This window comes from Pseudomonas chlororaphis (assembly GCF_001921865.1).
Lineage (GTDB): Bacteria > Pseudomonadota > Gammaproteobacteria > Pseudomonadales > Pseudomonadaceae > Aquipseudomonas > Aquipseudomonas chlororaphis_D.
This window is the reverse complement of sequence record NZ_MSCT01000024.1, coordinates 169288-215025: the sequence shown is the minus strand read 5'-3', so window position 1 is coordinate 215025 and position 45738 is coordinate 169288. Positions and strand designations below refer to the sequence as shown.

The window sequence follows — 45738 nt, the reverse complement described above, 5'->3', positions numbered from 1 at the left end:
AGCCGGTACTGGAAAACTACATTGGCGCCGCCGAAAAGATCGCCGCAGAAGCCCTTCAAGACCCCGTCGCCGCTCGCGCCAACATGCCCGCCTTCACCCAGAGCTTCACCGAGGTGGAGACCCGCAACGAGGCCTTGAGCAGCAAGATCGAGACGAGCAGCGCCCAGGCCAGCGAAGCCAGCGCGAAAGCCGTGCGCCGGGCCGGCGGATGGCTGATCGGCGGCAGCCTGCTGGCGGTGCTGACGCTCTGCCTGCTGACTCGCCGGTTATTGCATTCGGTCCTGCGCCCCCTGGAGAAGTCGGTCAACACGGCCCGGGCCATTGCCCAGGGCAACCTCAGCCTGCCGATCGGCATCGACAGCGACGACGAGGCCGGCCAGCTGCAAAAGGCCCTGGGCGACATGCAGGCCAGCCTGCGGGACATGATCACCACCATTCGCCGCGAAAGCGAAGGCCTGCAAGGCACCTCCCACAACCTGAGCCAGACCTCCCAAGGCATCGCCGACGGGGCCAACGAGCAGGCCCATGGGGCGCACAGCATGGCCGCGGCCATGGAGCAGATGATCAGCAATATCGCCCAGGTCGCCGAGCACGCACGTAACGCGCAGGATATTTCGGCGCAGTCGGAATCCCTCGCCGGCAGCGGCGGCCAGGTCATCCTCGGCGTGGTCGACGGCATGGCCCACATTGCCGAGGCGGTCAACCAGTCGTCGCAGAGCATTACCGCCCTGGGCCAGTCCTCGGAGGAAATCCACTCGATCATCCAGGTGATCAACAGCATCGCCGAACAGACCAACCTGCTGGCCCTGAACGCCGCTATCGAGGCGGCCCGCGCGGGCGAGGCCGGCCGCGGCTTCGCCGTGGTCGCCGACGAAGTGCGCAGCCTGGCGGCGCGCACTGCGCAATCGACCCGGGAGATCACCGACATGATCGAGCGTATCCGCGAAACCACCGGGCAAGCGGTGCGCAGCATGCAGACCGGGGTCAGCCGGGTGAACGACGGAGTGAGCATGGCCCAGCAGGCCGGTACCTCGATCAATGAAATACGCGAAGGTGCGCAACGCTCGGCGCTGATGGTCGAGGAGATTTCCCACACCATCGGCGAGCAGTCCAAGGCCAGCAACGAAGTGGCGCAACAGGTGGAAATGATCAATCAGGTCGCCCAGCGCAACAGCCAGGCCATGTCTGAACTGGCGACGACGGTCGAGCACATGGAGCGCTCCGTCGCCACCCTGCAGACGTCAGTGACGCGTTTTCAGCTGTAAGGCAAACGCAGGCTGCATCAGGGCAAACGAGCCGACTGCCGTCACGGAACCGAATCGGTAAATGCCCTATCAAAGGAGTCAGTTAACCCCCAGTTGGAGTCACCCACCATGCGTCTCAAAATAGCTGTCGCCACCCTGGCCCTGCTTTCCCTGCCCGTAGGTTCGGCAATGGCCGACAGCTTCTGGCGTAACGTCATTTCCTCCGGTGCCACCACCGGTTCCACCTACCTGACGTTCAAGGATCACAAGCTGATCGTCGCCGCCCAGGACGACGCCGGCAGCTTCGTTGCCAGCGAAGGCAGCATCCGCGGTCCTTACCTGGAAGCCGCGATGCAAAAAGTCCGTGCCGACAACCCGGGCCTGCAGGCCACCGACATGGAACTGGCCAACGCCATCCTGGCCAAGAACGCCGTCGCCCCGCAGTGATGGCTGGCCTGTAGCCAGGCCGGCAGCAGAAAAAATGCCGCTCCCCCGAGCGGCATTTTTTTGTCCGCCGTTCGAGCCTTCAGCGATAGGCATCCACCGGCACGCAGGCACAGAACAGGTTGCGGTCGCCGTAGACGTTGTCGACCCGGTTCACTGTCGGCCAATACTTGTGCGCCCGGGTGTGCGGGCTGGGGATCACCGCCTGCTCGATGCTGTAGGGTCGCTCCCAGACGCCGGCGACGTCGGCCAGGGTATGGGGCGCGCGCTTGAGCGGGTTGTCTTCGGCCGGCCAGTTGCCTTCCTGGACCTGGGCGATCTCGGCGCGAATGCTCAGCATGGCCTCTATAAAGCGGTCCAGCTCGGCCTTGGATTCGCTTTCGGTGGGCTCCACCATCAGCGTGCCCAGCACCGGGAACGACATGGTCGGCGCATGAAAGCCGTAATCCATCAGGCGCTTGGCCACGTCCTCCTCGCTGATGCCGGTCTGGGCCTTGAGCGGTCGCAGGTCGAGGATGCATTCGTGGGCAACCCGGCCATTGCGCCCGCTGTAGAGCACGGGAAACGCGCCGCTCAATTGCTCGGCCAGGTAGTTCGCCGCGAGGATCGCCACCTCGCTGGCATCCACCAGCTGCGGCCCCATCATGGCGATGTACATCCAGCTGATCGGCAGGATGCTCGCACTGCCCCAGGGCGCCGCGCTGACCGCGCCGTTCTGCGGCAAAGGCCCGTCGATCGCCACCACCGGGTGGTTGGCCACGAACGGCGCCAGGTGCGCACGCACGCCGATCGGCCCCATGCCCGGGCCACCGCCGCCGTGGGGAATGCAGAAGGTCTTGTGCAGGTTCATGTGGGAAACGTCGGCGCCGATATCCGCCGGCCGCGCCAGTCCGACCTGGGCGTTGAGGTTCGCCCCGTCCATGTACACCTGGCCGCCGTGGCTGTGGATAACCTCACAGATCTCGCCGATGCCTTCCTCATACACTCCGTGGGTCGAAGGGTAGGTCGCCATCAGGCACGACAGCTGTTCGCCGGCGGCATGGGCCTTGTCCTTGAGGTCTTGCAGGTCGACGTTGCCGGCCTCGTCGCAATCGACGATCACCACCTGCATGCCGGCCATCTGCGCCGAGGCCGGGTTGGTGCCGTGGGCCGAGGCTGGGATCAGGCAGATATTGCGCCCGCCCTGCTGGCGGCTCTCGTGGTATTTGCGGATTGCCAGCAACCCGGCGTACTCGCCCTGGGCCCCGGAGTTGGGCTGCATGCAGATCGCATCGAAACCGGTGATCGCGCATAACCAGCGTTCGAGCTCCTCGATCAACTGCGCATAGCCGAGGGCCTGCTCCGGCGGGACAAAGGGATGCAGGTTGGCGAAGCCGGGCCAGGTTATCGGGATCATCTCGCTGCTGGCATTGAGCTTCATGGTGCAGGAGCCCAACGGGATCATCGACTGGTTGAGCGCCAGGTCCTTGTTCTCCAGCTGCTTCAAGTAGCGCAGCATCTCGGTTTCGCTGTGGTGGCTGTTGAACACCGGATGGCTCAGGTACGGCGTGCTGCGCAGCAGCTCCTGGGGAACGCCCGAAGCCAGGCTCTCGGCGTCCAGTTGCGCCACGTCCAACCCGTGGTCGGCACCGAGGAACACATCGAACAGCCGGGCGACGGTGGCCTCGTCGCAGGTTTCGTCCAGGCTCAGGCCCAACTGCCCGCGGCCGAGGATGCGCAGGTTGATCTGCGCGGCCTTGGCGCTCTCGATGATCGCCGTCTGGCTGCCGCCGACGTCCAGGGTCAGGGTGTCGAAGAAATGCCGGTTCAGCCGGGCGATGCCCTTGCGTTCGAGGCCGGCGGCGAGGATGCAGGTCAGCCGGTGGACCCGCTGCGCGATACGCCGCAGACCTTCCGGGCCGTGATAGACGGCATAGAAGCTGGCGATATTGGCCAGCAGCACCTGGGCGGTGCAGATGTTCGAGTTGGCCTTCTCGCGACGGATATGTTGCTCGCGTGTTTGCAGGGCCATGCGCAGCGCCACGTTGCCCCGGGCATCCTTGGACACGCCGATGATCCGCCCCGGGATCGCCCGCTTGTATTCCTCGCGGCTGGCGAAATACGCCGCGTGCGGCCCGCCGTAGCCCATGGGCACGCCAAAACGCTGGGACGAGCCGAACGCCACGTCGGCCCCCAGCTCGCCCGGCGGCGTCAGCAGCAACAGGCTCAGCAGGTCGGCGGCCACGCAGGCCAGCGCCTGCTGCGCATGCAGGTGACCGATCAACGGCCGCAGGTCGCGGATCTCGCCATGGGTGTCCGGATACTGCAACAGCGCGCCGAATACCTGGTGCTGCTTGAGGTGGTCCAGCGTGTCGATCACCAGCTCGAAGCCGAACCCTTCGGCGCGGGTCTGCAGCACCGAGAGGGTCTGCGGGTGGCAGTTCTGGTCGACGAAGAACAGGTTGCTTTTCGACTTGGCCACGCGCTTGGCCAGGGCCATGGCCTCGGCGGCGGCCGTGGCTTCGTCCAGCAGCGAGGCATTAGCCAGCTCCAGGCCGGTGAGGTCGATGGTCAGTTGCTGGAAGTTGAGCAAGGCTTCGAGCCGGCCCTGGGCGATTTCCGGTTGGTAGGGCGTGTAGGCGGTGTACCAGCCGGGGTTCTCCAGCACGTTGCGCAGGATCACCGCCGGCGTCAGGGTGCCGTGATAGCCCATGCCGATCAGGCTGGTCCAGACCTGGTTCTGCTCGGCATAACCGCGCAATTTGGCCAGGGCGGCCTGCTCGTCCAGCGCCGGCGGCAGATCCAGCGCCCGGTTGAAGCGGATGCCCGGCGGCACCGTCTGCTCGATCAGTTCGACCCGGCTGCCCAGCCCCAGGCTGTCGAGCATCGCTTGCTGCTCCGCGGCGTCGGGGCCGAGGTGTCGCCGTAGAAAGGCATTGGGGTCGCGTAACTGGCTCAAGGACGGCAACTGGGACATGACGGGCTCTCTCTCAGGCGGCGCTCGGCGTCGATGCAACACGGTCAAGGCAGCATAGCAGCCGATCCCGGACGCCGACGGGGTGGCACCGTGCGCGAACCGGTAGCATGATGCTCGACTCCGGCGCGGCCCGCCGCCCTGCCTCGACCTCTGCTTATCGGGTACCCCATCGTCATGAGCCAGCTGCCTTTCCTGCCGTTCTCCAAACCCACCATCGACGAAGCGACCATCGCCAGCGTCAGCGAAGTCCTGCGTTCGGGCTGGATCACCAGCGGGCCCAAGGTCCAGGCCTTCGAGGCGCAACTCTCGGAGTTTTGCGCTGGCCGCCCGGTGCGAACCTTCAACTCCGGCACCTGCACCATGGAGATCGCCCTGCGTATCGCCGGCATCGGCCCGGGGGACGAAGTCATCACCACGCCGATTTCCTGGGTGGCCACGGCCAATGTGATCCTCGAAGTCGGCGCCACCCCGGTGTTCGCCGATATCGACCCGATCACCCGCAACCTTGACCTGGCCCAGGTGGAAGCAGCCATTACGCCGCGGACCAAGGCCATCATTCCGGTGTTTCTCGCCGGCCTGCCGCTGGACATGACGCGCCTGTATGCCCTGGCGCACAAACACGGCCTGCGGGTGCTGGAAGACGCGGCCCAGGCGCTGGGCTCAAGCTGGAACGGCGAGCGCATCGGCGCCAGTGGCGACTTTGTCTCGTTCAGTTTCCAGGCCAACAAGAACGTCACCTGCAGCGAGGGCGGCGCCCTGGTCCTGAACAACGCCGAAGAGGCGCGCCTGGCGGAGAAGTACCGCCTGCAGGGCGTGACCCGCAGCGGCTTCGACGGCCTGGACGTGGATGTGCTGGGCGGCAAGTTCAACATGACCGATATCGCCGCCGCCATCGGCCTGGGCCAGTTCGCCCATATCGAGACCCTCACCGCGCACCGCCGCGAGCTGGCCCGGCACTACTTCGAGTGTTTCGGCAGCGACTTCGAATCCCGCTATGGCGCCCAATTGCCGCCGGCGGACTTCAGCAACAGCAACTGGCATTTGTTCCAGCTGGTCCTGCCGGAACGGCAAGACGGCCTGCCGGCACGCGCGACCTTCATGGAGCGGATGCAGGAACGTGGGGTCGGCATCGGCTATCACTACCCGCCGATTCACTTGCTGAGCCTGTACCGCGAGCGCGGTTTCAAGGATGGGATGTTCCCGGTGGCGGAACGGGTGGGACGCCTGATCGTCTCGTTGCCGATGTTCACGGCGATGACCAAGGACGATGTGGAACGGTCGGTGGCGACCGTGAAGGAAGTCTTGCAACGCTGAAGGCCATCGCGAGCAAGCTCGCCCCTAGGGGGGCGGGTTTGCTCGCGATCGAGGGGAAGCCTTATTCGCCGATGGCGGCCTGGTAGCCGGCGGCGTCCAGCAGCTTGTCCAGGTCGGCGCTGTTGCTTGGCTTGAGCTTGAAGATCCAGGCACCGTACGGGTCGCTGTTGAGCAGCTCGGGGCTGGCGCTCAGCTCCTCGTTGACCGCGATCACTTCGCCGGCCACTGGCGCATAGATGTCGGAAGCGGCTTTCACCGATTCGACCACGCCGGCCTGGTCGCCCGCGCCGAACACATTGCCGACCTCGGTCAGCTCGACGAACACCACGTCGCCCAAGGCCTCCTGTGCGTGGTCGCTGATGCCCACGGTCACGCTGCCGTCGGCTTCCAGACGGGCCCATTCATGGCTTTCGGCAAAACGCAGGTCAGCAGGGATATCGCTCATGTTCTGTGTCCTCAAGAAGAAATGTCAGCGGTAGATCCCGCCGGAAATTAAGTTAGATCAAGGTTTTGCCATGACGCACGAAGGTCGGTTTGACCACCCGGACCGGGTACCACTTGCCACGGATTTCCACTTCGGCACGGTCAGCGGTCGCCATCGGCACCCGCGCCAGCGCGATCGATTTGCTAAGCGTAGGAGAGAAACTACCACTGGTGATCTCCCCTTCGCCAACATCGGCGATACGCACCACCTGGTGGGCCCGCAGCACGCCACGCTCTTCCAGCACCAGGCCGACCAGCTTGTGTTGTACCCCGCGCGCGCGCTCGGCCTCCAGGGCCATGCGCCCGATGAACTTGCGCGACGCCGGCTCCCAGGCAATGCTCCAGGCCATGTTGGCCACCAGCGGCGACACGTCCTGGTGGATGTCCTGGCCGTAGAGATTCATGCCCGCTTCCAGGCGCAGGGTGTCGCGGGCGCCGAGGCCGATCGGCGAGATGCCCGCGCCCACCAGGTCGTTGAAAAACGCCGGGGCCTGGTCGGCCGGCAGGACGATTTCCAGGCCATCCTCGCCGGTATAACCAGTGCGCGCGATAAACCAGTCGCCATCGGCCTGGCCCTCGAAGGGCTTGAGTTGCTGGATCAACGCACCGCGCGCCTGGCTCACCAGTTCGGCGATCTTGTGCCGCGCCTGGGGTCCCTGGATGGCCAGCATCGCCAGCTCGGAACGCTCGCGCAACTGCACCTGGAACGTGCCCAGCTGGGCCTGCATCCAGGCGATGTCCTGGTCGCGGGTGGCGGCGTTGACCACCAGCCGATAACCGGCTTCGCTGCGGTAGACGATCATATCGTCGACGATACCGCCGTGTTCGTTGAGCATGGTGCTGTACAAGGCCCGACCGGGGCTTTGCAGGCGCTCGACGTCATTGGCCAGCAGGTACTGGAGCCAGGCCTTGGCCTGGGGACCGTCGACATCGATGACGGTCATGTGGGATACGTCGAAAACCCCGCAATCGCGTCGCACCTGATGGTGCTCCTCGACCTGCGAGCCGTAATGCAGAGGCATATCCCAACCGCCAAAATCGACCATCTTCGCGCCCAGGGCGAGATGAAGGTCATACAGAGGCGTGCGCTGTCCCATGGGTTTCTCCTTCCGGGCGTGGCGAAGGCGCAGGCGGTCGCGGTATGGGCTGAAAGCCTTGAAATAGATGGTTTTCAGACAACGCCGACGACCCGATCAGAAAGATCGACCGCACCGAATGCCGCGCATTGTAGCTGCAAGGTGTGACACTGGCACCTAACCGATTCGATGAGCGGAGCGGCGGATCAGGCCAATCACCGGTAGCAATCCCACCAGGACCAGGGTCAGCGCCGGCAGCGCGGCACGCGACCATTCTCCCTCGCTGGTCATCTCGAAGATCCGCACCGCCAGCGTGTCCCAGCCGAACGGGCGCATCAGCAAGGTGGCGGGCATTTCCTTGAGCACGTCGACGAACACCAGCAGCGCCGCGCTCAGTGTCCCGGGCAGCAAGAGCGGCAGATACACTTTGAAAAACAGTCGTGGACCGCCGACCCCCAGGCTGCGCGACGCTTCCGGCAACGAAGGGCGAATACGCGCCAGGCTGCTTTCCAGCGGCCCGTAGGCCACCGCGATAAAGCGCACCAGATAGGCCAGCAACAAGGCCGCCAGACTACCCAGCAACAGGGGTTTGCCCGCCCCGCCGAGCCAGCCCGACAACGGGATCACCAGCTCGCGATCCAGATAACTGAAGGCCAGCATGATCGACACCGCCAGCACCGAGCCCGGCAAGGCATAACCCAGGTTGGCCAGGCTGACGCCGGAGCGGATCGCCCGGGTCGGCGCCAACCGCCGGGCGAACGCCAGCAGCAAGGCCACGCTGACCGTGATCAACGCCGCCATGGCGCCCAGGTACAGGGTGTGCAGGATCAGCCCGGCATAACGTTCGTCGAGGTCGAAGCGGCCGCGCTGCCAGAACCACACCAGCAGTTGCAGCAACGGGATGACGAAGGCACAGGCGAACACCAGCACGCACCAGCTCGTGGCCGCCAGGGCCTTGATGCCATGCAAGGGGTACAGTGCCTTGCCCCGCGGCCGTTCGTTGCCAGAGCGACTGGCGCCGCGGGCGCGCCGCTCGCCGTACAGCACCAGCATCACCGCCAGCAGCAACAGGCTGGCCAGTTGCGCGGCGCTGGACAGGCTGAAGAAGCCATACCAGGTCTTGTAGATGGCCGTGGTGAAGGTGTCGAAGTTGAACACCGCCACCGCGCCGAAGTCGGCCAGGGTTTCCATCAGCGCCAACGCCACGCCGGCGCCGATGGCCGGGCGCGCCATGGGCAGGGCCACGCGCCAGAACGCCTGCCAGGGGGTTTGCCCGAGCACCCGCGCGGCTTCCATCAGGCCTTTGCCTTGGGCCAGGAACGCGGTGCGCGCCAGCAGGTACACATAGGGATAGAACACCAGCACCAGGACCAGGATCACCCCGCCGGTGGAGCGCACCCGCGGCAGGCGCAGCCCCGCGCCGAACCATTCGCGCAGCAGGGTCTGCACCGGGCCGGAAAAATCCAGCAGGCCGACGAAGACGAAGGCCAGCACATAGGCCGGAATCGCGAAGGGCAGCATCAACGCCCAATCCAGCCAGCGCCGCCCGGGAAACTCGCAGAGGCTGGTCAGCCAGGCCAGGCTCACGCCCAGCAGCGTCACGCCCACGCCAACGCCCAGCACCAGGGTCAGGGTGTTGCCCAGCAGACGCGGCATCTGGGTCTCCCACAGGTGCGACCAGATCTGCTGGTCGACCGTCTGCCACGACAGCAACAGCACGCTCAACGGCAACAGGACCAGGGCGGCGACAGCAAAGACCAGCGGGTACCAGCGGCGTTGGGCGGGATGGGCCACGAAAGACTCTCAGGCGAGGTGGGTCAGTGACGAACGATCGCGAGCAAGCTCGCTCCTACAGGGATTGGGCAAACCTTGCTCGCGGCGTCCTTGATAAGCAAAACGCCCCGCAAAGGCGGGGCGCAGTATAACCAGCGGATCAGTTCCAGCCAGCACGGTCCATCAGGCGAATGGCTTCGGCCTGACGCAGGCCGGCGACTTCCACCGGCAGGGTGTCGGCGATGAACTTGCCCCAGGCCGCCACTTCGGCGGACGGTGGCACGCTTGGGTTGGCCGGGAACTCCTGGTTCACGTCGGCGAAGATCTTCTGCGCTTCAGCGGAGGTCATCCACTCCACCAGGGCCTTGGCGGCTTCCGGGTGCGGGGCGTATTTGGTCAGGCCGATGCCCGAGAGGTTGACGTGCACGCCGCGGTCGCCCTGGTTCGGCCAGAACAGTTTCACCGGCAGGTCCGGCTTCTGCTTGTGCAGGCGGCCATAGTAGTAGGTGTTGACGATGCCCACGTCGCACTGGCCGGCGTTGATCGCCTCGAGTACCGCGACGTCGTCGGAGAACACATCGGTGGAGAGGTTGTTGACCCAGCCTTTGACGATCTCTTCGGTTTTCGCCGCGCCGTGGGTTTCGATCAGGGTCGCGGTCAACGACTGGTTGTAGACCTTCTTCGCCGTGCGCAGGCACAGGCGGCCTTCCCACTGCTTGTCGGCCAGGGCCTCGTAGGTGCTCAGGTCGGACGGTTTCACGCGCGCGGTGGAGTAGGCGATGGTCCGTGCCCGCAGGCTCAGGCCGGTCCAGGCGTGGGAAGCAGCGCGGTATTGCAGGGGAATGTTGGCGTCGATCACCTTGGAGGTGAACGGTTGCAGGATGCCCATCTGCTCGGCTTGCCACAGGTTGCCGGCGTCCACGGTGAGCAGCAGGTCGGCGGTGGCGTTCTCGCCTTCGGCCTTGATCCGCTGCATCAACGGGGCTTCCTTGTCGGTGATGAACTTCACCTGGACCCCGGTTTTCTGGGTGTAGAGATCGAAGACCGGCTTGATCAGCTCGTCGATGCGCGAGGAGTAGACCACGACTTCGTCGGCTGCCTGGGCGGTGCCGCCGATGAGGGTGAGGGCCAGGGCGGTCAGTAGACGCTTCGGTGCCAACATGGGAGCGGTCTCTCGAGATCAAAGGGAAGCAAATGATAAGGACTACCATTTGGCTTCTCAAACTGAACAGCAGGCCGAGGCGTTACCAGATGTTGCGTAAACAGCCGAGGCCCATGGGCCGGGCGATGAGCCCCGTGAGATCAGGCCTTGGCCAGCTCCGGCAAGTCGCCGGTCAGGCCCAGCGCCTGGCGCACGAACAGCGCCTTGGCCTCGGGCATCTGCTCGACCATTTTCAAGCCGGTGTTACGCAACCAGCGCAGCGGCAGCGGATCGGCCTGGAACAGCCGCTCGAAGCCTTCCATCGCTGCCATTAGCGCCAGGTTGTGCGGCATGCGCCGTCGCTCGTAACGGCTCAGGACCTTGGCGTCGGCCAACCGCTCGCCGCGGCTGGCCGCCTGCAGCAGCACCTCGGCCAACACCGCGGCATCGAGAAAGCCCAGGTTGACCCCCTGCCCGGCCAGCGGATGGATGGTATGGGCCGCGTCGCCGATCAACGCCAGGCCTTCGGCCACGTAACGCTTGGCATGGCGCTGGCGCAACGGTACGCAGAGCCGTGGGTCGGCGCTCAGCACCGAGCCCAGGCGACCTTCGAAGGCGCGTTCCAGTTCCTGGCAGAAATCCGCGTCGGCCAGCGCCATCAGGCGTTCGGCCTCGGCCGGCGTGGTCGACCAGACGATCGAGCACCAGTCGTGCTGCCCGTCGCGCTCCAGCGGCAGGAACGCCAGCGGACCGTGGTCGGTGAAGCGCTGCCAGGCGGTCATCTGGTGCGGCTCGGCGCAACGCACGCTGGTGACGATGGCGTGATGCAGGTAATCCCATTCGCGGGTGGCGCAACCGGTCAGGCGCCGCACGGCTGAGTTGGCCCCGTCGGCGGCGATCACCAGCGGGGCGCGCAGGCTGCGGCCATCGGCCAGGGTCAGCAACCAGTCGTCGCCGGAACGGCGCATCTGCTCCAGGCGAGCGTTGGCCAGCAGGCCGATATCGCAATTGTGCAGGCGTTCCAGCAACGCGTCCTGGACCACGCGATTCTCGACGATATGGCCCAGCGCCTCGGCATGCACGCTGGCCGCCGAAAAGTGAATCTGCCCAGTCCCGCTGCCGTCCCAGACCTGCATGTCGGAGTACGGGCTGCTGCGGCGTCGGGTCACCCCTTCCCAGGCCCCCAGGCGTTCGAGAATCCGCTGGCTGGCCGCCGACAGCGCGCTCACCCGTGGCTCGAACGGCGCTTCGTCGTCGAAGGGCTTGACCTTCAGCGGGCTGCCATCGAGCAGCAGCACTTCCAGGCCGCTGTCCTGCAACGCCAGCGCCAGGGCGCTCCCGACCATTCCGGCCCCGACAATCAGCAGATCTGCGCGCATTTCCATGCTTTAAGCCTGTCTCGCGTGCGGCGTGAGCCGCGGATAAAAAGAGTTGTCGAGCCGCGCTCCCAGGGGGCGACCGACGCGGTACTGGATCGACATGCCTGGCCGACGGCGCGGCCACTCATGCATCGGGACGAGTGCCCAGGCCCATGGCTTGCCGCGCGAACCAGCGCTTGGCTGGCGGCAGCAGGTCCAGGCCCAGCAACCCGATATTGCGCCCCAGGGACACCAGCGGCAGCTTGCTGCCGAACAAGCGGGTGACCTGGTCGGAGAAGCCTACGGTCAGGTCCTGGTCCAGGCGCTGCCGCTCGCGGTAGGCCTGCAAGATGCTGAAATCGCCCGGCGCCGTCGGGCTGACCAGCAAGGCATCGGCCAGCGCCTCGACATCGCGCAGCGACAGGTTGAAACCCTGCCCGGCAATCGGATGCAGGCTATGGGCGGCGTTGCCCAGCACCACCAGATGCGGCCGTACCTGTTCCTCGGCTTCCACCAGCGACAGCGGGTAAAGGTGCCGCGCGCCCACTTGTTTCAGGGTACCCAGGCGATAACCGAAGACCCCCTGCAACTCGCTGAGAAAGCTGCGCTCGTCCAGTTCGGCCAGGCGCTGCGCGTCCATGCCCAGACGGGTCCAGACCAGCGCGCAGCGGTTGTCCGGCAGCGGCAGCAAGGCCATCGGCCCGTCGTCGGTGAAACGCTCGAAGGCCATGCCGTTATGGGCTTCGCTCGGGGTAATGTTGGCGATCAGCGCGCTCTGGTTGTAGGGGCGCTTTTTCACCCCGATGCCCAACTGCTCGCGCAGCCCGGAACGACCGCCGTCGGCCAGCACCGCCAACTCGCAGTCCAGGCTGGTTTCGTCGTTGAGGGTCAGGCGGTAACCGTCTTCCAACGGCTCCATGCGCGTGACTTCGGCCGGGCAGCGCCAACTGACCACGTCCTGGTCCAGCCCCTGCCAGAGGCACTGGCCGAGCCAGGCGTTCTCCACCACATAACCCAGGGCAGGCACGCCCTCTTCCATGGCCGACAGGCGCGCGGTGGAAAACCGCCCGCGGTCGGACACATGGATCTGCTTGATCGGCTCGGCGCGGCGGGAAATCTCCTGCCACACGCCGAGGCGCTGATAGATCTGCCGTGCGCCGAACGACAGCGCCGAAGAACGCGCATCGTAGCTGGGCTGATAGGTATTGCCCGGGGCGAACGGCTCGATCAGCACGATCTTCCAGCCGCGCGCCTTGGCCCCGGCCTGCAGGGCCAAAGCCAGGCTGGCACCGACCAGGCCACCGCCGATGATCGCCAGGTTGACCCGGCTCATGCCGCATGGCTCCGCGCAGCAGCCATCAGGGCCTCGATCTCGGCCACGGTCTTGGGCACGCCGCCGGTGAGAATTTCACAGCCTTGCTTGGTCACTACCACGTCATCCTCGATGCGCACGCCAATGCCGCGCCATTTCTTCGCCACGTTCTGGTTGTCCGGCGCGATATAGATGCCCGGCTCGACCGTCAGGGCCATGCCGACCTCCAGCACCCGCCATTCGCCGCCGACCTTGTATTCGCCGACATCATGCACATCCATGCCCAGCCAGTGGCCGGCGCGGTGCATGTAAAACGCCTTGTAGGCTTCGCTGGCGATCAATTCGTCCACGTCACCTTCGAGTAACCCCAGCTCGACCAGCCCGGCGGTAATCACCCGGACCGTCGCCTCATGCGCCTGGTTCCAGTGCTTGTTCGGCGCGATCTCGGCAAACGCGGCTTCCTGGGACGCCAGCACCAACTCGTAGATCGCCTTCTGCTCGGCGGAAAACGTGCCGTTCACCGGCCAGGTGCGGGTGATATCGCTGGCATAACAGTCGATCTCGCAACCGGCGTCGATCAGCACCAGGTCGCCGTCCTTGAGCAACGCGTCGTTCTGCTGGTAATGCAGGATGCAGCTGTTACGCCCGGCGGCGACGATGGAGCCGTAGGCCGGCATCTTCGCCCCGCCGCGACGGAACTCGTAATCCAGTTCGGCCTCCAGGCTGAACTCGTACAACCCGGCGCGGCTGGCCTGCATGGCGCGAATATGCGCCTGGGCGGAAATCCGCGCGGCCTCGCGCATCACCTTCACTTCCGCCGCCGATTTATACAGGCGCATGTCATGCAGCAGATGATCCAGGGCAACGAATTCGTTCGGCGGCTGGGCGCCCAGGTGCGCCTTGGAACGGATCACGTTGATCCACTCCATCAGGTGGCGGTCGAACTCGGGGTTGCTGCCCATGGCCGAGTACACCCGGTCGCGGCCTTCGATAAGGCCCGGCAGGATATCGTCGATATCGGTAATGGGGAACGCATCGTCGGCGCCGTAATCGCGGATCGCGCCTTCCTGGCCGGCGCGCAGCCCGTCCCAGAGTTCGCGCTCGGCATTGCGCTCGCGGCAGAACAGGACGTACTCGCCATGCTCGCGGCCCGGCATCAGCACGATCACCGCCTGGGGCTCGGGGAAGCCGCTGAGGTACTGGAAGTCACTGTCCTGGCGATAGACATGCTCGACATCGCGATTGCGGATCGCCACGGCGGCGGCCGGCAGGATCGCGATGCTGTTGGGTTCCATCTGCGCCATGAGCGCCTTGCGGCGGCGGGTGTATTCCGATTTCGGGATATGGATCATGGGCAGACGGATCTTCCTATCGAGCGATCAGTGCAGGGAAGGCTTGGCGGCCGGTTCAACCGTCTTGTTGGTCTCGGTGAACAGCAGCAGCGGCGCGACCCGCAGGTACTCCATGACTTCCATGTAGTCGCTTTCGCCGTCGTCGGATTCTTCCAGGGCGTCCTGTACCTGGGAAATCGCTGCAAGGTCCTGCAACACTTCCGTGGCCTCGGTGCTCAGGGCACTACTGTCGCGGGAGTTCAGGCCGAAACCGCTGAGGAAGCCCTGGCACCATTGCCCCAGGGCCGCGGCGCGCTCGGCCAGCGGCGCATCGTCGCTGGGCAGCAACAGGACGACGGTCATGTCGTCGCTGGTCAACTCGCCCTTGACCATTTCCTGCAAGCCGATCAAGGCGTTACGGACGTTGTCCTGCGGTTCGCCTTCGAGCAGCTCGGCAGCGTCGATCAGCCAGCCTTCGACTTCAAAGCCGGCTCCGGCGCAACTGCGACCCAGCAACAGGCCATGCAATTCGGCGGGCGAGACAGGGTGACCGCTGCTGCTGAGCAGGGTGGCGAAGGCGTTGTACGGGGAATTCTGAATGGGCATGGGCAGCTAGGCGCCAAGCGGCGCAATGTCTAGAATGGAGGCCTTGTATCCTAGCATCGGCAGACGCGCCAAGACCATCGAGGGCGTCAACTCGTTTGCCCAGGCAGTTGCCACTCATCAGACAAATCCAGTGGGATCCAATGGAAGACACCGACCTGCAAGCGCTGATGGCCAGACTCGAATTGCTAATTGACCGGGTCGAGCAACTAAAGAGTCAAAACGCACTCTTACTAGCTCAGGAAAAGACTTGGCGCGAGGAACGCGCGCACCTCATTGAAAAAAACGAAATCGCCCGGCGTAAGGTCGAATCGATGATTTCGCGCCTCAAGGCCCTGGAGCAAGACTCATGAGTTCAAGCAATAGCGTTACCGTGCAGATCCTCGATAAAGAGTATTCGATCATCTGTCCCCAGGAAGAACGCAGCAATCTGGTGAGCGCCGCCCGGTACCTGGATGGCAAGATGCGCGAGATCCGCAGCAGCGGCAAAGTCATTGGCGCCGACCGCATTGCCGTGATGGCCGCCCTGAACATCACTCACGATCTCTTGCACAAGCAAGAGCGCCCCGACATCCAGGCCAGCGGCTCGACCCGTGAACAGGTGCGCGACCTGCTCGATCGCGTGGACTTGGTACTCGCTACCGATACCGACACAAGCAAAGCTGATTCCTGAAAGTGGTTGCGGTATAATCCCGCCACTCCCTGGGGTGCTTGCCAGTTGGCGATGTCCCTGAGCCGATTTGCACTACCCTGGAAGTTGCACGTTGGGCCGGTGTGCATGTCCGCTAGACGGAAAGCCTTAACGCCTACTGCATCTTCCGCCTTGAACTTTCGGGTTCAAGGGCTAAGCCGGCAGCGGTTCATCCGGGGAGCCTGAATTCCAAGCCAATGCCAGCTATGTCCATAGCTGGCATTGTTTTTTTCGGCGCCAGGATTATTTAGCGGTACGCTATCCTGCCGTATCCGACCCGGACCACCGCGACCATGACCGAACCGGCGCCGCTTTCCCGCCCGCAACTTCGCCGCATGCTACGCAAGGCCCGCCGCGCCCTCGGCCCCCCCGAGCAACGCCAGGCCGCCCGCGGGCTTTATCGGCAATTGACGCAGCATCCGTTGTTCCGCCGCGCCCGGCATATCTCCCTGTACCTGCCCACCGACGGTGAAATCGATCCGCGCCCGCTGCTGCGTGCCGCGCAACGCCGGGGCAAGGCGACCTATCTGCCGGTACTCAGCGCCTGGCCCCGGACCAAGATGGTGTTCCAGCGCGTTCGCCCCGGGGAAAAGCTGCGCCCCAACCGCTTCCGCATTCTCGAACCGCGGGTCAACCTGGCCCGGCAACGCAAGGTCTGGGCGTTGGACCTGGTGCTGTTGCCGCTGGTCGGCTTCGATGAGTCAGGCGGGCGCCTGGGCATGGGAGGCGGTTTCTACGATCGCAGCCTGGCGTATCTGGCGCGGCGGCAAAGCTGGCGCAAGCCGACGCTGCTGGGGCTGGCCCATGAATGTCAGAAAGTCGCGAAGCTGGATCAGGCAAGCTGGGACGTACCGCTGCAAGGAACGGTGACGGACAGGCAATGGTATTTCGCCGAATAGGCGCCGCCGACAGACAGCGACGCCCAGGAAGGAATCAACGCTTGTAAGGTTGCTGTTGTTGCGCGAGTTCGACCGGTGCATCGGTCTTGTTGGCCCACAGGCTTTGCGCATAACCGGTTGTCACGACGCCCAAACCGAACAAAATAACCAAAATCCATAGTAAATCCGGTTTGCGTTGCATCGATTGCCCCCCTCAGGCAAATCACACACGATGACAGCAACGGTTTCCATAACAGGCCGTGCAGCAGCGTCAAGCTTAAAATTCCGGCATTCTGCGACAACGTGAACCGACACGCAAATGTTGGCGTCAACCGACTGTCGGTTTGTCATAAAATTGCCCAACAACCTGCCCAGCCACCCCTCTGGAGAGCAAAAAATGGCCTATTGGCTGATGAAATCCGAACCGGAAGAACTCTCGATCCAAGGCCTGGGCACCAAGGGCCACGCGCGCTGGGACGGAGTACGCAATTACCAGGCGCGCAATTTCCTGCGGAACATGGCGGTAGGTGACCAATTCTTCTTCTACCACTCCAGTTGCCCCGAACCGGGGATTGCCGGAATCGGCCGGATCAGCGAGGCCGCCTACCCCGACCCCACGGCCCTGGAACCGGAAAATCCGCACTTCGACCCCAAGGCCAGTAGCGAGAAAAACCCCTGGAGCGCCGTCGACGTCACCCACGTCGAAACCTTCGCCAAGGTGCTGCGCCTGGACTACCTGAAACAACAGGCCGCCCTCGCCGAGCTGCCGCTGGTGCAAAAAGGCAGCCGGCTGTCCGTGATGCCGGTGAGCGCCGAGCAGTGGGCGGCGGTGCTGGCGCTGCGCTGAACGGAACGTGCGCGCTACGCAAAGAGGCATCCTGCGCACAACGGGACTAGGCTTGCTCCCTTCATTTGACGGACATCAAGTCGCCCAGCGACCTGAGCCGCCAGACTAGGACGCTACAGCCGCAGGATGCCCCAATGTCGACGAATCAGCTTTCCTCCCGTCTTTTCGCCTTCGCCTTGCTGGCCCTGCTGTTGATCGCCGGCGGCTTCGGCTATTGGAAGTCCAGGCAGGACCGCCTGCCCGAAGGCCTGAACGTGGGCAACGGCCGCCTTGAAGCCACCGAAGTGCAGATCGCCAGCAAGACCCCGGGACGCCTGGCCGAGGTACTCGTCGACGAGGGCGACAAAGTCGCCAAGGACCAGCTGCTGGCCCGCATGGACACCCGCACCCTGGAGGCCCAGCGCGCCCAGGCCGAGGCCGAGGTGGTGCGCACCCGGGAAACCCTGGCGGCGGCCGAGGCCAACGTGCAGTTGCGCCAGAGCGAACTGCTGCTGGCCACCCAGGAGCTCAAGCGCTCGCGGGAACTGTTCAAACGCGGCTTCGCCAGCCAGCAGATCATCGACCAGCAGCAAGCGCGCCTGAACACCGGCAATGCCGCCGTCCAGGCAGCCCAGGCCCAGGTCGCCGCGGTACGCGCTGCCATTGGCTCGGCCCAGGCACTGGTGGCCCAACTGACCAGTGAAGTCGACGACAGCAGCCTGCGCGCGCCCATCGACGGCATCATCCAGTTGCGCCTGGCCGAACCCGGCGAAGTGCTTGGCGCCGGCGGCCGCGTGCTGTTGCTGATCGACCCCAACGATCAGTACATGAACCTTTATCTGTCGGCCTCGGTGACCGGCCGCCTGGCCGTCGGCAGCGAGGCGCGAATCCTCCTCGACGCCCTGCCCGACCAGCCGTTGCCGGCGAAAATCAGCTTTGTCGCGGCCAAGTCGCAGTTCACGCCCAAGGAAGTGGAAACCCGCGACGAGCGCCAGAAGCTGGTGTTTCGCGTCAAGCTGCGGCTGACCCAACCCAGTGCCGTACCACAGGCCAAGCCGGGCATGCCCGGTGCCGGCTATGTGCGCACGGCGAACGTGGACTGGCCGGCCAACCTGCAATGAGCGGCCTGGCGCTGCAAGCCACGGGCATCAACCATCGCTACGGCGCGCAACAGGCCCTGATCGACCTGGCCTTCAGCCTGCCCGGCGGTACCCGCTGCGGGCTGATCGGCCCGGACGGCGCCGGCAAGTCGAGCCTGCTGGGTTTGATCGCCGGGGTTAAAAAACTTCAGCAAGGCCAACTGCAGGTACTCGGCGGCTCCATCGAGCAACGCCGCCATCGCAACAGCCTGTATGCACGGATCGCCTTCATGCCCCAGGGCCTGGGCGGCAACCTGTACCCCGAGCTGTCGATCCAGGAAAACATCCGTTTCTTCGCCACCCTGTTCGGCCTGTCGAAAACCGAGTGCGAACAGCGCATGCACAACCTGCTGCTGGCCACCGACCTCGCGCGTTTCGCCGACAGGCCCGCGGGCAAGCTGTCCGGCGGGATGAAACAGAAGCTCGGGCTGTGCTGCGCGCTGATCCATGAACCGGACCTGCTGATCCTCGACGAACCCACCACCGGCGTCGATCCGCTGTCCCGCCGGCGCTTCTGGGAACTGGTGGACGAGGTGCGCCAACAGCGCCCGCAACTGACGCTGCTGGTGGCCACGGCCTACATGGAGGAGGCCGAGCAGTTCGAGCATTGCCTGATGCTCGACCGCGGCCGGCTGATTGCCCAGGGCCTGAGCCGCGAACTGGCGGCCGCCACGCCCAGCGGCAAGCTCGACGATGCCTTCACCCACTTCCAGGGCGACAGCGGGCATGACAGCGACCCGCTGGTGATTCCGCCAAGAGTCGCCGGCGACCAGCAAATCGCTATCGAAGCCCATGAACTGACTCTGCGTTTTGGCGATTTCACCGCCGTGAACAAGGTCAGCTTCGCCATCGGCCGCGGCGAGATCTTCGGCTTTCTCGGCTCCAACGGCTGTGGCAAGACCACCACCATGAAAGTCCTGACCGGCCTGATGCCGGCCACCGAGGGCAGCGCCAGGCTGCTGGGCAACCCGGTGGACGCCAAGGACCTGGCCACCCGCAAGCGGGTGGGGTTCATGTCCCAGAGTTTTTCGCTGTACGGCGAACTCAGCGTGCGCCAGAACCTGGCGCTGCACGCCCGGCTGTTCGACCTGCCCAAGGCCGAGAGCGGCCCGCGGATCGAAGAGCTGATCCAGCGCTTCGACCTTCAGGACATCGCCGAACAACCCTCCGGCGCCCTGCCCCTCGGCCTGCGCCAGCGCCTGTCCCTGGCCGTGGCCGTGCTGCACCGCCCCGAAGTGCTGATCCTCGACGAGCCGACCTCGGGCGTGGACCCGGCAGCCCGCGACGACTTCTGGCGCCTGCTGATCGAGCTGTCGCGAGAACAGGGGGTGACGATCTTTTTATCCACTCACTTCATGAACGAAGCCCAGCGCTGCGACCGCATCTCGCTGATGCACGCCGGCAAGGTGCTGGCGTGCGATACACCGGCCGCCCTGCAACGACAATTCGCCGGCGACACCCTGGAGGCCGCGTTTGTCCGCTGCCTGGAAGACGCCCAGGGCGCGCCGCCACCTTCTGCGCCCGCCGCGCCCCAGCCTGAGGCCGCCAGCACCATCCATGACAATAGCCAGCGCATGCGCCTGTCGCGCCTGATCGCCGTGGCCACCCGCGAAGGCAAGGAGCTGCTGCGCGACCGGGTGCGCCTGAGCTTCGCCCTGCTCGGGGCGCTGTTCATGATGGTGATCTTTGGCTACGGCATTTCCCTGGACGTGGAAAACCTCGCCTTCGCCGTCTACGACCAGGACCAGACACCGCAAAGCCGCGCCTACCTGGAAGCCTTTCGCAGCTCCCGCTACTTCAAGGAGCAGAAGCCGATCCGCGACGCCGCCGAACTGCATCGGCGGCTGCAACGCTCACAGATCAAGCTGGCCTTGGAGATCCCTCCTGGATTCGGTCGCGACCTGTACGCCGGGCGCCAGCCCACGGTGGCCGCCTGGCTCGACGGCGGCATGCCGTTTCGCGCGGAGACCAGCCGCAACTATGTCCAGGCCGTGCACCAGGACAACCTCGAACAGCTGGCCGCCCACAGCAGCCCCGCTCTCGGACGACCGGCGGCGGCCAGGCTGGAAACGCGCTTTCGCTACAACCAGGACGTGGTCAGCGTGAACGCCATCGGCCCCGGGGTGATGGCGCTGATCCTGGCGTTCATCCCGGCGATGCTCACGGCGCTGGGCATCGTGCGCGAAAAGGAACTGGGCTCGATCACCAACTTCTACGCCACGCCGCTCAAGCGCCTGGAGTTTCTCCTGGGCAAACAGGCGCCCTACCTGGCCCTCAGCCTGATCAACCTGGCGCTGCTGGCGGCGATGAACCGCTGGCTGTTCGGCGTGCCCTTCAAGGGCAGCGGCCTGACGCTGGCCTTCGGCGGCCTGTTGTACGTACTGGCCACCACCAGCATGGGGCTGCTGATTTCCGCCTTCACCCGTACCCAGATCGCGGCGATCCTCGGCACCATGATCATCACCAGCCTGCCGACCATCCAGTTCTCCGGGCTGATCGTGCCGCGCTCGTCGCTGGAAGGCTCCGCGGCGCTGATGGGGCAGCTGTTCCCCGCCGGCTATTTCCTCGACATTGCCGTGGGCACCTTCACCAAGGCCCTGGACCTGCGCCAGCTGTGGCCGCAGTGCCTGGCGCTGTTCGGGTTCTTCCTCGGGTTCACCGGGCTGAGCCTGGCGATGCTGAAAAAGCAGGAGGCCTGATGCACTCGTTCAGCCATATCCTGCGCTTGGGCCTGAAGGAGCTCACCAGCCTGCGGCACGACAGCGTGTTGCTGCTGTTCCTGCTGTACGCCTTCACCGTGGCTATCTATATGCCAGCAGCCGGTTCGGTGATCGGCGTGCACAACGCCAGCGTGGCGCTGGTGGACGAGGACCACAGCCAACTCTCGCGCCAGCTGGCCGAGGCCTTGCAGCCACCGGAATTCCAGAACCCGGTGCAGCTGCCCTACGACCAGTTGGACCAGGTCATGGACAGCGGTCAATTCACCTTCGTCATCAACGTGCCGGCCAACTTCCAGAACGACCTGCTGGCCGGGCGCCAACCCAGCGTGCAAGTGAACGTCGACGCCACGGCCATGAGCCAGGCGTTCATGGGCGCCGGCTACATCGGGCGGACTTTCCAGCGCGAGCTGTTGAGCTACGGCAACCAGGCCGACCCGACCAGCACGATGCCGGCGCGACTGACCAGCCGCGCGCTATTCAACACCAACCTGCAGGGCGGCTGGTTCCTGGCGGTGATTCAGATCGTCAACAACATCACCATCCTGGCGATTGTCCTGACCGGTACCGCGCTGCTGCGCGAGCGCGAGCACGGCACCCTCGACCATCTGCTGGTGCTGCCGCTGACGGCGCTGGAAATCATGCTGGCGAAGATCTGGAGCAACATGCTGGTGGTGGTGCTCTGCACCTGGCTGTCGCTGGAGGTGATCGTCAAGGGCGCGCTGGGCATACCGCTGGCCGGGTCGCTACCCCTGTTTCTCGGCGTAACCGCGCTTTACCTGTTTGCCAGCACCGCGCTGGGGATCTTTCTCGCCACGCTGGCGCGCTCGACCCCGCAATTCGGCTTGCTGGCGATTCCGGTGATCATCCCGATGCTGTTGTTGTCGGGCGGCAGCACGCCGCTGGACAGCATGCCCCAGTGGCTGCAATGGGTGATGCAGGGGTCGCCGTCGACCCACTTCGTCAGCCTGAGCGCGGCCATCCTGTTCCGCGGGGCCGGCCTCGACGTGGTCTGGCCAGACCTGCTGGCCCTGGGAACGATTGGCTTGCTGTTCTTCGGGATTGCGTTGGCGAGGTTTCGCAGGAGTCTGGCGTCTTGAGCAAGCCTCGACCATGGCGACCTGTAGGAGCGAGCTTGCTCGCGATCAGCCGCCAGGCTGAAGGTTTGGCGGGGTGATCACGATCGCTATCGCGAGCAAGCTCGCTCCTACAGATCCAGCATTACTGGATGATCAGGTTGTTGAACAACAGGTCTTCCACCACCGGCTTGCCGGTTTCGTCGTTCATCACCTGCTGGGTCTGCTTCAGGGCTTCCTGACGCAGCTTTTCCTTGGCCTCGACGTTGTTCATGGTTTCCACGGTTTGCTGGGCGAACAACGCCACCAGCTGGTTGCGGATCAACGGTTCGTTGGCCTTCACCGCCTGGGCGGCAGCATCGCCGGTCACCCGCAGGGCGACGTCGGCCTTGTACACCTTGAGCTTGGGACCGCCGTCCAGCCCGTAGTTGCCCACGAACGGCGGGTTCAGGCTGATGTAACTGACTTTCGGTGCTTCGCCCTCTTTGGCTTCTTCGGCCATGGCTGCCATGGGCAGAGACAGGGCCAGCATCAACATGATCCACGCTTTCACAGTTCGCTCCTTATCCGGTAGGCGGTCTAGCATAAAGGCCCCCGCGCCTGCGCCCAAGCACAAAGCTTATGGCTGGCTATCAGGCCGGGGCATGCTCGTTGACCGCGTTTTTCACCCACCTACACTTATCGGCCATCACTCCCAAAGGAATAGCCCTGATGAAAGCCGTGCTGTGCAAAGCCTTCGGCCCCGCCGAAACGCTGGTGCTGGAAGAGGTCGCGAGCCCTGTGCCGAAGAAGAACGAAATCCTGCTGCAGGTGCACGCAGCCGGGGTGAACTTCCCGGACACGCTGATCATCGAGGGCAAATACCAGTTCAAGCCGCCCTTTCCGTTCTCCCCCGGTGGCGAGGCCGCCGGCGTGGTCGGCGCCGTTGGCGAGAAGGTCAGCCACCTCAAGGCCGGCGACCGGGTCATGGCGCTGACCGGCTGGGGCAGCTTCGCCGAGGAAGTGGCAGTGCCGGGCTATAACGTGCTGCCGATCCCGCCGTCGATGGACTTCAACACGGCCGCCGCGTTCAGCATGACCTATGGCACCTCGATGCACGCCCTCAAGCAACGCGGCAACCTGCAACCCGGCGAAACCCTGCTGGTACTCGGCGCGTCCGGAGGCGTCGGCCTGGCGGCCGTGGAGATCGGCAAGGCCATGGGCGCACGGGTCATCGCCGCCGCCAGTAGCGCCGAGAAACTCGCGGTGGCCAAGGCCGCCGGCGCCGACGAGCTGATCAACTACAGCGAAACCAGCCTGAAGGACGAGATCAAGCGCCTGACCGACGGCCAGGGCGCCGATGTGATCTACGACCCGGTCGGCGGCGACCTGTTCGACCAGGCCGTCCGCTCCATCGCCTGGAACGGCCGGCTGCTGGTGGTGGGTTTTGCCAGCGGGCGCATTCCCGAGCTGCCGGTCAATCTGGCGCTGCTCAAGGGCGCCGCGGTGGTCGGCGTGTTCTGGGGCTCGTTCGCCCAGCGCCAGCCCCAGGACAATGCCGCGAACTTCCAGCAACTGTTCGCCTGGTTCGCCGAGGGCAAGCTGAAGCCGCTGGTCTCGCAGGTTTATCCGCTGGCCGACGCTGCCAGCGCCATCAACGATCTTGGCCAGCGCAAGGCAGTGGGCAAGGTGGTGGTGCAGGTTCGCTGAGCGTCCCCCTTCTATCTATGTAGGAGCGAGCTGGCTCGCGATAGCGCTGTGACAGTCGACTTCAATGGCGGCTGCCGGATCGCCATCGCGAGCCAGCTCGCTCCTACAAGGAATACTGGATACGTCCCCTACTTATCTTTTAGCGACAGGTTCGTAAAAGAACATGCCATCGCTCCGATTTGCAGTGCTTGTGAATAAGTTGCAGTGCTATTTTCGTTAACGAAACTGTAACATTCACATCCGCAGTCAAAACAAGAAATTTGGAGCTCTTGAATGTTTGCTTTCTTTCGACCTGCCGTACACCGGGCGCCTCTGCCCGACGAAAAAATAGACAGTACCTACCGCCGCCTGCGCTGGCAGATCTTCGCCGGGATCTTTATCGGCTATGCCGGTTACTACCTGCTGCGCAAGAACTTCTCCCTGGCCATGCCGTACCTGATCGAAGAGGGTTACACCCGCGGCGAGCTGGGCCTGGCCATGTCGGCGATCGCCATCGCCTACGGCCTGTCCAAGTTCCTCATGGGCCTGGTGTCCGACCGCTCCAACCCGCGCTATTTCCTGCCCTTCGGCCTGCTGGTATCGGCCGGGGTCATGTTCATTTTCGGTTTCGCGCCCTGGGCCACGTCCAGCGTGACCATGATGTTCATCCTGCTGTTCATCAACGGCTGGGCCCAGGGCATGGGCTGGCCGCCGAGCGGACGGACCATGGTGCACTGGTGGTCGCAGAAGGAACGCGGCGGCGTGGTGTCGGTATGGAACGTCGCGCACAACGTCGGCGGCGGCCTGATCGGCCCGCTGTTCCTGCTGGGCATGGGCTGGTTCAACGACTGGCACGCGGCGTTCTACGTACCGGCCGCGGTAGCGCTGATGGTGGCGCTGTTCGCCTTCGTCACCATGCGCGACACCCCGCAATCGGTGGGCCTGCCACCGATCGAGAAGTACAAGAACGACTACCCGGAAGGCTACGACGCCAGCCACGAAGAAGAATTCAGCGCCAAGGAAATCTTCGTCAAATACGTGCTGCGCAACAAAATGCTCTGGTACATCGCCATGGCCAACGTCTTCGTCTACCTGCTGCGCTACGGCGTGCTGGACTGGGCGCCGACCTACCTCAAGGAAGCCAAGCACTTCACGGTGGACAAGACCTCCTGGGCCTACTTCTTCTATGAGTGGGCGGGGATTCCGGGCACCCTGCTGTGCGGCTGGATGTCGGACAAGATCTTCCGCGGCAACCGTGGCCTGACCGGCATGGTGTTCATGGCGCTGGTGACCGTGGCGACCCTGGTGTACTGGCTGAACCCGGCCGGCAACCCGACCGTCGACATGATCGCGCTGTTCTCCATCGGCTTCCTGATCTATGGCCCAGTCATGCTGATCGGCCTGCAGGCCCTGGAACTGGCGCCGAAGAAAGCCGCCGGTACCGCCGCGGGTTTCACCGGCCTGTTCGGCTACCTGGGCGGCTCGGTCGCGGCCAGCGCGGCAATGGGCTACACCGTGGACCACTTCGGCTGGGACGGCGGTTTCGTCTTGCTGATAGGCGCGTGCCTGCTGGCCATGGCCTTCCTGGCCCCGACCCTGTGGCACAAACAGGTTGCCAGCCAGAGCCGCGAAGCCGTTGCTTAATGAGCCGCTGATTTACAGCGTTTGAGCCGCGCCTCCAGATTACGGTCTGGCATGGCGTGGCTACGCAGGGCGTGCACGGTCTGCTCGACATAATCGCGAGTAGTGCCGTAGCGCCCGCAAGCGCTTTCGAATACCTGGCTCAGCACATGGTCCGGCAGATTGCCGGCATAGCTGGGCAGGTGCCGCTCCAGCACGAACCCCAGGGCCTGAACCCGGCTACCGTCTTCAAGACGGCAGTTGAGCCAGTGCGGGCGATAGGACGGGTAAGGCATCTCGCGCTGCCACAGCGCATACAGCGAAGTTTCCAGTTGCTCTTCCGGCAAGCGGTAGGCAAAGCCACTACAGGAACCGCCGCGATCCAGGCCAAACACCAGCCCCGGTTTCTCCGGCGTGCCGCGATGCTCGTGGGACCACAGGTACAGACCGCGATGGTAGCCATGGACTCGCCCACGCAAGCGCTCGACCGCCGAACATTCGGGGCGCCAGATCAGCGAACCGTAGGCGAACAACCAGACCGGGCCGCCCTTGTGGCGCGCCATGGTGGACTGCATCGAGCTGAGGAGCTGTTCGTGGGTAAGTTGCGGCCCAAGGTCGAGCCGCGGAGGGTAAGCCAGATTCAGGAAACTGGATTCAATGGCTGTCATGGCGAATAGCGTTCGGCTCCCCGCGTATAAAGAGTTACTTAATAGAACGCCCGGCGGTAACTTCAAGACACATATGTTTCAAGGCAAGTTAGATGCCAGTGAAGAGTTCCAACTTGAACAAGATGTGACATATAACCTACCGGTATTTATTCAATTGAATAAATACCGATAGGCTATATGGGAAGTTATAACGACAGCGTCCCGCGAACTCAGGAGCGAGGGGCGTAGGCAAATACATCCGCGCGCATCTGGTGGGCGTCCATGCCGGCTTCGACCAGCGCGTCGAGGGTCGCGTAGATCATCGCCGGCGAGCCGCTGGCGTAGACATGCACCGCCGAGAGGTCGGCGATGTCCTCGCTCACCGCTTCATGCAGCATGCCGCAGCGCCCTTCCCAGCCGCAGAGATCGCTGACCACCCGGTGCAGGAACAGGTTGGGCAGCTTCTTCCATTCGTCCCAGTGGTCGATCTGGTAGAAGTCGTCCGGCCGGCGCACGCCCCAGTACAGGTGTACCGGGTATTTGAAACCCTCGGCCCGGCAATGCTCGATCAGGCTGTGCATCTGCGCCATGCCGGTCCCGGCGGCGATCAGCACCAGCGGCCCGTCCGGCAACTCGGCCAGGTGGGTATCGCCGAACGGCAGTTCGACGCGCACGTTGCCATTGCGTTGCAGCTGTTCGATCAGGGTGTGCGCACTGCTTTCGCGCACCAGCACGTGCAACTCCAGCTCGCGCCCGGAATGCGGGGCTGAGGCTAGGGAGAATGCCGACTTTTCGCCGTTTTCGCGCTCGAGCATCAAGTACTGGCCGGCGTGGTAGCGCGGTGGTTTGCCGGCTGGCGCGCGCAGGCGAACCCGCCAGACATCGCCGCCGATTTCCCGACACTCGCTGACCTGACATGACAGACTGCGCACCGGCAGTTCTCCCAGCGCAAGGACGCCATCCCACAGCACAATGCAGTCTTCCAGCGGCTCCGCAATGCAAGTGTAGAACTCGCCGTGGTCACGCACCTCACCGGCTTGCCGGACCCGGCCTTCCACCAGCAGGGCACAGCACACATGACAGTTGCCATTGCGGCAGCTTTGCGGGCATTCGTAGCCCAGGCGTCGCGCCGCATCGAGAATCCGCTCGCCGGGCAGCGTCTCAAGCACCGCTCCGGAGGGCTGCAAGGTTACACGCATCAATCTATTCCTAACTGATTCCAGATGGCATCGATCCGGCGGGTCACCGCCTCATCCTTGACGATCACCCGGCCCCACTCGCGGGTGGTTTCGCCGGGCCATTTATGCGTGGCATCGAGCCCCATCTTCGACCCCAGACCGGAAACCGGCGAGGCGAAGTCCAGGTAGTCGATCGGCGTGTTATCGATCATCACCGTGTCGCGCTTGGGGTCCATGCGCGTGGTGATGGCCCAGATCACGTCGTTCCAGTCGCGTGCGTTGATATCGTCGTCGGTGACGATAACGAACTTGGTGTACATGAACTGTCGCAAAAACGACCAGACACCGAGCATGACGCGCTTGGCATGGCCGGGGTACTGCTTCTTCATGGTCACCACCGCCATGCGGTACGAGCAGCCTTCGGGCGGCAGGTAGAAATCGGTGATTTCCGGGAACTGCTTCTGCAGGATCGGCACGAACACCTCGTTCAGCGCCACACCGAGAATCGCTGGCTCATCCGGCGGCCGACCGGTGTAGGTGCTGTGATAGATCGGTTTTTGCCGATGGGTGATGCGTTCGACGGTGAACACCGGGAAGCTGTCGACTTCGTTGTAGTAGCCGGTGTGGTCGCCGTAGGGACCTTCGTCGGCCATCTCGCCCGGGTGGATCACACCTTCGAGGATGATTTCCGCGGTGGCCGGTACTTGCAGGTCGTTGCCGCGGCACTTCACCAACTCGGTGCGGTTGCCCCGCAGCAGGCCGGCGAAGGCATATTCGGAGAGGCTGTCCGGCACCGGCGTCACGGCGCCGAGAATGGTCGCTGGGTCCGCCCCCAGCGCCACGGACACCGGGAACGGCTGGCCCGGGTGCTTTTCGCACCATTCGCGGTAATCCAGCGCGCCGCCACGATGGCTCAACCAGCGCATGATCACCTTGTTGCGGCCGATCACCTGCTGGCGGTAGATGCCGAGGTTCTGCCGGTCCTTGTTCGGGCCCTTGGTGACGGTCAGGCCCCAGGTAATCAGCGGGCCGACGTCACCCGGCCAGCAGGTCTGCACGGGCAGCATCGCCAGGTCGACGGCGTCGCCTTCGATGACCACTTCCTGGCAGATCGCGTCCTTGACGACTTTCGGCGCCATGGAAATGATTTTCTTGAAGATCGGCAGCTTGGACCACGCGTCTTTCAGGCCCTTGGGCGGCTCGGGCTCCTTGAGAAACGCCAGCAACTTGCCGATTTCCCGCAGCTCGCTGACTGCTTCGGCGCCCATGCCCAGCGCCACGCGTTCCGGGGTGCCAAACAGGTTGCCCAGCACCGGGATGTCGTAGCCGGTGGGGTTTTCAAACAGCAGGGCCGGACCTTTGGCGCGCAAGGTGCGATCGCAGACCTCGGTCATTTCCAGCACTGGGGACACCGGAACCTGGATGCGCTTGAGTTCGCCGCGCTGTTCCAGGCCGCTGATAAAGTCGCGCAAGTCGCGATACTGCATGCGTGAGCCTCGTTTTGGCCGTGGCGTTCGGGGCTGGCAGTTTAGCGCCGAACCCGACTGTTCAGAACAGTGAACTGCCCGTTCATCGATAATCAGATAGCAAAAAGCCGGGTTTCCCCGGCTTTTTCGGTCCCGCTCGACTTACTTGCGTTTCATCGACAGGAAGAACTCATCGTTGGTCTTGGTCTGCTTCAGCTTGTCGACCAGGAACTCGATGGCGGCGACTTCATCCATCGGATGCAGCAGCTTGCGCAGGATCCACATGCGCTGCAGCTCGTCGTCGGCGGTCAGCAACTCTTCGCGGCGGGTGCCGGACTTGTTGATGTTGATGGCCGGGAACACGCGTTTCTCGGCAATGCGACGGTCCAGCGGCAGCTCCATGTTGCCAGTGCCCTTGAACTCTTCGTAGATCACTTCGTCCATCTTCGAGCCGGTCTCGACCAGCGCGGTGGCGATGATGGTCAGCGAGCCGCCTTCTTCGATGTTCCGCGCGGCGCCGAAGAAACGCTTCGGTTTTTCCAGGGCGTGGGCATCGACACCACCGGTCAGCACCTTGCCGGAGCTCGGGATCACGGTGTTGTAGGCACGGGCCAGACGGGTGATGGAGTCGAGCAGGATCACCACGTCCTTCTTGTGCTCGACCAGGCGCTTGGCCTTCTCGATCACCATCTCGGCGACCTGCACGTGGCGGGTCGGCGGCTCGTCGAAAGTCGAGGCGACCACTTCGCCGCGCACGGTGCGCTGCATCTCGGTCACTTCTTCCGGACGCTCGTCGATCAGCAACACGATCAGATGAACTTCAGGATTGTTACGGGTGATGTTCGACGCGATGTTCTGCAGCATGATGGTCTTGCCCGCTTTTGGCGGAGCAACGATCAGGCCACGCTGGCCTTTACCGATCGGGGCGCACAGGTCGATGACACGACCGGTCAAGTCTTCGGTGGAACCGTTGCCGGCTTCCATCTTCATGCGCACGGTCGGGAACAGCGGCGTCAGGTTTTCGAACAGGATCTTGTTCTTCGCGTTCTCGGGACGATCGTAGTTGATCGTGTCGACCTTCAGCAGCGCGAAGTAACGCTCGCCTTCCTTTGGAGGGCGGATCTTGCCAACGATGGTGTCACCGGTGCGCAAGTTGAAACGACGGATCTGGCTCGGGGAGACGTAGATATCGTCTGGGCCGGCCAGATAGGAAGCGTCGGAGGAACGGAGAAAGCCGAAGCCGTCCTGGAGGATCTCCAGCACGCCATCACCGGAGATTTCCTCACCGCTTTTCGCGTGCTTTTTCAGCAGGGAGAAAATCACGTCCTGCTTGCGCGAACGGGCCATATTTTCTATGCCCATCTGTTCGGCCAATTCGAGCAGTTCGGTAATCGGCTTTTGCTTGAGTTCAGTCAGATTCATATAGGAATGACGTAATCATTTATGGAGGGGGGGAGAAATTAAGCTTCTGGCTTAATGAGGCCGCGCCGCGGAGAAGGCGACAGGATCGCGTACTTATTCGAAAAGGAGAGCGTCGGCGACGGCTTGCAGGGGGCAGAGGAGAAACCAGTGCGGGGCCGAATGTAACACCTGAGTTTCTGAGCGTCTAGCCCTGAATAATGAAAAAGCCCCGCTATTTACGGGGCTTTTTTGATGCCATTTACAACGACGCTTAGATGTTGGCGTCGAGGAAAGCAGCCAGTTGCGACTTGGACAGGGCGCCGACCTTGGTGGCTTCGACGTTGCCGTTCTTGAACAGCATCAGCGTCGGGATACCGCGCACGCCATGCTTGGCCGGGGTTTCCTGGTTTTCGTCGATGTTCAGCTTGGCAACGGTCAGCTTGCCTTTGTAGGTTTCAGCGATTTCGTCCAGGACCGGAGCGATCATTTTGCATGGGCCGCACCACTCAGCCCAGTAGTCGACCAGTACAGCGCCTTCGGCCTTGAGTACGTCAGCCTCGAAGCTAGCGTCGCTAACGTGTTTGATAAGATCGCTGCTCATGGAAGTCTCCAGGTTGTAAGCAAAAAAACGTGGCCCATCATAGCCGCCCTTCCCGCGTTCAGGAAGCCGGAGTTGATTGACTCTCGCTATGGTGGCCGATGAGTTTGGGTATAGCCCAACTCATGGCTACGCGGGGGTGACAAAGGCGATTCCAGTGCGCAGGGCCGCGCCGCGCACATGTTCCTGCATGGCTTTCTGCGCCGCCCCCGAGGCATGCCGGGCCAGCCCGCGCAGGATCTTGCGGTGTTCCTGCCAGGTCTCCATCGCCCGCTCGGGCCGGATGAACGGTAGTTTCTGGCTCTCCAGGAAGATCTCGGCACTGGTGCTGAGGATGCTCAGCATCGCCTGATTGCCGCTGGCCAGCAGGATCTTCTGGTGAAACTCAAAGTCCAGCCGCGCCGCCGCCTCGAAGTCCGCCGCCCGCAACTCGTTGCGCATCGCCTCGACATTATCCTGCAACGCATCCAGCTCGTCGGCGGTCAGGGTCACGGCCGCCAGCCCCGCGGCGAAGCCTTCCAGGGCGTAACGCAGTTGAAAGATGTCCGCGGGCGAGGCCTGGGCCGCGAATGGCCAGTTCAGGCCGGCACCATTGTTCGGCGATTCCACCGCCTGCACGAAGACGCCCTTGCCCGGCTGCACGCTGATCACTCCCAAGGCGCTCAAGGACGACAGCGCCTCGCGCAACGAGGCCCGGCTGACGCCCAACTGCACGGCCAGATCGCGCTGCGACGGCAGCGCGTCGCCCGGGCCGAAGCCGCGTTCGCTGATCAATTGGCGGATGGCTTGCAGCGCCACTTCAGGTACGGCGCGGGAGATCGAGTTCATAAAATTCAGGCTGGCCGGTCCAGGAAAAACCTAGTTGTAAAGCTATTCGCCAAGCCCGGCAAGTCGTGCCCCACGGGGGTTCGGGCACTTTGCCGAACGCTCGATAAGGGGGCAGGAAAACCATCAACTGTTCAGACCAGTAAGACCGATAAAAGCCAGTAAAACCCTGCGCTCCAGGGCTTTTTCCGGCGTTTGGCACGGGCTGTGCTGTGTGCCAGCGCAGAAATCACTCCCCGTGAACCCGGAGATTTGCCATGACCCAGCGTTTCAGCGCCCTGCTCTCTGCCCTGTTTGCCAGCCTGCTGCTGAGCCAGACGCCCGCCAACGCCAGCGGCCTGGACGATGTCGTCACCCGTGGCACCCTCAAGGTGGCGGTGCCCCAGGACTTCCCACCGTTCGGTTCGGTCGGCCCGGACATGCAACCCCGCGGCCTGGACATCGACACCGCGCAACTGCTGGCCGATCAGCTCAAGGTCAAGCTCGAGCTGACCCCGGTCAACAGCACCAACCGCATTCCGTTCCTCACCACCGGCAAGGTCGACCTGGTGATCTCCAGCCTCGGCAAGAACCCCGAGCGCGAGAAAGTCATCGACTTCTCCCAGGCCTACGCGCCCTTCTACCTGGCAGTGTTCGGCCCGCCCGAGGCGCCGGTCGCCAGCCTCGACGACCTCAAGGGCAAGACCGTCAGCGTCACCCGCGGCGCCATCGAAGACATCGAGCTGAGCGCCGTGGCCCCGCAAGGCGTGACCATCAAGCGTTTCGAGGACAACAACTCGACCATCGCCGCCTACCTGGCCGGCCAGGTCGACCTGATCGCCAGCGGCAACGTGGTGATGGTGGCGATCAGCGAGCGCAATCCGAAACGCATTCCGGCGATGAAGGTCAAGCTCAAGGACTCCCCGGTCTACGTGGGCGTCAACAAGAACCAGCCCGAGCTGCTGGGCAAGGTGAATCAGATCCTCACCAACGCCAAGGCCGACGGCAGCCTGGAAAAGAACGCCCAGCTGTGGCTCAAGCAACCGTTGCCGGCCGGCCTCTGATCGCGCTCCCGGAGGTTAGCCATGGCTTATCAGTTCGACTTTCTACCGGTGCTGGAAAACACCGGCCTGCTGCTGCGCGGCGCCCTGTTCACCCTTGAGCTGACCGCCATCGGCGCGGTGCTCGGGGTTGGCCTGGGCATAACCGGTGCGCTGGTGCGGGCCTGGAAGATCCAGCCCTTCTCGACCCTCTTCAGCGTCTACGTCGAGCTGATCCGCAACACCCCGTTCCTGGTGCAGCTGTTCTTCATTTTTTTCGGCCTGCCGTCCCTGGGCATGCAGATTTCCGAGTGGCAGGCCGCGGTGCTGGCGATGGTGATCAACCTGGGCGCCTACTCCACGGAAATTATCCGCGCCGGTATCCAGGCCGTCCCCCGCGGCCAACTGGAAGCCGCGGCGGCACTGGCCATGACGCGCCTGGAGGCTTTCCGCCACGTGGTGCTGCTGCCGGCGCTGGGCAAGGTCTGGCCGGCCCTGAGCAGCCAGATCATCATCGTCATGCTCGGTTCGGCGGTGTGTTCGCAGATCGCCACCGAGGAGCTGAGCTTCGCCGCCAACTTCATTCAGTCGCGCAACTTCCGCGCCTTTGAAACCTACGCCCTGACCACGCTCATCTACCTGTGCATGGCCCTGCTGATCCGACAACTGCTGAACTGGATCGGGCGCCGCTATATCGCGAGGAGCAGCCAATGAGCGACTTCAGTTTCTGGGACATCGTGCGCAACCTGCTGACCGGCCTGCAATGGACCCTGGTGCTGTCGCTGGTGGCCTTTATCGGCGGTGGCCTGATCGGCTTGCTGGTGATGGCCCTGCGCATTTCCAGGAAGGCGTTTCCCAGCAACGCTGCCCGCCTGTACATCGAGCTGTTCCAGGGCACGCCGCTGTTGATGCAATTGTTCCTGGTGTTCTTTGGCATCGCCCTGCTGGGGGTGGATATCTCGCCCTGGCTGGCCGCGGCCATCGCCCTGACGCTGTTCACCAGCGCCTACCTGGCGGAGATCTGGCGCGGCTGCGTCGAGTCGATTCCCAACGGCCAGTGGGAGGCGTCCTCGAGCCTGGCGCTCAACCCCTATGAACAGCTGCGCCATGTGATCCTGCCGCAAGCGCTGCGCATCGCCGTGGCACCCACCGTGGGTTTCTCGGTACAGGTGGTCAAAGGCACCGCGGTGACCTCGATCATCGGCTTCACCGAACTGACCAAGACCGGCGGCATGCTCGCCAACGCCACCTTCGAGCCCTTCATGGTCTACGGCCTGGTGGCGCTCGGTTACTTCCTGCTCTGCTACCCCCTATCCCTCAGTGCGCGCTACCTGGAAAGGAGACTGCATGCCTCTGCTTAGAATTTCCGCCCTGCATAAGTATTACGGCGACCACCATGTGCTCAAGGGCATCGACCTCAGCATCGAGGAAGGCCAGGTGGTGGCGATCATCGGCCGCAGCGGCTCGGGCAAGAGCACCCTGCTGCGCACCCTCAACGGCCTGGAGTCGATCAACGACGGGGTCATCGAAGTCGACGGCGAGTACCTCGACGCCGCCCGCGCCGACCTGCGCAGCCTGCGGCAGAAGGTCGGCATGGTGTTCCAGCAGTTCAACCTGTTCCCGCACCTGACCGTCGGCGAGAACGTCATGCTCGCCCCGCAGGTGGTGCAGAAGGTGCCCAAGGCCAGGGCCGCCGAGCTGGCGCGCGCGATGCTCAAGCGCGTCGGCCTGGAGGAGAAGTTCGACGCCTTCCCCGATCGCCTGTCCGGCGGCCAGCAGCAACGGGTAGCGATTGCCCGGGCGCTGGCCATGTCGCCCAAGGTGCTGCTGTGCGACGAGATCACCTCGGCCCTGGACCCGGAACTGGTCAACGAAGTCCTGAGCGTGGTGCGCCAGCTGGCCAGGGACGGCATGACCCTGATCATGGTGACCCACGAGATGCGTTTTGCCCGGGAAGTGGGGGACAAGCTGGTGTTCATGCACCAGGGCAAGGTGCATGAGGTAGGCGACCCGAAAGTGCTGTTCGCCAACCCGCAGACCGCGGAGCTGGCGAATTTCATCGGCCTCAACGAGAACCATTGATCGTTCACCTGTAGCCGCTGCCGCAGGCTGCGATAAGGCCCGCAGGGCCTTCCAGGGCCATCAAGAGCAGCGCCTGCTTCGCAGTCGATCGCAGCCTGCGGCAGCGGCTACAGGGGCCAGCGGCGCGAGGTTTCCTGCGTTGAGTCAACGCATTGGACACTGCGCGTTGGCGCGGGCGATTGAAAGTGGCAGGATGGCAAGGTTATCGACCGAGACCCCCAAACCATGCCGCAATCCCAAGCCAAGAATCTGTCCCTGATCGCCGCCATCGACCTGGGCTCCAACAGCTTTCACATGGTCGTGGCCAAGGCTCACCATAATGAAATCCGCATTCTCGAGCGGCTCGGTGAAAAGGTTCAACTGGCCGCCGGGATCGACGAAGACCGTCAACTCAACGAAGAATCCATGCAGCGCGGGCTCGATTGCCTTAAGCGCTTCGCTCAACTGATCAACGGCATGCCTTTGGGCGCAGTGCGTATCGTCGGCACCAACGCTCTGCGCGAAGCCCGCAACCGCGGCGAATTCATCCGCCGCGCCGAGGAAATCCTCGGCCATCCGGTGGAAGTCATCTCCGGCCGTGAAGAAGCCCGCCTCATCTACCTGGGCGTGTCCCATACCCTGGCCGACACCCCGGGCAAACGCCTGGTCGCCGACATCGGCGGCGGCAGCACCGAGTTCATCATCGGCCAGCGCTTCGAGCCGCTGCTGCGCGAAAGCCTGCAGATGGGCTGTGTCAGCTTCACCCAGCGCTACTTCAAGGACGGCAAGATCACCCCGGCGCGCTACGCCCAGGCCTACACCGCGGCGCGCCTGGAGATCATGAGCATCGAACACGCCCTGCACCGCCTGACCTGGGACGAAGCCATCGGCTCCTCGGGTACCATCCGCGCCATCGGCCTGGCGCTCAAGGCCGGCGGCCACGGCACCGGCGAGGTCAACGCCGAGGGCCTGGCCTGGCTCAAGCGCAAACTGTTCAAGCTCGGCGACGCCGAGAAAATCGACTTCGAAGGCATCAAGCCGGACCGCCGCACGATCTTCCCGGCTGGCCTGGCGATTCTCGAAGCCATTTTCGATGCCCTCGAACTGCAGCGCATGGACCACTGCGAAGGCGCCCTGCGCGAAGGCGTGCTCTACGACCTGCTGGGCCGCCACCACCACGAAGACGTGCGCGAACGCACCCTCGGCTCGCTGATGGAGCGTTACCACGTCGACCTGGAACAGGCCGCCCGGGTCGAGCGCAAGGCGTTGCATGCCTTCGACCAGGTGGCCAAGGACTGGGACCTGGAAGACGGCGTCTGGCGCGAGTTGCTGGGCTGGGCGGCCAAGGTCCACGAAGTCGGCCTGGACATCGCCCACTATCACTACCACAAGCACGGCGCCTACCTGATCGAACACTCCGACCTGGCCGGTTTCTCTCGCGAAGACCAGCAAATGCTCGCGCTCCTGGTACGCGGCCACCGCCGCAACATTCCCAAGGACAAGTTCGCCGAATTCGGCGAGGAAGGCAGCAAGCTGATCCGCCTGTGTGTGCTGCTGCGTTTCGCCATCCTGTTCCATCACATCCGCGGCACCCAGGAAATGCCCCAGGTGAAACTGCGCGCCGCCGGCGACAGCCTGGATGTGATCTTCCCGCAGCAGTGGCTGGACGAGAACCAGCTGACCCAGGCCGACTTCGCCCTGGAAGCGGAATGGCTGACCCGGGTCGGCATCACCCTCAACGTGCGCTGATACACCCACGCACAAAAAAGCCGGCTTGCCGGCGATGGGCTCCTCTAGCAGGACTCCATCGCCGGCAAGCCGGCTTTTTCATAGGCCTTAGCGAACCGCCAGCACCGGGTTGCTCAGGCGCTCCAGCAAGGTGGCCTGGGCGCTGCGCGGGTTCTGGTTGCCGGTCGGCGTGTTGCGGATATAGCGACCGTCCGACTGCAAGCTCCAACTGTGAGTGTTATCGGTGAGATAACTTTCCAGCTCCTTCTTGACCCGCAGGATCAGCTTCTTGCCCTCGACCGGGAAGCACGTCTCGACACGTTTATCGAGGTTGCGCTCCATCCAGTCGGCACTGGACAGGAACATCTGCTCCTCGCCGCCGTTGAGGAAGTAAAACACCCGGGTGTGCTCCAGGAAGCGGCCGATGATCGAGCGCACATGGATGTTGTGCGACACACCGGCAATCCCCGGACGCAGACAGCACATGCCGCGCACCACCAGGTCGATACGCACGCCCGACTGGCTGGCCTTGTACAGCGCGCGGATGATCTTCGGATCGGTCAGCGAGTTGAACTTGGCGATGATGTGCGCCGGCTTGCCGTCCAGGGCGAACTGGGTTTCCCGGGCAATCATGTCGAGCATGCCCTTCTTCAAGGTGAACGGCGCGTGCAGCAGCTTCTTCATGCGCAGGGTCTTGCCCATGCCGATCAGCTGGCTGAACAGCTTGCCGACGTCTTCGCACAGGGCATCGTCGGATGTCAGCAGGCTGTAGTCGGTGTACAGGCGAGCGTTGCCCGCGTGGTAGTTACCGGTACCCAGGTGGGCGTAACGCACGATCTCGCCGGCTTCGCGCCGCAGGATCAGCATCATCTTGGCGTGGGTCTTGAAGCCGACCACACCGTAGATCACCACCGCGCCGGCCGCTTGCAGGCGGCTGGCCAGTTGCAGGTTGGACTCTTCGTCGAACCGCGCGCGCAACTCGATCACCGCGGTGACTTCCTTGCCGTTACGCGCCGCGTCCACCAGCGCATCGACGATTTCCGAGTTGGCGCCGCTGCGGTACAGGGTCTGGCGTACCGCCAGCACATGCGGGTCCTTGGCTGCCTGGCGCAACAGGTCGACCACCGGCGTAAAGGACTCGAACGGGTGCAACAGCAGGATGTCCTGCTTGCTGACCACGCTGAAGATGTTCTCGCTGTTCTGCAGAAGCTTGGGAATCTGCGGCGTGAACGGCGTGTATTGCAGCTCCGGGTGGCTGTCCAGGCTGGTGATGCTGAACAGGCGCGTCAGGTTCACCGGACCGTTGACCTGATACAGCTCGGTCTCGCTCAGGTTGAACTGCTTGAGCAGGTAGTCGGACAGATGCTTGGGGCAGGTATCGGCCACTTCCAGGCGCACCGCGTCGCCGTAGCGCCGGGAAAACAGCTCGCCGCGCAGGGCGCGAGCCAAGTCTTCGACGTCCTCGGTATCCACCGCCAGGTCGGCGTTACGGGTCAGGCGGAACTGGTAGCAGCCCTTGACCTTCATGCCCTGGAACAGGTCGTCGGCGTGAGCGTGGATCATCGACGACAGGAACACATAGTTGTCGCCAGGGCCGCCGACTTCTTCCGGCACCTTGATGATCCGCGGCAGCAGGCGCGGCGCCGGAATGATCGCCAGGCCCGAATCGCGGCCGAAAGCGTCGACCCCTTCGAGCTCGACGATGAAGTTCAGGCTCTTGTTCACCAGCAGCGGGAACGGGTGCGTAGGGTCGAGGCCGATCGGGGTGATGATCGGCGCGATCTCGTCGCGGAAGTAGCGGCGTACCCAGGTCTTGAGCTTGGTGGTCCAGTAGCGGCGGCGGATGAAGCGAACCTGATGTTTCTCCAGCTCCGGCAACAGGATGTCGTTGAGGATTGCGTACTGGCGGTCCACATGGCCGTGCACCAGCTCGCTGATGCGCGCCAACGCCTGGTGCGGCTGCAGGCCGTCGGCGCCGGCCTGTTCGCGAGCGAAAGTGATCTGTTTCTTCAGGCCGGCGACGCGGATCTCGAAGAACTCGTCCAGGTTGCTGGAGAAGATCAGCAGGAACTTCAGGCGTTCCAGCAACGGATAGGACTCATCCAGCGCCTGTTCCAGCACGCGGATGTTGAACTGCAGTTGCGACAGCTCGCGATGGATGTACAGGCTGCTGTCATCCAGGCTCGGGATGGCCAGGGTCGGCATCGCCACATGCGGCGCATCCGCCTGCACGGGCGGGGCTTCCAGCTCCGGTGGCGTTTCAGCCACCTGCTCGACCACGGGTTGAGCTTCTTTTACGGCAACTTCAGTGAGTCCTTCGGTATTCATCGCGTGTTCCTGGGAGGGCTATTTTTGCTCTCGTAACAATTGAGCAGCACGAACGGCAAAGTAAGTCAGGATGCCATCGGCACCCGCGCGTTTAAAGGCGGTCAAGGATTCGAGGATCACCCCTTCACCCAACCAGCCATTCTGGATCGCCGCCATGTGCATGGCATATTCGCCGCTGACTTGGTAGACAAAGGTCGGCACCTTGAATTCATCCTTGACCCGAAAAAGGATGTCCAGGTACGGCATGCCCGGCTTGACCATGACCATGTCCGCGCCTTCGGCGAGGTCGGCGGCCACTTCATGCAGGGCTTCGTGGCTGTTGGCCGGGTCCATCTGGTAGGAGGCCTTGTTGGCCTTGCCCAGGTTCAGCGCCGAACCGACCGCATCGCGGAACGGGCCGTAATAGGCGCTGGCGTACTTGGCCGAATAGGCCATGATCCGCACATTGACGTGCCCGGCCAGCTCCAGGGCTTCGCGGATCGCCTGGATACGCCCGTCCATCATGTCCGAAGGCGCCACCACCTGGGCGCCGGCCTCGGCATGGGACAAGGCCTGCTTGACCAGGGCGTCGACGGTGATGTCGTTCTGCACATAACCGTCTTCATCAAGAATGCCGTCCTGGCCGTGAGTGGTGAACGGGTCGAGCGCCACGTCGGTGATCACCCCCAGCTCAGGGAAACGCTCGCGCAGCGCACGGGTGGCGCGCTGGGCAATACCCTGCGGGTTCCAGGCTTCGGCGGCGTCCAGCGACTTGAGCGCCGGCGGCGTCACCGGGAACAGCGCCAACGCGGGAATCCCCAGCTCGACCCATTTCGCCGCTTCCTCGACCAGCAGGTCGATGGTCAGGCGCTCGACGCCCGGCATCGACGCCACCGCTTCCCGACGATTTTCGCCTTCAAGCACAAATACCGGCAGGATCAGGTCGTCGACGGTCAGGACGTTTTCACGAACCAGGCGACGAGAGAAATCATCGCGACGATTGCGGCGCAGGCGAGTGGCGGGAAACAAACGGTTGGCTGGGGTAAAGCTCACGACAGACTCCTGAGCCCGCGCAAGCGGGCGAGCGTGACAGTTATAAGCGGCCATTATGACGAACGGATGACAGTTGTGCTTAACCCTGTGACCGGTAGTCGCAGACATTGTCAGGCCGGCATTTGTTCACGTCGAGACACATTTGGATACTTTCCTCCATGGGCTCGAAGGGTTAGGCTGCGCGTTCATTTCGCCAGCATCCAGACAATGCTCCAACAATTTCTTCAGGAATTCGGCTACTTCGCCCTCTTTCTCGGCACGTTCTTCGAAGGCGAGACCATCCTGGTCCTGGCCGGTTTCCTCGCGTTTCGCGGATACATGGACATCAACCTGGTGGTGGTCGTGGCGTTCTTCGGCAGCTATGCCGGCGACCAGCTGTGGTACTTCCTGGGCCGCAAGCACGGACGCAAACTGCTGGCGCGCAAGCCGCGCTGGCAGATGATGGGCGATCGGGCGCTGGAGCATATCCGCAAGCATCCGGACATCTGGGTGCTGAGCTTCCGCTTCGTCTACGGCCTGCGCACGGTGATGCCGGTGGCCATCGGCCTGTCGGGGTACCCGCCGGGTCGCTATCTGTTGCTCAACGGTATTGGTGCGGCGATCTGGGCCGCGGCCCTGGCTGCCGCGGCCTATCACTTCGGCGCCGTGCTCGAAGGCATGCTGGGCAGCATCAAGAAATACGAGCTGTGGGTGCTCGGCGCCCTGCTGGTCCTGGGCTTTGCCCTGTGGCTGCGTCGCCGCTTCAAGAATGCGCGGCTGGCCAAGGCGGTCTACGAGGCCGAACAGGTCAAGCAGAACGCACAGAGCGGCTGTTGCAAGCCTAAGACGCCAGTCGAGTAAGGCGGCCCCGGCAACAGTAAAGCCCGATAACGCTAAGCAGGCTGTAGCAGGCCAGGCCGACCCAGCCCAGGGCGCTGGCCGGCCACAACCCGGCCAGGGGCGCCAGCCACACCAGCGCCAGGTTCGACGCCAACCGCAGCCCCTCCATCTTCAGCGCCCACGGGCGGTTCTCCAGTGCCACCCCCAGCACGAACAGCCCCAGGGCCATGACGCTCCAGCCCAACACCAGGGCCGCGGTCGGCAGGCTCTCGCCCAGGTTCATCAAGTAGCTGCCGAAGGCCGCGTACACCGCGAACTGCGCCACCACATAGACCTGCTGCCGGGCATCCAGCGGCACCTCGAACTTACGGAACTGGCCGAGGTCGGGCTTGCGCATCGGATACCGGGCCGCCACGTCCGCGGGGCGCCAGCCGGTGCGCATGAACCAGATCCGCAGCTTGTCCCAATAGCGCTCGGCACGCCGCGCATCGTCGAACAGCTGGGCATAGAACTGCAGGTTGGCCCACAACGGGTTCCAACTGGCCAGGGGCGTGGTCACGCCGAATACCGCCGGCTCGTTGTCGTCTTCCTCCTGAAAGGTGCCGAACAACCGGTCCCAGATAATGAACACCCCGCCGTAGTTGCGATCCATGTAGAGAGCGTTCTGCGCATGGTGAGCCCGATGATTGGACGGCGTGACGAAAAACCACTCGAACCAGCCCAGCTTCGGAATGTGCCGGGTGTGCACCCAGAACTGGTACAGCAGGTTGAGCGCCCCGACGCTGACGAACACCAGCAGCGGCACCCCCAGCACGGCCATCGGCAGATAGAAGATCCAGCTCAGCAGGAAGCCGGTACTGGTCTGGCGCAACGCCGTGGACAGGTTGTAGTCCTCGCTCTGGTGATGCACCGAATGCGCCGCCCAGAGGATGTTGCGCTCATGGCCCATGCGGTGCAGCCAGTAGTAGCAGAAGTCGTAGAGGATAAAGGCGAACACCCAGACCCAGGCGCTCTCGGCCGACAGGGTAAAGAGCCCCAGGTGTTCCAGGGCAAAGGCGTAGGTCACCAGGCCGACGCCCTTGGTCAGCAACCCGGTGGTGGTCGACAAGGCGCCGGTACTGAGGCTGTTGATGGCGTCCGCGACCCGATAGTTGTTCACCCCTCGCCAGCGATCGACGAACAGCTCGAGGGCTATCAGCACAAAGAAAAACGGCACCGCGTAAAGGATGAAATTCATGGCACGACCCAAGGTAATCCTGAAGGAAGATTAGGTCGGGCGGCGGGATAACCCTATGGCAACGGGCGACAAATTAGTGGACATTTAACGCCATGAATCTGGAGGAAAAACCATGAGCAAAAAAGTTGCAGTGATCCTTTCCGGCTGCGGCGTCTACGACGGCGCCGAGATCCACGAAAGCGTCATCACCCTGCTGCGCCTGGACCAGCGCGGCGCGCAGGTGCAGTGCTTCGCCCCGAACATCGCCCAATTGCATGTGATCAACCACCTGACCGGCGAAGAGATGCCCGAGTCGCGCAACGTCCTGGTGGAATCGGCGCGCATCGCCCGCGGCGAGGTCAAGGATATCCGCGAAGCCAACGCCGAGGACTTCGACGCGCTGATCGTGCCCGGTGGTTTTGGCGCGGCGAAAAACCTCTCCAACTTCGCCGTCGAAGGCCCTGGCTGCACGGTCCAGCCCGATGTCCTGGCGCTGACCGAAGCCTTTGCCGAAGCTGGCAAGCCGGTGGGCCTGATCTGCATCTCGCCGGCATTGGCGGCGAAAATCTACGGCCCGGGCGTGACCTGCACCATCGGCAACGACACGGCGACCGCGGCCGCCGTGAGCAAGATGGGCGCGACCCATGCCGAATGCACCGTCGGCGACATCGTCGAAGACAAGGCGCGCAAACTGGTCAGCACCCCGGCCTACATGCTCGCGCAGTCCATCGGCGAAGCCGCGGCCGGCATTAATAAGCTGGTGGATCGGGTGCTGGAACTGACCCACGAAAACGACGAATAACCCCACGGCGGCGAGCAGGCAAGCGCCCTCGCCGCGGTTCGTCAGGCCTGACGCGCCAGCCGCGTCAGGATCCGGTCCAGGGCATTGGCGAAGGCCTGCTTCTCGCGATCGCCGTACGGGCCTTGCCCGCCACCGACCTGCCCCTGCTCGCGCAGATCGGTAAACAGATTGCGCACCGCCAGCCGCTCGCCCATGTTCTGCTCGTCGAACTCCTTGCCCCGCGGGTCGAGGGCGGCCACGCCCTTCTTCACCAGCCGGTCGGCCAGGGGTACGTCGCTGCAAATCACCAGCTCGCCGGGCACGGCGTGTTCCACCAGATAATCGTCAGCCGCATCCGGGCCGCTGGGCACCACGATCAGCTTGACGCAGGCAAAGGCCGGCTTGATCTGCGCCTGTCCCGCCACCAGCACCAGCTCGAACTGGCGTTTGAGGGCGAACCTCACCACCTGATCCTTCGCCGCCTTGGGGCAGGCGTCGGCATCGATCCATACACGCATTGCATCATTCCTCTAAAAGCATCGCGGGCAAGCCTCGCTCCGACAGAAACACACCGTTCTGTGGGAGCGCGGCTTGCCCGCGATCATGAGCGAAGCGGATGCTTCAGGAAACCTGAGTTCGACGCTTCTCGGCCATACGGCTGCGGCTGTAGAGCACGATGATCGCCACGATCGCGATCGCCTGCGCCGTCAACGAGTAAGCATCGGCGTGAATGCCCAGCCAGTCGAAGTCGAAGAACGCCACTGGCCGCGTCCCGAAGATCCCGGCCTCCTGCAACGCCTTGACGCCATGCCCGGCAAAGACCACCGACAAGGCGCACAGCAACGCTGCGTTGACGCCGAAGAACAAGGCCAGCGGCAGTTTGGCCGAACCGCGCAGGATCACCCAGGCCAGGCCGACCAGCAGCACCAGCGCCGTGGCGCCGCCCGCCAGCACCGCGTTATGGCCCGCCGGGCCGGCTTGCAGCCACAGGGTTTCGTAGAACAGGATCACCTCGAACAGCTCGCGATAGACCGAGAAGAACGCCAGCACGGCAAAGCCGAAGCGTCCGCCGCCGCCCACCAGGCTGCTCTTGATGTAATCCTGCCACGCCGCCGCGTGCCGGCGGTCGTGCATCCACACCCCGAGCCACAGCACCATGACGCTGGCGAACAAGGCCGTGGCGCCTTCCAGCAGCTCGCGCTGGGACCCGCTGACATCGATCACATACGCCGCCAGCGCCCAGGTCGCCAAGCCGGCCAGCAGGGCCAGGCCCCAGCCGACGTTGACGCTGCGCACCGCCGATTGCTGGCCGGTATTGCGCAGGAAAGCGAGGATTGCCGCCAGCACCAGGATGGCTTCCAGGCCCTCGCGCAACAGGATCAGCAGGCCGGAGATATAGCTCAGCGACCAGCTCAAGCCATCGCTGCCCAACAGCCCCGCCGACTCCTTGAGCTTGGCCTTGGCCGCATCCAGGCGCTGCTCGGCTTGCGCCACCGGCAAGCCGTCCTGCAGCGACTGGCGGTAGGCCATCAGCGTTTTTTCCGTGTCCTTGCGTACCGTGGCGTCGACGTTGTCGAGGGAGCTTTCCACCAGCTCGAAACCTTCCAGGTAGGCTGCTACCGACAGGTCGTAGGCTTGTTCACGGTCGCCGGCGCGGTAGGCGGCCAGGCTCTTGTCCAGGGTCGAGGCGGTGTAGTCGAGCAGTTGCGCCGGGCCGCGCTTGACCTGCGGCGGCTGCGCGCGCTGGGCGCGGAATGTGGCCGCGGCCTCGGGGCCTTCGGCGGCTTGCACTTCGCTTGGGGTCTGGCGGGCCAGGTCGGCGAGGTTGTAGCTCTTGTCGCCTTTGGCCGCGGCCGGATTCGCCGTGAAGCCGGCGATGTAGGTCGCCAGGTCCCAGCGTTGACGGTCGTCCAACTGATCGGCGAACGCCGGCATATCAGTGCCTTCGACGCCCAGGCCGAGGGTGTTGTAGATCGCGTAGAGGCTCAGGTGATCCGTGCGCGCCGTATCCCGAAGGTTGGCCGGTGGCGGCGTCAGGCCAACGCCCGCCGGGCCGTCGCCGGCACCGGTTTCGCCGTGGCACACCGAGCAGTGCTGGGCGTACAGCGGTGCGCCGCGGGTCGGGTCGGGCGTGATGATCGGAGCCTGGCTGACCTCATAGGCCACCGCCAGTTTCGCCCCCAGCTGCCGCGCCTGGCGGGCAACGAGCGCGCCGTCGGCCTTGGCCTTGACGGCACTGTCCAGGCTGGCGATGCCCTGCTCCAGCTCGGCCTTTTCCGGCTTGGCCGGCAGGTCGGCGACCAGGCCTCGCAGCACGCCGAGAAACTCCACTTGCTCCCGGTATTCGGACTCGTCGATCACCTTGCCCGCCTCGACCGTCGGCGGATAGTCCGCGCCAATGTAGTCGAGCAGATGCAGCGCCTTGGGCGCGCCTTCTACGGTGTCCGCCAGCAGGTTGGCGCTGCACAGGGCCAATAGCGGCAGCACGAGCCACGCCAGGAAACGGGAGGGGGCAGTCATGAACGAATCTCAAATGGAAATACGAAGTAACACATTGTTCACTTAGAGTGACTTTCACTCAAGCGTTGTCGCGTAACCCCCGGCCATCCGCAAAGACCCAATGCTGGCGCAAAGCCTTGTGTCGCCTGGGGCCTGGGGTTTCCTGAAGAAAAGTGAAATAAATCCAGGCGCCGCCGCTCAGGCGGAAATCGCCTTGCAGCTTGCGTATCCACCCCCCATGAAAAAGGCGCCTCTTGGGGCGCCTTGTTCAGTAGCCGACGTCTTAGACCGGCGCTTTGCGAATCGTCGCCAGCAACCCGGCGGCCCCGAGAAACAGCCCGGCGAAGGTGCGATTCATGCGGCGTTGCTGGGTGGGCGTGCGCAGCAGGCGCAGGACCTTGGAGGCCAGGCCGGTGTAGCCGGCCATGACGATCAGGTCGACGACGATCATGGTCGCCCCGAGGATCAGGTACTGCTTCACCAGCGGCGC

The 45738-nt window shown here is 64.0% G+C and carries 42 protein-coding genes and 1 other RNA gene (1 of these 43 only partly in view); 20 read left to right on the top strand and 23 right to left on the bottom strand.

Annotation, left to right across the window (positions count from 1 at the left end; all coding sequences use genetic code 11):
* Positions 1–83 precede the first annotated feature (83 nt).
* Both BTN82_RS29460 and BTN82_RS29455 read left to right on the top strand, forming a co-directional pair.
* Positions 84–1265 carry a methyl-accepting chemotaxis protein gene (locus BTN82_RS29460; protein WP_410002849.1) on the top strand — a complete coding sequence of 394 codons (1182 nt, stop codon included), beginning with the start codon at positions 84–86 and terminating at the stop codon, positions 1263–1265.
* A 108-nt stretch (positions 1266–1373) separates the two neighbouring features.
* Positions 1374–1691, top strand: coding sequence for a DUF2388 domain-containing protein (locus tag BTN82_RS29455; protein WP_075122510.1), 318 nt, complete (start codon positions 1374–1376; stop codon positions 1689–1691).
* A gap of 79 nt (positions 1692–1770) precedes the next feature.
* Here the strand turns inward: BTN82_RS29455 and gcvP are convergent, their stop codons facing one another.
* Complete coding sequence (gcvP, locus tag BTN82_RS29450; protein ID WP_075122509.1) at positions 1771–4644, bottom strand: aminomethyl-transferring glycine dehydrogenase; 2874 nt, start codon at positions 4642–4644, stop codon at positions 1771–1773.
* Between the two features lie 174 nt (positions 4645–4818).
* On the opposite strand from gcvP, the gene BTN82_RS29445 reads away from it, so the two are divergent.
* Positions 4819–5958 carry a DegT/DnrJ/EryC1/StrS family aminotransferase gene (locus BTN82_RS29445; RefSeq protein ID WP_075122508.1) on the top strand — a complete coding sequence of 380 codons (1140 nt, stop codon included), beginning with the start codon at positions 4819–4821 and terminating at the stop codon, positions 5956–5958.
* Between the two features lie 61 nt (positions 5959–6019).
* On the opposite strand, the gene gcvH is transcribed toward BTN82_RS29445, so the two are convergent.
* The 8 genes from gcvH to BTN82_RS29405 all read right to left on the bottom strand — a co-directional run bounded on the left by gcvH (position 6020) and on the right by BTN82_RS29405 (position 15038).
* On the bottom strand, positions 6020–6403 hold the full coding sequence (gcvH, locus tag BTN82_RS29440) for a glycine cleavage system protein GcvH (protein ID WP_075122507.1): 384 nt from the start codon (positions 6401–6403) through the stop codon (positions 6020–6022).
* 52 nt (positions 6404–6455) lie between these two features.
* Positions 6456–7538: a glycine cleavage system aminomethyltransferase GcvT gene (gene gcvT / locus BTN82_RS29435; protein ID WP_075122506.1), complete on the bottom strand. Its 1083-nt coding sequence runs from the start codon at positions 7536–7538 to the stop codon at positions 6456–6458.
* Between the two features lie 156 nt (positions 7539–7694).
* Positions 7695–9311: an ABC transporter permease gene (locus tag BTN82_RS29430; RefSeq protein ID WP_075122505.1), complete on the bottom strand. Its 1617-nt coding sequence runs from the start codon at positions 9309–9311 to the stop codon at positions 7695–7697.
* Positions 9312–9450: 139 nt separating this feature from the next.
* Positions 9451–10452, bottom strand: coding sequence for an extracellular solute-binding protein (locus BTN82_RS29425; RefSeq protein WP_075122504.1), 1002 nt, complete (start codon positions 10450–10452; stop codon positions 9451–9453).
* A gap of 140 nt (positions 10453–10592) precedes the next feature.
* The gene (locus tag BTN82_RS29420; RefSeq protein WP_186828473.1) at positions 10593–11810 is read right to left on the bottom strand and encodes a 2-octaprenyl-3-methyl-6-methoxy-1,4-benzoquinol hydroxylase; all 1218 of its coding nucleotides are present in this window, start codon (positions 11808–11810) and stop codon (positions 10593–10595) included.
* Between the two features lie 124 nt (positions 11811–11934).
* The gene (gene ubiH, locus BTN82_RS29415; RefSeq protein WP_075122502.1) at positions 11935–13122 is read right to left on the bottom strand and encodes a 2-octaprenyl-6-methoxyphenyl hydroxylase; all 1188 of its coding nucleotides are present in this window, start codon (positions 13120–13122) and stop codon (positions 11935–11937) included.
* Positions 13119–14453 carry a Xaa-Pro aminopeptidase gene (gene pepP / locus BTN82_RS29410; protein ID WP_075122501.1) on the bottom strand — a complete coding sequence of 445 codons (1335 nt, stop codon included), beginning with the start codon at positions 14451–14453 and terminating at the stop codon, positions 13119–13121. Before pepP ends, ubiH begins: the two co-directional genes overlap by 4 nt.
* 27 nt (positions 14454–14480) lie before the next feature.
* Positions 14481–15038, bottom strand: a complete 558-nt coding sequence (locus tag BTN82_RS29405; protein WP_075122500.1) for a YecA family protein — start codon at positions 15036–15038, stop codon at positions 14481–14483.
* Between the two features lie 140 nt (positions 15039–15178).
* Here BTN82_RS29405 and BTN82_RS29400 point away from each other — a divergent pair, with 140 nt between their 5' ends.
* From BTN82_RS29400 to BTN82_RS29385, 4 genes are all read left to right on the top strand, one after another.
* Positions 15179–15388, top strand: a complete 210-nt coding sequence (locus BTN82_RS29400; protein ID WP_044466189.1) for a TIGR02449 family protein — start codon at positions 15179–15181, stop codon at positions 15386–15388.
* Positions 15385–15708 (top strand): cell division protein ZapA, encoded by a 324-nt coding sequence (locus tag BTN82_RS29395; RefSeq protein WP_075122499.1) that lies wholly within the window; start codon positions 15385–15387, stop codon positions 15706–15708. The genes BTN82_RS29400 and BTN82_RS29395 overlap by 4 nt, the downstream gene beginning before the upstream one ends.
* A 23-nt stretch (positions 15709–15731) precedes the next feature.
* A non-coding RNA gene (gene ssrS / locus BTN82_RS29390) (6S RNA) lies at positions 15732–15910 on the top strand.
* Between the two features lie 109 nt (positions 15911–16019).
* The gene (locus BTN82_RS29385; protein WP_075122498.1) at positions 16020–16625 is read left to right on the top strand and encodes a 5-formyltetrahydrofolate cyclo-ligase; all 606 of its coding nucleotides are present in this window, start codon (positions 16020–16022) and stop codon (positions 16623–16625) included.
* Positions 16626–16659: 34 nt separating this feature from the next.
* Here the strand turns inward: BTN82_RS29385 and BTN82_RS31425 are convergent, their stop codons facing one another.
* Complete coding sequence (locus tag BTN82_RS31425; protein ID WP_007926740.1) at positions 16660–16806, bottom strand: hypothetical protein; 147 nt, start codon at positions 16804–16806, stop codon at positions 16660–16662.
* Between the two features lie 195 nt (positions 16807–17001).
* Here BTN82_RS31425 and BTN82_RS29380 point away from each other — a divergent pair, with 195 nt between their 5' ends.
* The 4 genes from BTN82_RS29380 (at position 17002) to BTN82_RS29365 (ending at position 22386) form a co-directional block, all read left to right on the top strand.
* A complete protein-coding gene (locus tag BTN82_RS29380) occupies positions 17002–17451 on the top strand; it encodes an EVE domain-containing protein (protein ID WP_075122497.1) in 450 nt (149 codons plus the stop codon).
* Positions 17452–17585: 134 nt separating this feature from the next.
* Positions 17586–18551, top strand: coding sequence for an HlyD family secretion protein (locus tag BTN82_RS29375; RefSeq protein ID WP_075122496.1), 966 nt, complete (start codon positions 17586–17588; stop codon positions 18549–18551).
* On the top strand, positions 18548–21268 hold the full coding sequence (rbbA, locus tag BTN82_RS29370) for a ribosome-associated ATPase/putative transporter RbbA (protein WP_075122495.1): 2721 nt from the start codon (positions 18548–18550) through the stop codon (positions 21266–21268). The genes BTN82_RS29375 and rbbA overlap by 4 nt, the downstream gene beginning before the upstream one ends.
* Entirely contained in the window at positions 21268–22386 is a 1119-nt protein-coding gene (locus BTN82_RS29365) for an ABC transporter permease (protein ID WP_075122494.1), read from the top strand. The genes rbbA and BTN82_RS29365 overlap by 1 nt, the downstream gene beginning before the upstream one ends.
* Before the next feature lie 121 nt (positions 22387–22507).
* Here BTN82_RS29365 and BTN82_RS29360 read toward each other — a convergent pair whose 3' ends face one another.
* Complete coding sequence (locus BTN82_RS29360) at positions 22508–22915, bottom strand: flagellar basal body-associated protein FliL (protein WP_075122493.1); 408 nt, start codon at positions 22913–22915, stop codon at positions 22508–22510.
* A gap of 158 nt (positions 22916–23073) precedes the next feature.
* Here BTN82_RS29360 and BTN82_RS29355 point away from each other — a divergent pair, with 158 nt between their 5' ends.
* Together BTN82_RS29355 and glpT are read left to right on the top strand one after the other, a co-directional pair.
* The gene (locus BTN82_RS29355) at positions 23074–24051 is read left to right on the top strand and encodes an NADPH:quinone oxidoreductase family protein (protein ID WP_075122492.1); all 978 of its coding nucleotides are present in this window, start codon (positions 23074–23076) and stop codon (positions 24049–24051) included.
* A gap of 273 nt (positions 24052–24324) precedes the next feature.
* Complete coding sequence (gene glpT, locus BTN82_RS29350) at positions 24325–25674, top strand: glycerol-3-phosphate transporter (RefSeq protein ID WP_075122491.1); 1350 nt, start codon at positions 24325–24327, stop codon at positions 25672–25674.
* Here glpT and BTN82_RS29345 read toward each other — a convergent pair.
* From BTN82_RS29345 to BTN82_RS29320, 6 genes are all read right to left on the bottom strand, one after another.
* Positions 25671–26318: a gamma-glutamylcyclotransferase gene (locus BTN82_RS29345; protein WP_075122490.1), complete on the bottom strand. Its 648-nt coding sequence runs from the start codon at positions 26316–26318 to the stop codon at positions 25671–25673. The two genes, glpT and BTN82_RS29345, sit on opposite strands and share 4 nt — an antisense overlap.
* 209 nt (positions 26319–26527) lie before the next feature.
* Complete coding sequence (locus BTN82_RS29340; RefSeq protein ID WP_075122489.1) at positions 26528–27496, bottom strand: CDP-6-deoxy-delta-3,4-glucoseen reductase; 969 nt, start codon at positions 27494–27496, stop codon at positions 26528–26530.
* The gene (gene ubiD, locus BTN82_RS29335) at positions 27496–28962 is read right to left on the bottom strand and encodes a 4-hydroxy-3-polyprenylbenzoate decarboxylase (RefSeq protein WP_075122488.1); all 1467 of its coding nucleotides are present in this window, start codon (positions 28960–28962) and stop codon (positions 27496–27498) included. The genes BTN82_RS29340 and ubiD overlap by 1 nt, the downstream gene beginning before the upstream one ends.
* Before the next feature lie 141 nt (positions 28963–29103).
* The gene (gene rho, locus BTN82_RS29330) at positions 29104–30363 is read right to left on the bottom strand and encodes a transcription termination factor Rho (protein WP_044465681.1); all 1260 of its coding nucleotides are present in this window, start codon (positions 30361–30363) and stop codon (positions 29104–29106) included.
* 250 nt (positions 30364–30613) lie between these two features.
* Complete coding sequence (gene trxA, locus BTN82_RS29325) at positions 30614–30943, bottom strand: thioredoxin TrxA (protein WP_003206727.1); 330 nt, start codon at positions 30941–30943, stop codon at positions 30614–30616.
* Between the two features lie 126 nt (positions 30944–31069).
* Positions 31070–31768 carry a FadR/GntR family transcriptional regulator gene (locus BTN82_RS29320; protein WP_075122487.1) on the bottom strand — a complete coding sequence of 233 codons (699 nt, stop codon included), beginning with the start codon at positions 31766–31768 and terminating at the stop codon, positions 31070–31072.
* A 254-nt stretch (positions 31769–32022) separates the two neighbouring features.
* On the opposite strand from BTN82_RS29320, the gene BTN82_RS29315 reads away from it, so the two are divergent.
* The 5 genes from BTN82_RS29315 to ppx all read left to right on the top strand — a co-directional run bounded on the left by BTN82_RS29315 (position 32023) and on the right by ppx (position 36594).
* On the top strand, positions 32023–32808 hold the full coding sequence (locus tag BTN82_RS29315; RefSeq protein ID WP_075122486.1) for a transporter substrate-binding domain-containing protein: 786 nt from the start codon (positions 32023–32025) through the stop codon (positions 32806–32808).
* A gap of 21 nt (positions 32809–32829) precedes the next feature.
* Positions 32830–33498 (top strand): amino acid ABC transporter permease, encoded by a 669-nt coding sequence (locus BTN82_RS29310; RefSeq protein ID WP_075122485.1) that lies wholly within the window; start codon positions 32830–32832, stop codon positions 33496–33498.
* A complete protein-coding gene (locus tag BTN82_RS29305; RefSeq protein WP_075122484.1) occupies positions 33495–34145 on the top strand; it encodes an amino acid ABC transporter permease in 651 nt (216 codons plus the stop codon). Before BTN82_RS29310 ends, BTN82_RS29305 begins: the two co-directional genes overlap by 4 nt.
* A complete protein-coding gene (locus BTN82_RS29300; RefSeq protein WP_075122483.1) occupies positions 34132–34866 on the top strand; it encodes an amino acid ABC transporter ATP-binding protein in 735 nt (244 codons plus the stop codon). The genes BTN82_RS29305 and BTN82_RS29300 overlap by 14 nt, the downstream gene beginning before the upstream one ends.
* 225 nt (positions 34867–35091) lie before the next feature.
* Positions 35092–36594 (top strand): exopolyphosphatase, encoded by a 1503-nt coding sequence (gene ppx, locus BTN82_RS29295; protein WP_075122482.1) that lies wholly within the window; start codon positions 35092–35094, stop codon positions 36592–36594.
* 87 nt (positions 36595–36681) lie between these two features.
* Here the strand turns inward: ppx and ppk1 are convergent, their stop codons facing one another.
* Positions 36682–38901: a polyphosphate kinase 1 gene (gene ppk1, locus BTN82_RS29290; RefSeq protein WP_075122481.1), complete on the bottom strand. Its 2220-nt coding sequence runs from the start codon at positions 38899–38901 to the stop codon at positions 36682–36684.
* Positions 38902–38919: 18 nt separating this feature from the next.
* Positions 38920–39933: a porphobilinogen synthase gene (gene hemB / locus BTN82_RS29285; protein WP_075122480.1), complete on the bottom strand. Its 1014-nt coding sequence runs from the start codon at positions 39931–39933 to the stop codon at positions 38920–38922.
* A 207-nt stretch (positions 39934–40140) separates the two neighbouring features.
* Between hemB and BTN82_RS29280 the strand changes: the two genes are divergently transcribed.
* A complete protein-coding gene (locus tag BTN82_RS29280) occupies positions 40141–40773 on the top strand; it encodes a DedA family protein (protein ID WP_075122479.1) in 633 nt (210 codons plus the stop codon).
* On the opposite strand, the gene BTN82_RS29275 is transcribed toward BTN82_RS29280, so the two are convergent.
* On the bottom strand, positions 40754–41989 hold the full coding sequence (locus tag BTN82_RS29275; protein WP_075122478.1) for a sterol desaturase family protein: 1236 nt from the start codon (positions 41987–41989) through the stop codon (positions 40754–40756). The genes BTN82_RS29280 and BTN82_RS29275 overlap by 20 nt on opposite strands.
* A 112-nt stretch (positions 41990–42101) precedes the next feature.
* Between BTN82_RS29275 and elbB the strand changes: the two genes are divergently transcribed.
* Positions 42102–42770, top strand: a complete 669-nt coding sequence (gene elbB / locus BTN82_RS29270; RefSeq protein WP_075122477.1) for an isoprenoid biosynthesis glyoxalase ElbB — start codon at positions 42102–42104, stop codon at positions 42768–42770.
* 41 nt (positions 42771–42811) lie between these two features.
* Here elbB and BTN82_RS29265 read toward each other — a convergent pair whose 3' ends face one another.
* The 3 genes from BTN82_RS29265 to BTN82_RS29255 all read right to left on the bottom strand — a co-directional run.
* Complete coding sequence (locus BTN82_RS29265) at positions 42812–43267, bottom strand: YaiI/YqxD family protein (RefSeq protein ID WP_075122476.1); 456 nt, start codon at positions 43265–43267, stop codon at positions 42812–42814.
* A gap of 103 nt (positions 43268–43370) precedes the next feature.
* Positions 43371–45269 carry an FTR1 family protein gene (locus BTN82_RS29260; protein ID WP_075122475.1) on the bottom strand — a complete coding sequence of 633 codons (1899 nt, stop codon included), beginning with the start codon at positions 45267–45269 and terminating at the stop codon, positions 43371–43373.
* Between the two features lie 262 nt (positions 45270–45531).
* On the bottom strand, positions 45532–45738 hold the 3' portion of the coding sequence (locus BTN82_RS29255; RefSeq protein ID WP_075122474.1) for a LysE family transporter. The gene runs 426 nt beyond the window's last position; the window shows 207 of its 633 coding nt (coding positions 427–633); its start codon lies beyond the right edge, outside the window; it ends in the stop codon at positions 45532–45534.

Coding starts and splice junctions, on each gene's coding strand:
- BTN82_RS29340 (WP_075122489.1), bottom strand. CDS start 27,496: ATGCGTGTAACCTTGCAGCCCTCCGGAGCGGTGCTTGAGACGCTGCCC.
- BTN82_RS29345 (WP_075122490.1), bottom strand. CDS start 26,318: ATGACAGCCATTGAATCCAGTTTCCTGAATCTGGCTTACCCTCCGCGG.
- BTN82_RS29395 (WP_075122499.1), top strand. CDS start 15,385: ATGAGTTCAAGCAATAGCGTTACCGTGCAGATCCTCGATAAAGAGTAT.
- BTN82_RS29265 (WP_075122476.1), bottom strand. CDS start 43,267: ATGCGTGTATGGATCGATGCCGACGCCTGCCCCAAGGCGGCGAAGGAT.
- ppk1 (WP_075122481.1), bottom strand. CDS start 38,901: ATGAATACCGAAGGACTCACTGAAGTTGCCGTAAAAGAAGCTCAACCC.
- BTN82_RS29385 (WP_075122498.1), top strand. CDS start 16,020: ATGACCGAACCGGCGCCGCTTTCCCGCCCGCAACTTCGCCGCATGCTA.
- BTN82_RS29455 (WP_075122510.1), top strand. CDS start 1,374: ATGCGTCTCAAAATAGCTGTCGCCACCCTGGCCCTGCTTTCCCTGCCC.
- ubiD (WP_075122488.1), bottom strand. CDS start 28,962: ATGCAGTATCGCGACTTGCGCGACTTTATCAGCGGCCTGGAACAGCGC.
- BTN82_RS29400 (WP_044466189.1), top strand. CDS start 15,179: ATGGAAGACACCGACCTGCAAGCGCTGATGGCCAGACTCGAATTGCTA.
- BTN82_RS29405 (WP_075122500.1), bottom strand. CDS start 15,038: ATGCCCATTCAGAATTCCCCGTACAACGCCTTCGCCACCCTGCTCAGC.
- BTN82_RS29260 (WP_075122475.1), bottom strand. CDS start 45,269: ATGACTGCCCCCTCCCGTTTCCTGGCGTGGCTCGTGCTGCCGCTATTG.
- rho (WP_044465681.1), bottom strand. CDS start 30,363: ATGAATCTGACTGAACTCAAGCAAAAGCCGATTACCGAACTGCTCGAA.
- BTN82_RS29380 (WP_075122497.1), top strand. CDS start 17,002: ATGGCCTATTGGCTGATGAAATCCGAACCGGAAGAACTCTCGATCCAA.
- rbbA (WP_075122495.1), top strand. CDS start 18,548: ATGAGCGGCCTGGCGCTGCAAGCCACGGGCATCAACCATCGCTACGGC.
- BTN82_RS29315 (WP_075122486.1), top strand. CDS start 32,023: ATGACCCAGCGTTTCAGCGCCCTGCTCTCTGCCCTGTTTGCCAGCCTG.
- BTN82_RS29425 (WP_075122504.1), bottom strand. CDS start 10,452: ATGTTGGCACCGAAGCGTCTACTGACCGCCCTGGCCCTCACCCTCATC.
- BTN82_RS29320 (WP_075122487.1), bottom strand. CDS start 31,768: ATGAACTCGATCTCCCGCGCCGTACCTGAAGTGGCGCTGCAAGCCATC.
- glpT (WP_075122491.1), top strand. CDS start 24,325: ATGTTTGCTTTCTTTCGACCTGCCGTACACCGGGCGCCTCTGCCCGAC.
- trxA (WP_003206727.1), bottom strand. CDS start 30,943: ATGAGCAGCGATCTTATCAAACACGTTAGCGACGCTAGCTTCGAGGCT.
- gcvP (WP_075122509.1), bottom strand. CDS start 4,644: ATGTCCCAGTTGCCGTCCTTGAGCCAGTTACGCGACCCCAATGCCTTT.
- BTN82_RS29420 (WP_186828473.1), bottom strand. CDS start 11,810: ATGCGCGCAGATCTGCTGATTGTCGGGGCCGGAATGGTCGGGAGCGCC.
- BTN82_RS31425 (WP_007926740.1), bottom strand. CDS start 16,806: ATGCAACGCAAACCGGATTTACTATGGATTTTGGTTATTTTGTTCGGT.
- BTN82_RS29355 (WP_075122492.1), top strand. CDS start 23,074: ATGAAAGCCGTGCTGTGCAAAGCCTTCGGCCCCGCCGAAACGCTGGTG.
- ppx (WP_075122482.1), top strand. CDS start 35,092: ATGCCGCAATCCCAAGCCAAGAATCTGTCCCTGATCGCCGCCATCGAC.
- BTN82_RS29280 (WP_075122479.1), top strand. CDS start 40,141: ATGCTCCAACAATTTCTTCAGGAATTCGGCTACTTCGCCCTCTTTCTC.
- BTN82_RS29365 (WP_075122494.1), top strand. CDS start 21,268: ATGCACTCGTTCAGCCATATCCTGCGCTTGGGCCTGAAGGAGCTCACC.
- BTN82_RS29305 (WP_075122484.1), top strand. CDS start 33,495: ATGAGCGACTTCAGTTTCTGGGACATCGTGCGCAACCTGCTGACCGGC.
- BTN82_RS29460 (WP_410002849.1), top strand. CDS start 84: ATGCCCGCCTTCACCCAGAGCTTCACCGAGGTGGAGACCCGCAACGAG.
- elbB (WP_075122477.1), top strand. CDS start 42,102: ATGAGCAAAAAAGTTGCAGTGATCCTTTCCGGCTGCGGCGTCTACGAC.
- BTN82_RS29310 (WP_075122485.1), top strand. CDS start 32,830: ATGGCTTATCAGTTCGACTTTCTACCGGTGCTGGAAAACACCGGCCTG.
- BTN82_RS29445 (WP_075122508.1), top strand. CDS start 4,819: ATGAGCCAGCTGCCTTTCCTGCCGTTCTCCAAACCCACCATCGACGAA.
- BTN82_RS29275 (WP_075122478.1), bottom strand. CDS start 41,989: ATGAATTTCATCCTTTACGCGGTGCCGTTTTTCTTTGTGCTGATAGCC.
- gcvT (WP_075122506.1), bottom strand. CDS start 7,538: ATGGGACAGCGCACGCCTCTGTATGACCTTCATCTCGCCCTGGGCGCG.
- BTN82_RS29300 (WP_075122483.1), top strand. CDS start 34,132: ATGCCTCTGCTTAGAATTTCCGCCCTGCATAAGTATTACGGCGACCAC.
- gcvH (WP_075122507.1), bottom strand. CDS start 6,403: ATGAGCGATATCCCTGCTGACCTGCGTTTTGCCGAAAGCCATGAATGG.
- pepP (WP_075122501.1), bottom strand. CDS start 14,453: ATGATCCATATCCCGAAATCGGAATACACCCGCCGCCGCAAGGCGCTC.
- ubiH (WP_075122502.1), bottom strand. CDS start 13,122: ATGAGCCGGGTCAACCTGGCGATCATCGGCGGTGGCCTGGTCGGTGCC.
- BTN82_RS29375 (WP_075122496.1), top strand. CDS start 17,586: ATGTCGACGAATCAGCTTTCCTCCCGTCTTTTCGCCTTCGCCTTGCTG.